The sequence below is a fragment of the Parvibaculum sp. genome (genome assembly GCF_045863935.1).
Taxonomy (GTDB): domain Bacteria; phylum Pseudomonadota; class Alphaproteobacteria; order Parvibaculales; family Parvibaculaceae; genus Parvibaculum.
This window is the reverse complement of record NZ_BTVP01000016.1, coordinates 1-53,662: the sequence shown is the minus strand read 5'-3', so window position 1 is coordinate 53,662 and position 53,662 is coordinate 1. Positions and strand designations below refer to the sequence as shown.

The 53,662-nt window shown below is 62.5% G+C and carries 64 protein-coding genes and 2 tRNA genes (1 of these 66 cut by a window edge); 43 read left to right on the top strand and 23 right to left on the bottom strand.

Translation table 11 applies throughout. The features are described from left to right. Nucleotides 1-70, bottom strand: partial view of a GNAT family N-acetyltransferase gene (locus tag ACKUUH_RS08735; RefSeq protein WP_407949506.1) — the 5' portion only. The gene continues 437 nt to the left of window position 1, outside the view; only the first 70 of its 507 coding nucleotides appear in the window; its start codon is at nt 68-70; the stop codon falls past the left edge of the window. Between the two features lie 351 nt (nt 71-421). On the opposite strand from ACKUUH_RS08735, the gene ACKUUH_RS08730 reads away from it, so the two are divergent. Further along, nucleotides 422-1,336, top strand: a complete 915-nt coding sequence (locus ACKUUH_RS08730) for an SDR family NAD(P)-dependent oxidoreductase (protein WP_407949505.1) — start codon at nt 422-424, stop codon at nt 1,334-1,336. 73 nt (nt 1,337-1,409) lie between these two features. Here ACKUUH_RS08730 and ACKUUH_RS08725 read toward each other — a convergent pair whose 3' ends face one another. The 3 genes from ACKUUH_RS08725 to ACKUUH_RS08715 are packed head-to-tail and all read right to left on the bottom strand — an operon-like array spanning nt 1,410 to nt 3,051. Next, complete coding sequence (locus tag ACKUUH_RS08725) at nt 1,410-1,733, bottom strand: helix-turn-helix domain-containing protein (RefSeq protein WP_407949504.1); 324 nt, start codon at nt 1,731-1,733, stop codon at nt 1,410-1,412. Continuing rightward, nucleotides 1,723-2,097 carry a type II toxin-antitoxin system RelE/ParE family toxin gene (locus tag ACKUUH_RS08720; protein ID WP_407949536.1) on the bottom strand — a complete coding sequence of 125 codons (375 nt, stop codon included), beginning with the start codon at nt 2,095-2,097 and terminating at the stop codon, nt 1,723-1,725. Before ACKUUH_RS08720 ends, ACKUUH_RS08725 begins: the two co-directional genes overlap by 11 nt. 42 nt (nt 2,098-2,139) lie before the next feature. Beyond that, on the bottom strand, nt 2,140-3,051 hold the full coding sequence (locus tag ACKUUH_RS08715) for a LysR family transcriptional regulator (protein ID WP_407949503.1): 912 nt from the start codon (nt 3,049-3,051) through the stop codon (nt 2,140-2,142). Between the two features lie 121 nt (nt 3,052-3,172). Here ACKUUH_RS08715 and wrbA point away from each other — a divergent pair, with 121 nt between their 5' ends. After that, nucleotides 3,173-3,784: an NAD(P)H:quinone oxidoreductase gene (wrbA, locus tag ACKUUH_RS08710; protein ID WP_407949502.1), complete on the top strand. Its 612-nt coding sequence runs from the start codon at nt 3,173-3,175 to the stop codon at nt 3,782-3,784. A gap of 30 nt (nt 3,785-3,814) precedes the next feature. Continuing rightward, nucleotides 3,815-4,525, top strand: a complete 711-nt coding sequence (locus tag ACKUUH_RS08705; protein WP_407949501.1) for a pirin family protein — start codon at nt 3,815-3,817, stop codon at nt 4,523-4,525. Nucleotides 4,526-4,564: 39 nt separating this feature from the next. On the opposite strand, the gene ACKUUH_RS08700 is transcribed toward ACKUUH_RS08705, so the two are convergent. Both ACKUUH_RS08700 and ACKUUH_RS08695 read right to left on the bottom strand, forming a co-directional pair. Further along, nucleotides 4,565-4,933 (bottom strand): hypothetical protein, encoded by a 369-nt coding sequence (locus tag ACKUUH_RS08700; RefSeq protein WP_407949500.1) that lies wholly within the window; start codon nt 4,931-4,933, stop codon nt 4,565-4,567. 93 nt (nt 4,934-5,026) lie between these two features. Further along, entirely contained in the window at nt 5,027-5,503 is a 477-nt protein-coding gene (locus ACKUUH_RS08695) for an NUDIX domain-containing protein (RefSeq protein WP_407949499.1), read from the bottom strand. Between the two features lie 134 nt (nt 5,504-5,637). Here ACKUUH_RS08695 and ACKUUH_RS08690 point away from each other — a divergent pair, with 134 nt between their 5' ends. The 5 genes from ACKUUH_RS08690 to ACKUUH_RS08670 all read left to right on the top strand — a co-directional run bounded on the left by ACKUUH_RS08690 (nt 5,638) and on the right by ACKUUH_RS08670 (nt 9,134). Further along, nucleotides 5,638-6,432: a hypothetical protein gene (locus ACKUUH_RS08690; protein ID WP_407949498.1), complete on the top strand. Its 795-nt coding sequence runs from the start codon at nt 5,638-5,640 to the stop codon at nt 6,430-6,432. Between the two features lie 52 nt (nt 6,433-6,484). After that, nucleotides 6,485-7,366 (top strand): class I SAM-dependent methyltransferase, encoded by an 882-nt coding sequence (locus ACKUUH_RS08685; protein ID WP_407949497.1) that lies wholly within the window; start codon nt 6,485-6,487, stop codon nt 7,364-7,366. 216 nt (nt 7,367-7,582) lie between these two features. Further along, nucleotides 7,583-8,080: a response regulator gene (locus ACKUUH_RS08680; protein ID WP_407949496.1), complete on the top strand. Its 498-nt coding sequence runs from the start codon at nt 7,583-7,585 to the stop codon at nt 8,078-8,080. Nucleotides 8,081-8,091: 11 nt separating this feature from the next. Beyond that, nucleotides 8,092-8,631, top strand: a complete 540-nt coding sequence (locus ACKUUH_RS08675) for a hypothetical protein (protein WP_407949495.1) — start codon at nt 8,092-8,094, stop codon at nt 8,629-8,631. Beyond that, entirely contained in the window at nt 8,628-9,134 is a 507-nt protein-coding gene (locus ACKUUH_RS08670) for a response regulator (RefSeq protein ID WP_407949494.1), read from the top strand. The genes ACKUUH_RS08675 and ACKUUH_RS08670 overlap by 4 nt, the downstream gene beginning before the upstream one ends. A 245-nt stretch (nt 9,135-9,379) precedes the next feature. On the opposite strand, the gene ACKUUH_RS08665 is transcribed toward ACKUUH_RS08670, so the two are convergent. Next, nucleotides 9,380-10,192, bottom strand: a complete 813-nt coding sequence (locus ACKUUH_RS08665; protein ID WP_407949493.1) for an alpha/beta fold hydrolase — start codon at nt 10,190-10,192, stop codon at nt 9,380-9,382. A gap of 174 nt (nt 10,193-10,366) precedes the next feature. On the opposite strand from ACKUUH_RS08665, the gene ACKUUH_RS08660 reads away from it, so the two are divergent. The 3 genes from ACKUUH_RS08660 to ACKUUH_RS08650 all read left to right on the top strand — a co-directional run bounded on the left by ACKUUH_RS08660 (nt 10,367) and on the right by ACKUUH_RS08650 (nt 12,711). Further along, entirely contained in the window at nt 10,367-11,503 is a 1,137-nt protein-coding gene (locus tag ACKUUH_RS08660; RefSeq protein ID WP_407949492.1) for a ferritin-like domain-containing protein, read from the top strand. 284 nt (nt 11,504-11,787) lie between these two features. After that, entirely contained in the window at nt 11,788-12,252 is a 465-nt protein-coding gene (locus ACKUUH_RS08655) for a DUF1801 domain-containing protein (protein ID WP_407949491.1), read from the top strand. Between the two features lie 24 nt (nt 12,253-12,276). Continuing rightward, nucleotides 12,277-12,711, top strand: a complete 435-nt coding sequence (locus ACKUUH_RS08650) for a DUF1801 domain-containing protein (protein WP_407949490.1) — start codon at nt 12,277-12,279, stop codon at nt 12,709-12,711. Nucleotides 12,712-12,735: 24 nt separating this feature from the next. Here ACKUUH_RS08650 and ACKUUH_RS08645 read toward each other — a convergent pair whose 3' ends face one another. Beyond that, the gene (locus tag ACKUUH_RS08645) at nt 12,736-13,347 is read right to left on the bottom strand and encodes a TetR/AcrR family transcriptional regulator (protein ID WP_407949489.1); all 612 of its coding nucleotides are present in this window, start codon (nt 13,345-13,347) and stop codon (nt 12,736-12,738) included. Nucleotides 13,348-13,500: 153 nt separating this feature from the next. On the opposite strand from ACKUUH_RS08645, the gene ACKUUH_RS08640 reads away from it, so the two are divergent. The 13 genes from ACKUUH_RS08640 (at nt 13,501) to ACKUUH_RS08580 (ending at nt 25,109) form a co-directional block, all read left to right on the top strand. Then, nucleotides 13,501-13,758, top strand: a complete 258-nt coding sequence (locus ACKUUH_RS08640; protein WP_407949488.1) for a hypothetical protein — start codon at nt 13,501-13,503, stop codon at nt 13,756-13,758. Nucleotides 13,759-13,877: 119 nt separating this feature from the next. Continuing rightward, nucleotides 13,878-14,768 carry a trypsin-like serine peptidase gene (locus ACKUUH_RS08635; protein ID WP_407949487.1) on the top strand — a complete coding sequence of 297 codons (891 nt, stop codon included), beginning with the start codon at nt 13,878-13,880 and terminating at the stop codon, nt 14,766-14,768. Nucleotides 14,769-14,893: 125 nt separating this feature from the next. Beyond that, nucleotides 14,894-16,504, top strand: coding sequence for an acyl-CoA synthetase (locus tag ACKUUH_RS08630; RefSeq protein ID WP_407949486.1), 1,611 nt, complete (start codon nt 14,894-14,896; stop codon nt 16,502-16,504). 150 nt (nt 16,505-16,654) lie between these two features. Next, entirely contained in the window at nt 16,655-17,848 is a 1,194-nt protein-coding gene (locus ACKUUH_RS08625) for an acyl-CoA dehydrogenase family protein (RefSeq protein WP_407949484.1), read from the top strand. Between the two features lie 81 nt (nt 17,849-17,929). Beyond that, entirely contained in the window at nt 17,930-19,069 is a 1,140-nt protein-coding gene (locus ACKUUH_RS08620) for an acyl-CoA dehydrogenase family protein (RefSeq protein WP_407949483.1), read from the top strand. 65 nt (nt 19,070-19,134) lie between these two features. After that, entirely contained in the window at nt 19,135-19,803 is a 669-nt protein-coding gene (locus tag ACKUUH_RS08615; RefSeq protein WP_407949482.1) for a DUF1007 family protein, read from the top strand. Between the two features lie 97 nt (nt 19,804-19,900). Then, on the top strand, nt 19,901-20,779 hold the full coding sequence (locus tag ACKUUH_RS08610) for a nickel/cobalt transporter (protein ID WP_407949481.1): 879 nt from the start codon (nt 19,901-19,903) through the stop codon (nt 20,777-20,779). Nucleotides 20,780-20,882: 103 nt separating this feature from the next. Further along, nucleotides 20,883-21,119, top strand: a complete 237-nt coding sequence (locus ACKUUH_RS08605; protein ID WP_407949535.1) for an AMP nucleosidase — start codon at nt 20,883-20,885, stop codon at nt 21,117-21,119. A gap of 25 nt (nt 21,120-21,144) precedes the next feature. Continuing rightward, on the top strand, nt 21,145-21,594 hold the full coding sequence (locus ACKUUH_RS08600) for a hypothetical protein (RefSeq protein ID WP_407949480.1): 450 nt from the start codon (nt 21,145-21,147) through the stop codon (nt 21,592-21,594). Nucleotides 21,595-21,805: 211 nt separating this feature from the next. Continuing rightward, nucleotides 21,806-22,009: a cold-shock protein gene (locus ACKUUH_RS08595; protein WP_322311741.1), complete on the top strand. Its 204-nt coding sequence runs from the start codon at nt 21,806-21,808 to the stop codon at nt 22,007-22,009. Between the two features lie 189 nt (nt 22,010-22,198). Continuing rightward, nucleotides 22,199-23,491, top strand: coding sequence for an ergothioneine biosynthesis protein EgtB (egtB, locus tag ACKUUH_RS08590; protein ID WP_407949479.1), 1,293 nt, complete (start codon nt 22,199-22,201; stop codon nt 23,489-23,491). Next, on the top strand, nt 23,488-24,486 hold the full coding sequence (gene egtD / locus ACKUUH_RS08585; protein ID WP_407949478.1) for an L-histidine N(alpha)-methyltransferase: 999 nt from the start codon (nt 23,488-23,490) through the stop codon (nt 24,484-24,486). Before egtB ends, egtD begins: the two co-directional genes overlap by 4 nt. Continuing rightward, nucleotides 24,483-25,109 (top strand): glutathione S-transferase family protein, encoded by a 627-nt coding sequence (locus ACKUUH_RS08580; RefSeq protein ID WP_407949477.1) that lies wholly within the window; start codon nt 24,483-24,485, stop codon nt 25,107-25,109. Before egtD ends, ACKUUH_RS08580 begins: the two co-directional genes overlap by 4 nt. Nucleotides 25,110-25,112: 3 nt before the next feature. On the opposite strand, the gene ACKUUH_RS08575 is transcribed toward ACKUUH_RS08580, so the two are convergent. Both ACKUUH_RS08575 and ACKUUH_RS08570 read right to left on the bottom strand, forming a co-directional pair. Beyond that, nucleotides 25,113-25,715: an exopolysaccharide biosynthesis protein gene (locus ACKUUH_RS08575; RefSeq protein ID WP_407949476.1), complete on the bottom strand. Its 603-nt coding sequence runs from the start codon at nt 25,713-25,715 to the stop codon at nt 25,113-25,115. 147 nt (nt 25,716-25,862) lie between these two features. Next, complete coding sequence (locus ACKUUH_RS08570; protein WP_407949475.1) at nt 25,863-26,078, bottom strand: hypothetical protein; 216 nt, start codon at nt 26,076-26,078, stop codon at nt 25,863-25,865. Between the two features lie 78 nt (nt 26,079-26,156). Between ACKUUH_RS08570 and ACKUUH_RS08565 the strand changes: the two genes are divergently transcribed. Genes ACKUUH_RS08565 through ACKUUH_RS08555 form a run of 3 tightly spaced genes read left to right on the top strand, consistent with a single transcriptional unit; the run spans nt 26,157 to nt 27,365 of the window. Beyond that, nucleotides 26,157-26,456 (top strand): GIY-YIG nuclease family protein, encoded by a 300-nt coding sequence (locus ACKUUH_RS08565; protein WP_407949474.1) that lies wholly within the window; start codon nt 26,157-26,159, stop codon nt 26,454-26,456. A 4-nt stretch (nt 26,457-26,460) separates the two neighbouring features. Next, on the top strand, nt 26,461-26,682 hold the full coding sequence (locus ACKUUH_RS08560; protein ID WP_407949473.1) for a SlyX family protein: 222 nt from the start codon (nt 26,461-26,463) through the stop codon (nt 26,680-26,682). Nucleotides 26,683-26,693: 11 nt separating this feature from the next. Continuing rightward, a complete protein-coding gene (locus tag ACKUUH_RS08555; RefSeq protein WP_407949472.1) occupies nt 26,694-27,365 on the top strand; it encodes a pseudouridine synthase in 672 nt (223 codons plus the stop codon). Here ACKUUH_RS08555 and ACKUUH_RS08550 read toward each other — a convergent pair. The 4 genes from ACKUUH_RS08550 to mnmA form a co-directional block, all read right to left on the bottom strand. After that, on the bottom strand, nt 27,362-27,640 hold the full coding sequence (locus tag ACKUUH_RS08550) for a hypothetical protein (protein WP_407949471.1): 279 nt from the start codon (nt 27,638-27,640) through the stop codon (nt 27,362-27,364). The genes ACKUUH_RS08555 and ACKUUH_RS08550 overlap by 4 nt on opposite strands. Before the next feature lie 110 nt (nt 27,641-27,750). After that, a tRNA-Met gene (locus tag ACKUUH_RS08545) sits at nt 27,751-27,827 on the bottom strand. Nucleotides 27,828-27,977: 150 nt separating this feature from the next. After that, a complete protein-coding gene (locus ACKUUH_RS08540) occupies nt 27,978-28,658 on the bottom strand; it encodes a class I SAM-dependent methyltransferase (protein WP_407949470.1) in 681 nt (226 codons plus the stop codon). Nucleotides 28,659-28,752: 94 nt separating this feature from the next. Then, nucleotides 28,753-29,970: a tRNA 2-thiouridine(34) synthase MnmA gene (mnmA, locus tag ACKUUH_RS08535; RefSeq protein ID WP_407949469.1), complete on the bottom strand. Its 1,218-nt coding sequence runs from the start codon at nt 29,968-29,970 to the stop codon at nt 28,753-28,755. 263 nt (nt 29,971-30,233) lie between these two features. On the opposite strand from mnmA, the gene ACKUUH_RS08530 reads away from it, so the two are divergent. From ACKUUH_RS08530 to ACKUUH_RS08485, 10 genes are all read left to right on the top strand, one after another. Further along, nucleotides 30,234-31,730, top strand: coding sequence for a flagellar hook-length control protein FliK (locus tag ACKUUH_RS08530; protein WP_407949468.1), 1,497 nt, complete (start codon nt 30,234-30,236; stop codon nt 31,728-31,730). An 18-nt stretch (nt 31,731-31,748) separates the two neighbouring features. Beyond that, entirely contained in the window at nt 31,749-32,429 is a 681-nt protein-coding gene (locus tag ACKUUH_RS08525; RefSeq protein WP_407949467.1) for a flagellar hook assembly protein FlgD, read from the top strand. Nucleotides 32,430-32,562: 133 nt separating this feature from the next. After that, nucleotides 32,563-32,838, top strand: coding sequence for a DUF1153 domain-containing protein (locus ACKUUH_RS08520; protein ID WP_293215719.1), 276 nt, complete (start codon nt 32,563-32,565; stop codon nt 32,836-32,838). A 301-nt stretch (nt 32,839-33,139) separates the two neighbouring features. Continuing rightward, complete coding sequence (fliF, locus tag ACKUUH_RS08515; protein WP_407949466.1) at nt 33,140-34,813, top strand: flagellar basal-body MS-ring/collar protein FliF; 1,674 nt, start codon at nt 33,140-33,142, stop codon at nt 34,811-34,813. A gap of 11 nt (nt 34,814-34,824) precedes the next feature. Beyond that, nucleotides 34,825-35,850: a flagellar motor switch protein FliG gene (fliG, locus tag ACKUUH_RS08510; RefSeq protein ID WP_407949465.1), complete on the top strand. Its 1,026-nt coding sequence runs from the start codon at nt 34,825-34,827 to the stop codon at nt 35,848-35,850. A 33-nt stretch (nt 35,851-35,883) separates the two neighbouring features. Beyond that, on the top strand, nt 35,884-36,564 hold the full coding sequence (locus ACKUUH_RS08505; RefSeq protein WP_407949464.1) for a hypothetical protein: 681 nt from the start codon (nt 35,884-35,886) through the stop codon (nt 36,562-36,564). 29 nt (nt 36,565-36,593) lie between these two features. Then, nucleotides 36,594-36,950 carry a flagellar motor switch protein FliN gene (gene fliN, locus ACKUUH_RS08500; protein ID WP_407949463.1) on the top strand — a complete coding sequence of 119 codons (357 nt, stop codon included), beginning with the start codon at nt 36,594-36,596 and terminating at the stop codon, nt 36,948-36,950. A 60-nt stretch (nt 36,951-37,010) separates the two neighbouring features. Continuing rightward, nucleotides 37,011-38,378, top strand: coding sequence for a sigma-54-dependent transcriptional regulator (locus tag ACKUUH_RS08495; RefSeq protein WP_407949462.1), 1,368 nt, complete (start codon nt 37,011-37,013; stop codon nt 38,376-38,378). A gap of 86 nt (nt 38,379-38,464) precedes the next feature. Next, nucleotides 38,465-40,564: a flagellar biosynthesis protein FlhA gene (gene flhA, locus ACKUUH_RS08490; protein WP_407949534.1), complete on the top strand. Its 2,100-nt coding sequence runs from the start codon at nt 38,465-38,467 to the stop codon at nt 40,562-40,564. A gap of 298 nt (nt 40,565-40,862) precedes the next feature. Beyond that, nucleotides 40,863-41,186 carry a hypothetical protein gene (locus ACKUUH_RS08485; protein WP_407949461.1) on the top strand — a complete coding sequence of 108 codons (324 nt, stop codon included), beginning with the start codon at nt 40,863-40,865 and terminating at the stop codon, nt 41,184-41,186. On the opposite strand, the gene ACKUUH_RS08480 is transcribed toward ACKUUH_RS08485, so the two are convergent. From ACKUUH_RS08480 to fliI, 3 genes are all read right to left on the bottom strand, one after another. Next, on the bottom strand, nt 41,183-41,668 hold the full coding sequence (locus ACKUUH_RS08480; RefSeq protein ID WP_407949460.1) for a YajQ family cyclic di-GMP-binding protein: 486 nt from the start codon (nt 41,666-41,668) through the stop codon (nt 41,183-41,185). The genes ACKUUH_RS08485 and ACKUUH_RS08480 overlap by 4 nt on opposite strands. A gap of 78 nt (nt 41,669-41,746) precedes the next feature. Continuing rightward, complete coding sequence (gene fliJ / locus ACKUUH_RS08475; RefSeq protein ID WP_407949459.1) at nt 41,747-42,157, bottom strand: flagellar export protein FliJ; 411 nt, start codon at nt 42,155-42,157, stop codon at nt 41,747-41,749. Next, nucleotides 42,157-43,494 carry a flagellar protein export ATPase FliI gene (fliI, locus tag ACKUUH_RS08470; RefSeq protein ID WP_407949458.1) on the bottom strand — a complete coding sequence of 446 codons (1,338 nt, stop codon included), beginning with the start codon at nt 43,492-43,494 and terminating at the stop codon, nt 42,157-42,159. The genes fliJ and fliI overlap by 1 nt, the downstream gene beginning before the upstream one ends. A 366-nt stretch (nt 43,495-43,860) precedes the next feature. Here fliI and ctrA point away from each other — a divergent pair, with 366 nt between their 5' ends. After that, nucleotides 43,861-44,568: a response regulator transcription factor CtrA gene (ctrA, locus tag ACKUUH_RS08465; protein ID WP_322311764.1), complete on the top strand. Its 708-nt coding sequence runs from the start codon at nt 43,861-43,863 to the stop codon at nt 44,566-44,568. A 74-nt stretch (nt 44,569-44,642) separates the two neighbouring features. Here the strand turns inward: ctrA and chpT are convergent, their stop codons facing one another. Next, complete coding sequence (chpT, locus tag ACKUUH_RS08460) at nt 44,643-45,305, bottom strand: histidine phosphotransferase ChpT (protein WP_407949457.1); 663 nt, start codon at nt 45,303-45,305, stop codon at nt 44,643-44,645. Between the two features lie 144 nt (nt 45,306-45,449). Here chpT and cysQ point away from each other — a divergent pair, with 144 nt between their 5' ends. Then, nucleotides 45,450-46,262 (top strand): 3'(2'),5'-bisphosphate nucleotidase CysQ, encoded by an 813-nt coding sequence (gene cysQ, locus ACKUUH_RS08455; protein ID WP_407949456.1) that lies wholly within the window; start codon nt 45,450-45,452, stop codon nt 46,260-46,262. A gap of 305 nt (nt 46,263-46,567) precedes the next feature. Here cysQ and ACKUUH_RS08450 read toward each other — a convergent pair whose 3' ends face one another. From ACKUUH_RS08450 to ACKUUH_RS08440, 3 genes are read right to left on the bottom strand one after another with little or no spacing between them, the layout of a single operon-like run. Further along, complete coding sequence (locus ACKUUH_RS08450) at nt 46,568-46,918, bottom strand: YdbL family protein (RefSeq protein WP_407949455.1); 351 nt, start codon at nt 46,916-46,918, stop codon at nt 46,568-46,570. Between the two features lie 14 nt (nt 46,919-46,932). Continuing rightward, entirely contained in the window at nt 46,933-47,136 is a 204-nt protein-coding gene (locus tag ACKUUH_RS08445; RefSeq protein ID WP_407949454.1) for a YnbE family lipoprotein, read from the bottom strand. 23 nt (nt 47,137-47,159) lie between these two features. Further along, nucleotides 47,160-49,250: a YdbH domain-containing protein gene (locus ACKUUH_RS08440; protein ID WP_407949453.1), complete on the bottom strand. Its 2,091-nt coding sequence runs from the start codon at nt 49,248-49,250 to the stop codon at nt 47,160-47,162. Nucleotides 49,251-49,422: 172 nt separating this feature from the next. Here ACKUUH_RS08440 and ACKUUH_RS08435 point away from each other — a divergent pair, with 172 nt between their 5' ends. From ACKUUH_RS08435 to ACKUUH_RS08425, 3 genes are all read left to right on the top strand, one after another. Next, nucleotides 49,423-50,064 carry a DUF1134 domain-containing protein gene (locus tag ACKUUH_RS08435; protein WP_407949452.1) on the top strand — a complete coding sequence of 214 codons (642 nt, stop codon included), beginning with the start codon at nt 49,423-49,425 and terminating at the stop codon, nt 50,062-50,064. 131 nt (nt 50,065-50,195) lie between these two features. Then, the gene (locus tag ACKUUH_RS08430; protein WP_407949451.1) at nt 50,196-50,942 is read left to right on the top strand and encodes a hypothetical protein; all 747 of its coding nucleotides are present in this window, start codon (nt 50,196-50,198) and stop codon (nt 50,940-50,942) included. A gap of 88 nt (nt 50,943-51,030) precedes the next feature. Beyond that, nucleotides 51,031-51,441, top strand: a complete 411-nt coding sequence (locus ACKUUH_RS08425; RefSeq protein WP_407949450.1) for an MAPEG family protein — start codon at nt 51,031-51,033, stop codon at nt 51,439-51,441. Between the two features lie 29 nt (nt 51,442-51,470). Here the strand turns inward: ACKUUH_RS08425 and ACKUUH_RS08420 are convergent. Together ACKUUH_RS08420 and ACKUUH_RS08415 are read right to left on the bottom strand one after the other, a co-directional pair. Further along, nucleotides 51,471-51,546, bottom strand: a tRNA-Glu gene (locus tag ACKUUH_RS08420). A 637-nt stretch (nt 51,547-52,183) separates the two neighbouring features. After that, nucleotides 52,184-52,588 (bottom strand): tautomerase family protein, encoded by a 405-nt coding sequence (locus ACKUUH_RS08415; protein ID WP_407949449.1) that lies wholly within the window; start codon nt 52,586-52,588, stop codon nt 52,184-52,186. Nucleotides 52,589-52,721: 133 nt separating this feature from the next. Here ACKUUH_RS08415 and ACKUUH_RS08410 point away from each other — a divergent pair, with 133 nt between their 5' ends. Then, complete coding sequence (locus ACKUUH_RS08410; protein ID WP_407949448.1) at nt 52,722-53,594, top strand: helix-turn-helix transcriptional regulator; 873 nt, start codon at nt 52,722-52,724, stop codon at nt 53,592-53,594. Nucleotides 53,595-53,662 lie beyond the last annotated feature (68 nt).

The window sequence follows — 53,662 nt, the reverse complement described above, 5'->3', positions numbered from 1 at the left end:
CGAAGGAGAGGTCGAGCAGCGCTTCGATGGCAGGCCCGTGCTCGGGCCGTTCGGCTTCGATGTCAAACATGGAAATGATCTCGATAGCAGCGGTAAGGGGAGAGGTGAGAAGCGCTCACCGCCGCTGCCGCTTCCGCGCTCAGGCGAAAGCAAGGACCGTGCGGGCGCGCGCGATGGAAAGGCCTCGAAGGCCTCCACCCGTCTCTCGTCGTCGCTGCGACATGAACCGCGCCATGTTTCCGATCCCTGTATCCGGAGCCCCGCTCCGAAGGACAAGGCGGATAGCACGGGAATTGGCCCCCGTAAAGCGGCTTGCGAAACCCGCCCCGCCGCTCGGGAAGGCTAAAAAGGCTGGAATGGCTGCCCACCTATCGGCTAGCTTGCCCGCCAACAAGGACAACCGGACCGAGAGGGAAACGTCATGGGAATTCTGGAAGGCAAGGTCGTACTGGTCACCGGCGCCGCGGGCGGCATCGGCAAGGAATGCGCGATGATCGCGGCGGCTCAGGGCGCCAAGGTCGTCGTGAACGATCTCGGCGGCGGCGTGAAGGGTGGCGATGCGGGCGATGCGAGCGCCGCGCAGAAGACCGTGAACGAGATCAAGGCGGCAGGCGGCGAAGCGGTCGCGAACTCCGACAGCGTGTCGCTGAAGTCCGGCGCGGAAAACATGATCGCGCAAGCGCTCGACACTTTCGGCGGCCTCCACTCGATCATCAGCCCGGCCGGCATTCTCCGCGACGGCATGTTCCACAAGATGCCCGACGAAGACTGGGACGCCGTCCTCGAAGTGCATCTGAAGGGCAGCTACAACATCACGCGCGCCGCCATCAATCACTTCCGCGAACAGGAAGAAGGCAGCTTCGTCCTCTTCACCTCGACGTCGGGCCTCATCGGCAATATCGGCCAGGCGAACTACGCCGCCGCCAAGATGGGCATTGCCGGTCTCTCGCGCATCATCGCGATGGAAGGTGCGTCGAAGAACGTCCGCTCCAACATCATCGCGCCTTTCGCCTGGACGCGCATGATCGCCACCATCCCCGTGAAGGACGAGGCCTCGGCCCAGCGCGTCGAGCGCATGAAGAATGCGATGCGCGCCGAACAGGTCGGCAATTTCGCCGTCGCGCTTGCCTCGCCCGAAAGCAACGCGAACGGCCAGATCTTCTCCGTGCGCGGCAATGAGATCGTGCTCTTTTCGCAGCCCCGCCCCGTGAAGTCCGTGGCGCGGATCGACGGCTGGACACCGGAAACGATCCTCTCCCACGCGCTCCCCGCGATGGCAGGCGGCTACACCGACCTCGGCGCAACCTCCTCGGTCTTCACCTGGGAACCGGTCTAGGTCTTACGCGATACCGGAACAAAAAGGCGGGCCCGGTGCCCGCCTTTTTTATTCGGCAGTAAAGCGGCTCGCGTTAGTTCAGAACTTCAAGGCCGTGCTTACGGACGACCGTCAGCAGCTTCAGCGCCATGCCGCTCGGTTTCTTCGCACCCGTCTCCCACTTCTCGACCGTGCTTTCGCTTGTGTTCAGATAGCGCGCAAAGACAGGCTGGCTCACCCGGTTCTTTTCGCGGATGCGCTTGATCTCGGCGGGCTCGATTTCGGACGGAACCGCGAGATGCCGCATGTCGAAGTCGCGCATCGTCGTCTTGTCGAGAGCCCCGACCTTGTGCAGCGCCAAGGCCGACGAATGAAGCGCTTCGGAAATATCGCTCTTGTGCTTCTTCTTACTCGCCATGACATATCTCCATGAGGTCCCCGTCCACGAGAAGCCGCGCCAACTGCTCGCCGTTCAGAGTTGCGTAACTCTTCGCAAGAACGCGGAAATCCCTTAACTCGCCATCCTCGATATTGCTTCGGTCCTTCTTCCCGTAGAGGTAGGCGAAGAACCAGTATCGGCCGCCTTTTGCGAGAACGATGCTCCTGTGCATGTTCTTGTTGAGGCGCTTTTTGAACACGCCGCCGCCAAGATCGTCGGCCTGTCCAAGCATGACCTCCCCGATCGCTTCGCAAAGCTCAACGTCGTTTATATGGGCTTTGCGTGCCGCTTTGGCGAACCATGCGGTTTTGAACACGCGTTCGGGTTTATCGCCATTGGCCATAGCCTTATGTAGCACTCAGTGCTACCCTTTTCAAGGGCTTCCTCACCCCACCCACGGCGCCTTTCCCGGCCCGAACTTCTCCGCCGTGAAATCCACGAAGGCGCGCACCTTCGCCGCGAGAAGCCGTGCATGCGGATAGATGACGTGCAGCGTCAGCGGCGGCACCGTCCAGTCGGCAAGCACGCGGACAAGCGCGCCGCTCTTCAGATGCTCATGGCAAAGCACATCCGGCGAGAAGACGATCCCCATGCCCTTGAGCATCATCGCGCGCATCGCGTCCGCATTGTTGCAGAAGAAACGCCCTTTCAGCTCCACCTGCTCCGTCTCGCCCGCCGCATTCGTCATCTCGAGCTGGTTCGGCCGCGCCAGCAGCGTGTAGAGCAGAAAATCGTGATCCGCGAGATCGGAGGGGCGCTTCGGCACTCCATGTTTCTCGAAATAGGAAGGCGCGCCGACGATATAGCGCTCAACGGGCGCGAGCTGCCGCGCGATCAGGCTTGAATCCGTCATCGCCGAAATGCGCAACGACACGTCGAAGCCTTCCTCGATGAGGTTGACGCGGCGGTCGTTCAGAACGAGATCGATAGTGAGCTCAGGGTAGCGCGCCGTGAATTCCGGCATCACGGGGCCGAGTTGCGTGATCCCGAAGCTCATCGGCGCGTTGATGCGGAGCGTGCCGCGAACCGCGCCCTCGACGCAGGTGGCATCTTCCGCCGCCTCCTGCGCTTCCGCGACGATGCGCTGCGCCCGCTCGAAGACCACGGTGCCCGCCTCCGTCAGGCTGATGCGCCGTGTCGTCCGGTTGAGAAGGCGGACCCCGAGCTGCTCCTCCAGCGCCGAGATTTGGCGGCTCACCATGGATTTGGAGAGGCCCAAAGCGTCGGCCGCGGCGGTGAAGCCGCCCAGTTCCGCCACTTTCGCAAAAACCGTGAAGCCGTTGAGATCGACCGTCATTGTCAACTTATCCGCAACAATCTGTTCCAATTTGAGCCAATTATATCCAAAAACAGATCAATTACATAGGTCTTATCGAATTCGGAACGCGCCTTCGGCGGCGCCCCCAAAGGAGGGAAAGATGAGCGAAAAGACGAAAATCCTGGTCCTCTACCACAGCTCCTACGGCCATATCGAAACCCTGGCGAAAGCCATCGCCGAAGGTGCTGCCTCTGCCACCAACACCGAGGTGACGCTCAAGCGCGTGCCCGAAACCATGCCCGAAGAGGCGATGAAGAACGCCGGCATGAAGGTCGAGCAGGCAGCCCCCGTCGCATCCCCGCAGGAACTCGGCGACTATGACGCGGTGATCTTCGGCACGCCGACGCGCTTCGGCAACATGTCGGGCCAGATGCGGATATTCCTCGATCAGACGGGTGGCCTCTGGTCGAAGGGCGCGCTCGCCGGCAAGGTCGGCTCCGTCTTCACCTCGACCGGCACTGGTGGCGGCAACGAAACGACCATCACCTCCTTCCACTCGACGCTTCTTCACCACGGCATGGTGATCGTCGGCCTGCCCTATGCCGTCGGCACGGAACTTTTCGACATCTCGGAAGTGCGCGGCGGTTCGCCCTATGGCGCCTCGACGCTCGCGGGCGGCGACGGCAGCCGCCAACCAAGCGATAAGGAACTGAGCCTCGCCCGCAAGCAGGGCGCGCATGTCGCCTCCATCGCGGCGAAGCTCTCTGTCTAGGCAGCGGGCAAGGACGAAAGGACAAACCCCATGATCGAGATTCGCGATTTCGACAGCCTCGGCCATGCCGAGCACGGCTGGCTCACCGCGAAGCATCATTTCTCCTTCGCGGGTTATCACGATCCGGCGCGCATGGGCTGGGGCAAGCTGCGCGTCTGGAACGACGACCTGATCCAGGCAAAGACAGGCTTCCCGCCCCATCCCCATCGCAACATGGAAATCATCACCTATGTGCGCGAAGGCGCGATCACGCATCGCGACCACCTGAACAATGAAGGCCGCACGGTTGCGGGCGACGTTCAGGTCATGTCGGCGGGCCGCGGCATCCAGCATGAGGAATGGAACCTCGAGGACGGCGATGCCCGCATCTTCCAGATATGGATCGAGCCGAACCGCCAGGGCGTGACGCCGCGCTGGGAGACAGCCTCCTTCCCGAAGGACGGCCGCAAGGGCCGCCTCGTGCCGCTTGCGAGCGGCAAGGCGGATGCGCCTGCCGAGGCGCTCTTCATCGCGCAGGATGCCGAAGTTCTCGGCGCATCGCTGGATGCGGGGAACGAAGTGACCCATCTCATCGGTGAAGGCCGCCTCGCCTATCTCGTCCCCGCAAAGGGCCGTGTCGAGGTGAACGGCATCGAGATTTCCCAGCGCTCCGGCGCCGCGATCCGCGACGTGGAAAAACTCACGATCCGCGCCCTCGACGATGCGGAGATCGTGCTGGTCGACCTGCCGCCGGAAGAGTGAGGTGCGCGCGAGCGTCCCTGCTCCCGGCTCGGCCGGGCCTTATTCGAGCGCCTGCGCGCGCATCTTCAGCACCCGCTCGGCGGCAAAGCCCTCGTTGCGTTTCTCGTCGTAGCGCAGACCGCGCGGCAGCGCGAAGTGATAGGCCTTGAGCGCTGCGTCCTCGCTCTGGCGCATGACGCGGTCGAGATCGAGGAACACGCAGGCCGTCTGCCGGTGGTTCGAGCGCGCGAGATCGTCGCAGTGCCGCACGGAGTTCCGGAGCGCCCTCACCTGCTCCCGGTCGAGCTTCACAAGCGCCTCCTTCTCCGCCGGCAGCACCTGCCAGTCGACCTCGTCCTGCGCCTGCACCGGTGCGGCCGCGAGCCCGATGAACAAGACGGCGGTCCCGGCGAACAATATCTTCCTCATGGCGTCCTCCTGCCGTTTCTCTCTGCCTTCACGTAAGACCGCAGATGGGCCGGAAATGTGGCAGGACGCATTTCGGAAATAAAACCGCGATTTCTACCAGAGCTCGTCCGGCGCGCGCCCTTCCGTCACTTCCGCGATCCGCCGCGCCGTCGAGGGCGAAATGCCCGTGGGCAAGGCCTGCGGCGGAAAGAAGCCGCTCTCGGCGATTTCAGGCGAGCGCCGGGGCGCGTGTTCGTAAGCCCCGTGCCCCACCACATAAAGCGCCACATGGTCGGACTTGAACTCGCGGAAATTGGCGTAGAGCCCCATGAGCCGCGCCTCGCCGGTCAGCGTGACGCCCACTTCCTCCTCGAGCTCCCGCTTCAGTGAGGTCAGCATCGTTTCGCCCCGCTCGACGCCGCCGCCCGGCAGGTACCAGCCCGGAATGTAGGTATGCCGGACGAGGAGCACATGACCCCTCTCGTCGAACACGAGCCCGCGCACGCCCGCCGTCAGCGGCCGCCTGAGCCGCCAGTAGAGGCGGAGCACGGGCCTTGCAACGGTCCAGATGAGCGCGCGGTGATGTGCCATGGGCGAATTCCTACCATGAAGATGAAGGCTCCGGCAGGACCGCCTTTAGGCCTCGTCAACTTTCTCCGCGATAGTCTGGCCCCGGGCCGGTCTCTTCGCGACGCCGGCAATGAGTGGGGCTTGGGCAGAATACAATGGGCATTCTCTCCCGTTTGCGGGGCAGGCGCAGCATCGCGCCGCCGCCCGCCGAGGATACGCCGGCGGCAACGCCCGAGGCGGTGCAGCGCGCGCTGCGCATCCGCGGCAATGCGGCGGGATCGCTCGGTGCCGCCGAACTCGGCCGCCAGATCGCCACCGCCCTCTCCACCATCGAAACCGCCGTCCTCGCCATCGACGCCATCGCCGACCGCCTGCGCGAAGCCGCCGACCTCGTGAACAATGCGGGCCAGAGCGCCGATCATGGCCTGCGCGCGCTGTTCGCCGGGCGCTACGACGATCTGCGCGCCGAAATCGACGCCATCGCCGGCTCCGCCTCCCACAACCGGATAAACCTCATCTCCGGCCGCCGCATCGGCGGCAAGATCGCGAGTTTCGACATTCCTCTCGACGGCGACGGCCGCTCCGGCATCGCCGTCCAGGTCGTCAACCTCACGACCGGCGAAGCGGGCCTCTCGCTTTCGCCGCCGCGCGACGCCTTCGCCGATGACGGCGAGATCGAAGCGATCGCCGCCGAAATCGCCGCCGCGCGCGAAACCGCCGCCGCCGTCAGCGAACTCTTCGCCGATCACGCCGCGCTCATCTCCGAGCGCCTCGACCGCCTGCGCGCACTTGCCGGCAGCCACGACATCGAGACGCACCTTCCGACCGGTGCCGACGAGGCATCTGCCCCCGCCCCGCAAGGCGAATACGAACTCGGCATGGAAGCCGTGGAAGACAAGCTCCGCGCCCTTGCCGAGCGTCTCGACCGTGGCACGAATTCGCAGGACTGACCTCGCCCCCGCTTCATGCTAGAAAATGGGCCCCTTTCGCAGGAGCGCGCCCATGAACACCTCCGCCACCCCCACCTCCATCGCCGCCGAAGGCCCGAACGCCGATCAGATCGACTACTGGAACGGCCTCGCGGGCGAACGCTGGGCGCGCTACCAGGACCGGCTCGACACCATGCTCGCGCCCTTCGCCGATGCGGTGCTGCGCCTGGCCGCCATCGAGCCCGGCGCCCGCGTCATGGATATCGGCTGCGGCTGCGGCGCCACCACCTTCGAAGCCGCCGCGAAGACGGACCCCTCCGGCCGCGCCCTCGGCGTCGACATTTCCGGCCCCATGGTCGCCCGCGCGAAAGCCCGCGCCGCCGCGCTCGGCAGCACGGCGGAATTCATGCTCGCCGACGCCGCCTCGCACGATTTCGGCGCCGCGAGCTTCGACCTCCTCATCTCTCGCTTCGGCATCATGTTCTTTGCCGATCCCGCCGCCGCCTTCGCGCATATGCGCCAGGCGCTCGCTCCCTCGGGCCGCGTCGCTTTCGTCTGCTGGCGCCCCATGAAGGAGAACGGCTGGGTCTCGGTGCCGCTCTTCGCCGCCCTGCCGCATCTCCCGCCACAGGAGCCGCCCGTCCCCGGCGCGCCCGGCCCCTTCGCGCTTGCCGACCGCGACCGTTTCAGCGGCATTCTCAAGGACGCCGGCTACACGGGCATCGAGATCGAACCCTTCGACGCCTCGCTCTCGCTCGGCCGCGGGGCGGACCCCCTCGCCGAGGCGCTTGAACAGACGCTCGACATCGGCCCGCTCTCGCGCGCCCTCGTGGACCAGCCGGACAACATCCGCACACGCGTGACGGAAGCCGTCCGCGAGGCCCTCGTGAAACACGAGACGAACGGCGAAATCGCGCTCGACGGCGCCGTCTGGCTCGTCTCCGCACGCGCCTAGAAACCGGCGCCCGTTTAACCATCCCTCAATACTCTGCCCCCGGAGCATTGCGGCTTCCGGGGTGGTTTCCCGCGCGTTTCGTGGTTCCCTTTTGTTAAGACCTCGCCATTAAGGTTGATGCACACCGTGAGGCGCGGGGGAACCCTTCGCTGTCCGGCACGGTTGAGCGGGCGTGGGGCAAGGCTCCCGCTTCCGTCGAAAGTCGTTGGGGGTTACATGTCACGTTCGGTCTTCGAAGCCATGAGCATTCTCGTCGTGGACGACAGCGCCTATATGCGCCATCTCCTGATGACGTTGCTCCAGGCGCTCGGCGTCAGGGAAGTGCATCTCGCCATCGACGGCGACGAGGCGCTGGAACTGCTCCAGACCAGCGAACCCGATCTCATCATCACCGATGCCGCGATGATGCCCATGGACGGCTTCTCCTTCGCACACCGTCTGCGCAGCATTCGCGGCCGCGCGCTCAGCATGATCCCGATCATCATGGTCTCCGGCCACACCGACATCGTCTCGGTGGAACGCGCCCGCGACATCGGCATCACCGAATTTCTGTCGAAACCCATTTCCGCGCGCAGCCTCTACGAACGCCTGATCCAGGTGATCGACCGGCCGCGCCAGTTCGTCGAAGCGCCGACCTATCGCGGGCCGGACCGCCGCCGCCGCGACCGGCCCTTCGAGGGGCAGGACCGCCGCAACACGGTCGCGCTGATCTGAGGAAAGCCGTCATGCAGGAACGCAGATCCCCCTCGAGGCTCGCCGGCAAGGACGCAACCGAAACGCCTGCCGAGGTCCGCTTTGTCCGCGTGCCGTCGATCGCCGAGCGAAAGCTCGGTGCCGACTATGTCGCGCCGATGCGTCTCGATCCGCGCGTCCTCGAGCAGATGCAGACGACGATCCGCGATCTCGAAACGAAATATGCCGAGTCGTTGCAGTCGCAGGTCGCCATGCTCCAGATTCTCGTGGAGCCCGCCTGCAAGGGCGACGCGGAAGCCCGCAGCCGTCTCTACGCGCTGGCGCACGACATGCGCGGCCTCGCCGGCACCTTCGGCCATGCCATCGTCGGTCAGTTTGCCGACTCGCTCTGCCGCTATGTCGAGAATTCGCGAGCCGAGGACTGGAACGACGACACCGTTGTCACCTTCCATGTCGATGCCATTCGCGACGCGCTCGAAAATCCCCGCACCGATCCGACCGTCACCATGGAAACGCTGAATGCGCTTGAGCGGTTGATCAGCGCGGCGCGGCGCCAGAGAAACGCGGGATGAGTGCTGCACCGCCCGGCCCCTCAACGGGCGCCGACGAGGATTTTTTCCGCAGACTGAAAGTGCTCGTCGTCGAAGACAGCGCCGAGATGCGGCGTCTTCTCGTCGCGCTTCTCGAAACGATGGGCGTCACGCGCATCGTCGTCGCGCGCGACGGCGGGAAGGGACTTGCCGCCTTCGCGGCCGAGCGCCCGGACATCATCGTGACCGACGGCGCCATGACGCCCATGGACGGCTACGAGATGACACGGGCCATCCGCGCCAGCGCCAGCGGCGACGGCGCCAATCCGGACGTGCCGATCCTCATGATCTCGGGCCATGTCGGCCGCGCGGAAGTCACCCATGCGCGCGATCAGGGCGTGACCGACTATCTCGCCAAGCCGCTTTCCGCCGAAATGCTCTACGAGGCGATCGTGGCCGCGGTCTCGAAGCCGATCCACTTCGTCGAGAAGCCCGGCTATCGCGGCCCCTCGCCGAAGCGCAGCCTCGACGCAAAGCGCGGTTGAGACACATCTCTCCATCCTGCCCCCGCCCCGAGGGGAGGGTAGGAAGAAGACCGTGTTCTCTGTCTCGTGCGAGCGTTTCGATCGTGTTCGGAAGATGCCACGCAGCATAACATCAACCGCCCATCCTCCCCTCGGGGAGGGTCGAAATTCGGAAGCGAAGCGCACCGAATTTCGGGGCGGGGGCGACGCAAGGCAAGAGGATCGCATGCGAGCGTCTTGCACCCGCGGCGACAGGAAACTCTCCCTCAGCACACCTCGTCCAGAAACCGCTCGAACAGCGGGTTGAACACCTCCGGTGCCTGCCAGAACGGCGCATGGCCGAGCCCGTCAAGCACATGCACCTTGCCGTCCCAGAGATTGCGATAGGTGACTTTTTCGAGGAACGCGTTGTTCACATAAGGCTCCGCCCCGCCCGTCACCACGGCGAGCGGCTGCGCCGCCGTCTCCGCGATCTTGCGTCCGTCGAGGTCGCGTCCCTCGATCGCCGATTGCAGCATCAGCGGCCGGAAGCGGCCGTCCGCGCGCAGCGACGCAGTGAGCATCCACGGCTCCATCGCCACGCCCTCGCCGAGCCCGCCCTGCAGCTGCGTGCGCGCGTCCTCCTCGGTGAACGTCCTCTGAAAGGTGAGCCCCATCTTGTCGGAAGGCAGAAAGGCCTCGGCCATGTCGGCGCCGCCCGCCGGCGGCGTCCCCGTGATCCAGGTCGCGACCGTGCCCTTCCAGCGCGCCATCATTTCGAGCGCCGCATGGCCGCCGAGCGACCAGCCCATCACCGCCGCCTTCTCCACGCCCAGCGCATCGAGCAGCGCCATCGCGGCACTGGCAAACCCGTTGATCGAATAGGTCCTCTCGAGCACCGGCGCGTTGGAACTCTCGCCATGGCCCGGCAGGTCGAAACCGATGAAGCGGTAGCGCTCGGCCATAGGCGCGGCGAACTGCCGGCCGAACATTTCCTTGCAGGAGGAATTGCCGTGAATGAAAAGCACCGCCGGGCCCTGGCCGCCGCTCTCCATATAGGCGAGCGTCCCGTGTGCCGTATCGACCTTGCCCCTGTTCATCCTCTACCCTTTCATAGCCGCGGAATTCCGCCCTTTTTGTCTCAGCTTGCCAAGAAAAATGACGAAGGCGTCATTATTTCTTGCATCCATTAACCCTCGGATATATATTGATATTCAAGGAACCGGGAGCCGGAGGCCAGTGCCTTTCTGCATCCCATCGAGGCAGGAGGAACCATGACCAGCAAAATCACGACCAACATCACCGTCGATGCGGCCTATGAGGCCGTGGCGCCGGACGATTTCCCCGCAATGATGGAAGTGGACCGCTACGGCAAGCGCTCCACCGCCTTCGACAAGATCATCTCCGCGACCCATGACCATTTCTGGGACCCGCAGGACAAGAAGTATGTCGACTTCTCCACGCCCTTCGACATGGAAAACGAATATCTGATCGACCCCGAGCAGAACACCGACCTGAAGACGGCGGTGAAGGACAAGCTCGACGAGAAGCAGAAGATCAAGCTCGTGAACATGGACGTGCAGTGGGGGCTCTCCTCCATCCTCCATGGCGAGGCGGGCGCTCTCGCGCTGTCGGCGAGCCTCTGCCACATCCTCAAGGATCCGGGCGCGCAGGAATATGCCGCCAACCAGACGCGCGAGGAAGCACGCCACGTCGCGGGCTTCTCCAACTACATCAAGGCGCGCTGGGGCAAGCCCGTTCCCGTCGGCCCGGCGCTTGGCGACGTTCTCACCGAACTCGTCAACACGCCGCTCGTCTGGAAGAAGCTCGTCGGCATGCAGATGCTGGTCGAAGGTCTTGCGATGGGCGCCTTCGCGTCCTTCTACAAGTGGGGCCGCGATCCCCTCATGGTGAAGCTGATGCAGCTCACCATGACGGATGAAGCCTTCCATCACAAATTCGGCAAGATCTGGGCCGACCGCACCATCCCGAACCTCAACGAGGAACAGCGCAACGCGATCGAGGATTGGGCCTGGGAGGTCTTCCAGGTGCTCCTCTTCAACCTCGGCAGCCCCGAGCAGAAGAAGCACATCTATGCCGCCGTCGGCCTCGACTGGCAGTGGGTCCAGGGCGCCTTCATGGAAGCCATGACCGATACCAATATCCGCGAGAGCATGCAGGAGACGTCGAATATCTTCCGCGTGCTGATCAAGACGCTGCTGAAAGCCGGCATCATCACCGACCGCACCGCCATGAACTACGCCGCCTTCATCGACATGAAGGAACTCTATGGCGAAGGCGACCGCATGATCGGCGACGACATCGCCGAAGAAGGCATCAAGTATCTGCGCCAGCTGAATGGCCAGGGCGGCGCCGCCTACTCCCTCGACCGCATGTCGGCCGCCGAGTAACACCACGTCGCACTGAAAAACCGAGGGCGGCAACTCCAGTTGCCGCCCTTTTTCGTTTGTTCAATGGCTCTGACTTCCCCTGTGATCCACCCTCCCCTCGGGGAGGGTCAAACCGTCGAAGACGGTTTGGGGCGGGGGATGGCAAGAATTGAAGTGTCACCCCGGCGCAAGCCTGGGTCCGTGGGCCGCCCGGCAAATTCACGCTCGCTTCGTGGCATGAGTGGAATCGCCTATCGCAAATCGTCTATCGTCGGCCACCCGGTTCCAACGGTGGAGCAATTGCAATGGTGAACAAGACATCCGGGAAGATGAAGGCGGTTCCGACGCCGAAGCCGCGCAAACCCGCAGAACCCACGCTCCTCTCCGGCGGCAATCCGCAGATCGCCAAGGGTTATGGCAACGAGCCTGTGCAGGCCTATATCGCGGCCATGCCGGGCTGGAAGAGCGATCTCGGACGCCGCCTCGACACACTCATCGAACGCGCGGTCCCCGGCGTCGCCAGGGCCGTCAAATGGAACTCCCCCTTCTACGGTGTCGAGGAAGGAAGCTGGTTCCTCGGCTTTCACTGTTTCGCGAAATACGTGAAGGTCGCCTTCTTTCGCGGTGCATCGCTCACCCCCCTGCCGCCTGGCGCCTCCAAGCAGAAGGATGTGCGCTATCTCGACATCCGCGAGGATGACGAACTGGACGAAGCGCAATTCCTGCGCTGGGTAAAGCAGGCAAGCAAACTTCCCGGCGAGAAGATGTGAAGGGCAATCGAGGAGCGAGTACCGATGAAGAAGGCAACGACGAACGGGAAGAAGATCACCACCGAAGAAGCCTCTCCCTCCGAACTGATCGACGCGAAGATCGAAGCGCTGGGCGACTGGCGCGGCGAAACGCTCGCGCGAATGCGGGCGCTCATCCGCAAGACCGATCCGGAAATCGCCGAGGAAGTGAAGTGGCGCGGCGTTCCGGTCTGGGAACATGCCGGGATCGTCTGCACCGGTGAGACCTACAAGGACAAGGTGAAGCTTACTTCTGCGAAAGGCGCTTCTCTGCCCGATCCTTCCGGCCTCTTCAATGCGAGCCTCGACGGCAACGCGCGGCGCGCCATCGACATTTCCGAAGGCGGCAAGATCGCCGAGAAGCCCTTCATCGCGCTCATCCGCGCCGCGGTGGCGCTCAATACGTCGAAATCGAAATCTGTCCGTTCACGGAAGAAATAGAGACAGTCTTCCGCCGAGGCTTTCTCACTTCCCCGCCCCTCGCATCAAACCCGCAATCAACCTGTCGAGCCCTGCCGCGTAAGCCGCCCGCGCCGCTTCCGGGTCTTCCGCCGCCGCGATGCCGAGGGCTGCCTGTTGCAGCGCACCGGAGAGGAGTTCGATGAGTGCGGGCATGTCGCCTTCGCCGATCAGCCCCTCCTCCACCAGATGCCTGAGCGCATGATCGAGAAAGAGCGTCGAGAGCGGCGCCTGCAGCGCCTTCCAGCCGGCAAGCCCGAGCACCGCCGGCCCTTCCATCAGGAAGAGGCGGCGCACTTCCGGTTCCGCATAGATGCGAAGCAGCACCTGGGCGCCCACCTGCAGGTCGTCGCGGTCATGTCCGATCCGCGCCATCGTCTCCGTGTAAAGCCGTTCGCCGATCTCGGGCAACATCCGCTCCAGCACCGCGCGGAAGAGATCGCGTTTGTCCGTGAACTGATGATAGAGCACGCCGCGCGTCACCCCCGCCGCGCGCACGATTTCCTCGGTACCCACCTGCGCATAGCCGCGCTCGGCGAAGAGGCGGCGCGCCGCTTCGATCAGCTTCTCGCGGTTCCGGGATGGCTTTTTGGCGGGGGCGGCACGGGATGAGGTCATTTGCGCATTTACATTTTCATACAGATTGTATGATTTTCGGGGATCGGGCAGTTTTTCATACACCCTGTATGAAAAGTCGGCCAACGCAATGCGGGGATAAGAGGAGGACCCGGGAATGACAAAATCTATTTGTGACGTTTCAGTGACATTACGATGACAGTCGCCCGCACTTATCCCCGCTGGCCCTTCATTGCCGTCCTCGCCATCGTCGCCGCGATCGCCGGCGCGAGCCTCGCCATCTTCGGCTCCGGAGCGGAGGCCGCGCTCCATGCCACCCGCTACATGGCACGCTTCTCCTTCCTGATCTTCGTCACCGTTTTCGCGACCGGCGCGCCCGCCGCGCTCTTCCCGTCGGACGCGACGCGCTGGCTCCGCCGCAACAGGCGGCGCTCGGCATCGCCGCCTGGCTGAAAAAACGGCGGAAAACAGCCATTCTCACAGCCTGAGAGATCACGCGCTCGTGTAGGTAACGTAGCGTCGCCCATGCTATTCTGCGCCCGGTCGGTGAACTTGCTTCCGGGGTGACCTGCATGCACAGGCGAGGCCGCACGATGGGCTGCCGGGCGCTGGCGGCGGGAGCGCTCCTGCTAGCGGGCCTCTCCTGTGTGCCAACCCCTTCAAATGCCAACATTTTCGGCCGCGACGACCGGCGCGACATCGCCCCCGAAGACGGGCTTTCCGGCGTCGGCACCATTGTCTGCGAGGGCACCACGCGGCGTCCGACCGCCGCCCTCGTCACTCTGGAGGGCCCCTCCTCCCGCGCGGACGTCATCGCCACCGTCGCCCATGCCTTTATCGGCTCCAACGGACAGCGGCTCAGCGCCTGCGAGTTCCGGCCTGGCACCGATCCCGCCCTCGCCGCCCGCATCGTCTATCTGGAGACGGGCACGCTCTCGCCTGAAGGCAACTGGCACAACGACTGGGCCGTCGCCGTACTCGACCGGCGGCTGCCGGAAAGCCTCTCCCGGCTCCGGCCCCGCGTGCTCAATGAAAGACAGGCGGAGATGAAACGCGTCCGCCACGCGCATTTCCTGCTCGCCGGCCACAATGGCGAGCGCGGCCCGCTGCAGGTTTCCGAGCGCTGCGGTCCCGTCGCGAAGGTGAACTCCGACCTCAACCGCTTCGACCGTCGCGTCTTCAACCACGATTGCGACATGATGCCGGGCTGGTCCGGCGGCCCCCTTATCCTGAGGGAAGACGGCATCGACTACCTGATCGCCGTCAATTCGACGGAGGTGAATGCGATCACCCACATTTCCGGCCGCCCCTACAATGGCCGCATGAACCCGAACACCGCCGTTCGCGTCGATGGCCGCTTCCATCGGACACTGGAAAGATTGTTGAAATCGGACGCCCCCGGCGGCACGGCCTTCCGCTGCCTCGTCGCGAGCATGGGCGACGCCCCCGCCCTTCCTTGCTGATGGAACGTAGCGTCGGCTTGGGTCCGGCGGGATGCGGATGACCGCTCCGCAATTCGCTGTATATTGTGCGGCAAAAGAATGGGCCCCGCTGGGGCCAAGCAAAACCGGTTTCTGGGAGGACACCAATGCCTTGGAATTTCGGGGATATCCTCGACGCGATCTCGCCCATCCTGCCGCAGGACGCACCCGCGCTCGTGCATGGCGAGCGCCGCCTCACCTGGGGCGAGACGACGAAACGGTCGAACAATCTCGCCCGCGCGCTGATCGAACGCGGTGCGAAGCCCGGCGACAAGGTCGCCTTCTACATGCGCAACCGGCCGGAATATACCGAGCTGCTGGCCGCCTGCTACAAGGCGCGGCTGACGCATGTGAACGTCAATTATCGCTACAAGCCGGATGAGGTCTTCTACATCTTCGACAATTCGGATGCGCAAACCGTCGTCTATGGCAGCGAGTTCCGCGAAACGATCGATGAAATCCGGCCGCGTCTCTCGAAGGTGCAGACCTTCGTCGAAGTAAACGATGGCGGCGACATCGCTTCTTTCGCCGAACGCTATGAAGACCTCGCCACTTCCGGCAGCGGCGAAATGCTCGACATCAAGCGTTCGCCCGACGACATGCTCTTCATCTATACGGGCGGCACGACGGGGATGCCCAAAGGCGTGATGTGGACGCATAACGACCTGCGCGAGGTGCAGCTCTCGGCACTGCGCCGCCTCGGCCCCGTTCCCGAAACGCTCGACGCGCTCATTGCCTCGATCAAGGAAGCCGGCCCCGCCGGCCCCATGATCCCGGCCTGCCCGCTGATGCACGGCACCGGTCTCCTCACCGCGAACGGCAACATGCTTTCGGGCGGCTGCGTGGTGACGCTCGACAGTGTGTCGCTCGATCCGCATGAACTCTGGACCGCCGTCGACCGCAACAAGGTGCAGCAGGTCGCCATCGTGGGCGACGCCTTCGCAAAACCCTTGCTGCGTGCGCTGGAAGAGGCGCCGGGCAAATACGACCTTTCCTCCATCGTGACGATCATCTCGTCGGGCGTCATGTGGTCCACGGAAGTGAAGCGCGGCCTTCTGCAGTACATGCCGAATGCCATCATGACCGACAGTTTCGGCGCCTCGGAAGCGGTCGGTCTCGGCTCTTCGTTGATGACGAAGGACGGCGAGATCGCCACGGCCAAATTCCAGATCGGCGAACGCTGCAAGGTCTTCGACGAATACGACGAGCCCGTTGTGCCGGGCTCCGGCAAGCCGGGCTTCATCGCTCTCGGCGCGCCAATCCCGGTTGGCTACTACAAGGATCCCGAAAAGAGTGCCAAGACCTTCAAGACCGTGCGGGGCGAACGCTACTCGATCCCCGGCGACTGGTGTCTTGTCGAGCCGGACGGCACGCTGACGCTGCTCGGCCGTGGATCGGTCTGCATCAATACGGCAGGCGAGAAGGTCTACCCTGAAGAAGTCGAGGAAGTGCTGAAGACGCATCCCGCCATCGAGGACGCGCTCGTCATCGGCCTTCCCGACGAGAAGTGGGGGCAGGCCGTCACCGGCGTCGTAAAGCTCAGCAACGGGGCGAGCTTCGACGAGGAAGCGCTGCGCGCCCATGTCCGCGACAAGCTTGCCGGCTACAAGACGCCGAAGCGCATTGTCGTCGGCACCGTCCCCTTCCGCGCACCGAACGGCAAAGCCGACTACAAGGGCGTGACCGAGTTTGCGAAGCAGGCGCTCGGCGACGCCTGATTTCCATTTCCCGCTCCGGGACGACGAAGGGCCGGTCTTTCACGACCGGCCCTTTCCTTTCGCCCTGGCGGATTCCGATGCCGGTTGCCACAGCGGGGGCTGCTGATATTCTGTCAGGCAACGAAACCCATTGAACAAAAGAGAAAACGGATGGAAGCGCTCGACAAATTCCGTCAGGAAACCAAGGCATGGCTTGAGGAGAATTGTCCTCCTTCCATGCGCACGCCGATGCCGGAGGAAGAGACGGTCTGGGGCGGACGGAACGCCAAGTTTGCCAACCCGGACGCAAAGCTCTGGCTCGACCGCATGGCGGAGCGCGGCTGGACCGCGCCCACCTGGCCGAAGGAATATGGCGGCGGCGGCCTGACCAGGGACGAGAACCTCGTCCTCCAGCAAGAACTGCGACGCATCAAGGCGCGGCCTCCGCTTTCCAGCTTCGGCCTCTGGATGCTCGGACCGGCGCTTCTTGAATTCGCCAACGAGGAACAGAAGAAGGAGCACCTGCCGAAGATCGTCCGCGGCGAAATCCGCTGGTGCCAGGGCTATTCCGAGCCGGGCGCAGGGTCCGACCTCGCCGGTCTTCAGACGAAATGCGAAGACAAGGGCGACCATTATCTCGTCAACGGCCAGAAAATCTGGACGTCTTATGCCGACAAGGCCGACTGGATATTCTGCCTCGTGCGTACCGACCCGACGACGAAGCATGACGGCATAAGCTTCCTGCTCTTCGACATGATGTCGCCCGGCGTCGAGGCGCGGCCCATCACGATGATTTCAGGTGCCTCGCCCTTCTGCGAAACCTTCTTCACCGATGTGAAGGTGCCGAAGAAAAATCTTGTCGGCGAACTCAACAAGGGCTGGACCATCGCAAAGCGCCTGCTGCAACACGAGCGCGAGATGATCTCGGGAATGGGCCTGGGCGGCGTCGGCGCAGGCGGCGGCATCGGAAGTCTCGAGCAGGTGGCTAAGGATTATTTTGGGGAAGTCGACGGCAGGATCGCCAGCCCTTCGCTCCGCGACCACATCACACGCCAGAAGATGGACAGCAAGGCTTTCGCGCTGACCATGCAGCGCTCGGCCGAGGAAGCAAAAGCCGGTCAGGGCCCCGGCGCGGCAAGCTCCATCTTCAAATATTACGGTACGGAGCTGAACAAGCGCCGCTACGAACTTCTTCTCGAACTGATGGGTACCAAGGCGCTCGGATGGGAGGGCGATGGCTTCGACGACGGCGAGATCAACGTCACCCGTTCCTGGTTGCGTTCCAAGGGCAATTCGATCGAAGGCGGCACGAGCGAGGTTCAGCTCAACGTCGTCTCGAAACGCGTCCTCGGCCTGCCCGACTGACCCGCACAGATTGAAACAGGCCCTACGCAAGACAAGGCGCAGGGCAGCCACATATTGAAACAACCAGAATCCCGGGACGAAATGGCACTTGTACTTACCGAGGAGCAGCAGCTTCTCCGCGACACGGCAACGCAATTTTTTCAGGAGCGCCTGCCTATCGCCAATCTGCGCAAATTGCGCGACACAAAGGATGCAGCGGGCTTCGATCGGGAAGCCTGGAAGGAGATGGCAGATCTCGGCTTTGCCGGGATCATGATTTCCGAAAAATACGGCGGTACGGATTTCGGCCCGGTCGGCCTCGGTCTCGTTCTCGAACAAGCTGGGCGGACGCTGGCAGCAAGCCCGCTCGTCTCGACGGTGCTTCTCTGCGGCTCGGCGGTGCAGCTTGCGGGCAATGCCACGCAACGCCAGGACATTCTCTCGGCGATTGCGGCCGGTGACCGGATAATGGCGCTCGCGATCGAGGAGGGAGCGCACCACAATCCGGCACGCATCGCGACGAAGGCAGTGGCGGACGGCAACTCCTACCGCATCACGGGCTCGAAGACATTCGTCCTCGACGGACATGTCGCTGACCAGCTCATCGTCGTCGCACGAACGGCAGGCGAAGAAACCGACCGCTCGGGCATCACGCTCTTTCTCGTCGATCCGAAATCGGAAGGCGTGAAGGTCACGCGCACCCTGATGGTGGACAGCCGCAACGCAGCCAACGTCGAATTCAGGAATGTCGCCGTGCCAAGCTCAGCCGTTCTCGGCTCGGTCGACGGCGGCAACGATGTCCTGGAGCAGGTACTCGATATCGCGCGCATCGGTCTTTCGGCCGAAATGCTCGGCATCGTCCAGCAGACTTTCGACACCACCCTCGCCTATCTCAAGGAGCGCAAGCAGTTCGGCAAGGTGATCGGCTCGTTCCAGGCATTGCAGCACCGCATGGCGGCGCTCTTCGCGGAAATCGAACTCTGCCGCTCGGTGGTACTCGACGCCTTGTCTGCCGTCGAGGAGCGGCGCAACGACGTCCCGCAGATCGCGAGCATCGCCAAGGCGCGCCTCTCCGAAATTGCGACGCTGATGACGAATGAGGGTTTGCAGATGCATGGCGGCATGGGCATGACCGACCAGTTCGATGTCGGCCTCTACATGAAACGTGCCCGCGTCGCTGCCGTGAGTTTCGGTGACGCCAATTTCCACCGCGAACGGTACGCAGCGCTGGAAGGTTATTGATTCTGGAGTGGCCGGGGTTTTTTGCTCCGGCCAGTCCCCACATGGGCGTCATTTCGGGAAGCGCGATGCAGAGTTGGTGGAAGCAGTTTCTGGTCTCTGTTGCGGTGATAGGCGTCGTTGCCTTGTCCGCTCAGCCCTCGATGGCGCATCCGCATGTCTTTATCGATATGAAGACGGCGTTTCGTTTCGACGATGAAGGGCGGCTCGACGCGCTTCGTATCACCTGGATATTCGACGAGTTCTACTCTGCCTACGCAGTCGATGGTGCGCCGAAGACGAACGGCACCTACGATGAAAAATATCTGGCCGCGCTGGCGGAAGAGAACCTCAAGAATCTAGCGGAATGGAACTATTTTGCGGAAGTGAAGACAGGAAGCACGCCCGTCGAAACCGGCGAGGCGCTTGACGGCCTCTCCACGTGGGATGAGGAGGCGGGACGCCTTTCGCTCACCTTCACCCTGCCCCTCAAGGTGCCGCAGGCGGCACCGGCCGGCGCCCCCGTCAACGTACGGATCTTCGACCCGAGCTACTACATCACCATCGACTATGTATCCGACGATCCCGTTTCGCTGGTGGGTGGACAACATCAAGGCTGTTCGGTCGCAATCGCGGTGCCTGAAGTCGAGCAGGTCTGGACTTCGCTCCCCGAAAGCGCCTTCACCAACCCTGACAGCCAGCTCGGCGCCAACTTCGCTTCGACGGCCACGCTCAGCTGCGGACCGGAAAAATCGTGACGGGAAAACCATGAAGCGGAGAGCTTACGCAGCGTTTCTGTTGACGTTGACGATTTGTGTCTTCGGCTCCGTTGCGTGGGCGCAGAATGCCCTTCCGATGCCTGGCGGAACCTCCCCCGCGGAAGCGCCCGGCGTGTTTTCGGGCATCACGCGCTACATCATGGCGATGCAGCAGGACTACTACCGGTCGATGGCGGGCGCCCTGCGCGCCGTAAACCTGCAAGGGTCGGTAGCAGCAGCCTGGACGCTTGCCTCGCTCTCCTTCCTCTACGGCATTTTCCACGCCGCCGGACCGGGCCATGGGAAGGTCGTAGTCGCCTCCTATATTCTCGCCGATGAAAGAGAAGTCCGCCGCGGCATTCTGGTTGCCTTTCTTTCGGCGCTGGCCCAGGCCATTACCGCCATAACAGCTGTCGGCGTGCTTTCGTTGATCCTTGGTCTGACGCATCGCACGACAGCGGGCGCTGTTCCCTACATCGAGCGCGCCAGCTTCGTCCTGATCGCCTGCCTCGGTGCATGGCTCATCTGGCGCGCCGTACGCGGGGGGCATGAACATGGACATCCGCACAGCCATGAGCATGACCACAATCATGACCATGCTCATATGCCCACGCCAGCCGAGTTGAAGAAGGCAAAGGGCTTCAGGGAAATGGCCGCCATGATCCTTTCCGTAGGGCTCCGGCCCTGCAGCGGCGCCGTCCTCGTGCTTCTCTTCACAGTGACGCAGGGCGCCTTCCTGATCGGCGCGGCGTCGGCGCTCATCATGTCGCTCGGCACCGCCATCACTGTATCGGTGCTGGCTGTCCTGACCGTTTTTTCCAAAAATGCGGCGCTTGCGATAGCCCGGCGAACGGACAGTCCATGGGCAGCACGTATCGAGCCCATCCTGATGGCCGGCGGCGGCGCGATCATCCTCCTCTTCGGCGTGCTGCTCTTTGCGGGCACCTTTACCGGGCCTGCATCGCCTCTGCTCTGAAGCACGGGCCGGACCCTATCGACAAGGTCCCGCGCCCGCCCCATACTGCCAGCAACCGCCGGCAAGCCGGCCCCCCTCATCGAATAACGAGCATAGAGTGACGATGGCCGACGAGACCACTACCGAACTGCCCGAACGCATCACCGTTCTCGCCCGGGATTTCACCCCCGCCGCGATGGAGTTTCATCGCCGGAACATGAGTGAAAAGGGCTACCGGATGGAGGGACAGATCGTCCAGCGCAAGTTCCAGATGATCGAGGGAATGGGTGCGCCGAAAGATCTGTTCGACGGCGAACTCTTCTACGCCGTGACCTTCGTCCGCAAGAACATCGAAAAGTAAAACGCAGCGTGGGCAGGACGCGGCCATGACAGCCCGCCACGAAAGGTTTTCAGACAGTCCTGTCCTCGACGACAGTCCGGCAGTGACGCGCTGGATACTGCTTCGCGACGTCGCCGTCTTCCAGTCGAAACTTGTGCTCGACGGGTTGAAGGACATCCTGCTGAGCCCCGTCTCGCTCGGTGCTGCTGCCCTCTCCCTCTTCAACAAGGACGGAGAAACAGGGCGTCAGTTCTACGAGGTGCTGCACACCGCGCGCCGTCTCGAGGATTGGCTCAACAAATACGGAGATGCAGACCGTATTCCCGCGCCCGGTTTCGCCGTCAAGCAGGAGGGCGAGAGCATCGATTCCATGATCGCCCGTCTGGAAGAACTCGTGAAGCGTCAGTATGAGCGCGGCGGTGTGACGGCCAGCGCCAAGGATGCGATCGACCGCGCTCTCGACGCCGTCCACGACAAGCTGCAGCGGCGCAATTGAACCACACAATGGGGCGGCCGCCGGCCAAATACCCCGTGAAATCAATTGACTTGCGCAGACCCATCGTGTTGTCTGAGTCGGCAATCTATATTTTGGCCTGCCTTGGCTGCGTTGCCCTCAGGGCCTTTCAAGACTCCAAAACCAGGTTGTGCAACGCCGCGCGACTGGCGCGCGGTCAATCTCGCATGCAAGTGCGACAGGAGACTTAGAAATGGCTACAGGCGTCGTGAAGTGGTTCAACACGCAAAAGGGTTACGGCTTTATTCAGCCGTCGGACGGTGGACGTGACGTGTTCGTGCACATCAGCGCGGTTGAACGCGCGGGCATGAGCACGCTCAACGAGGGTCAGAAGATCAGCTACGAACTTGTGACCGAAAAGGGAAAGACCTCGGCTGCGAACCTGGTCGCCGAATAACCCACTCGTTTTATTCGGAAATTCGAATGGCCGGGCCTTCAAGCCCGGCCATTTTCGTTTCTGCATGTGCCGAAAACTGGCAGTAGCGTTCATTTCTGCCGCGAAATCGGCCTGTAAGGTTGAAGCGTGAAACCCCACATGTTTGCATGCGTTTGAATCGCGACGCAGAAAAACATCGAGAGGCCATCCATGCCGGAAACCCTCCCTCGCGAGAGCGGCATCACACCCAAAGATCGACCTTCTCGCGAATGGAGTGAGAACCGTGCCGGACTGAAGAAGCGCTTTCTACACGTCCGCAGCGCGACCGAGACGCTGGCCGCGCCGCTCAGCGCGGAGGATCAGACCGTTCAGTCGATGCCGGATGCCAGCCCCACCAAATGGCATCGCGCTCACACAAGCTGGTTCTTCGAGACCTTCCTGCTGCAGCCGCACGCGCCGGGCTATGTCGTCTTCAACAAGGCCTACAATTACCTCTTCAACTCCTATTACGAAGCCGTCGGCGCGCGGCATCCCCGTCCTCAGCGCGGGATGATCACCCGGCCAAGCGTTGCCGAGATTGCCGACTACCGCGCCCATGTTGACGAAGCGATGTCGCGCTTCATCGATGAGTGCCCGGCCGACGCGCTGCCCCTCATAGAGTTGGGGCTCAATCACGAGCAACAGCATCAGGAACTGCTGCTGACCGACATCAAGCACGCCCTTTCGCTGAATCCGACCTGGCCAGCCTATTGCCTGCCCGAGCAGAATCCTGCCGCCAACGACTCCGCGCCGAAGCTTAGATGGCTGGAGATTTCAGCCGGTCTCTACAGCATCGGTCATTCGGGTGAGGGATTCTCCTTCGACAACGAAGGGCCGGAGCACAGCGTCTTTCTGCATGATGCGAAGATCGCAAACAGGCCGGTCAGCATAGGCGAGTATCTCGACTTCATCGCGGACGGCGGCTACGGGCGCCCGGATTTCTGGCTCTCCGACGGCTGGGACGCAGTACGGCGAAACGGCTGGGAAGCGCCCGGCTACTGGCAGCGCGACGGTGCCGTCTGGATGACCTACACGCTTCATGGCCGCCGCCCTGTGCGCGAAGACGAACCCGTCGCGCATGTGAGCTTTTACGAAGCGGCAGCCTATGCAGCCTGGGCCGGAAAACGCCTGCCGAGCGAGGCGGAATGGGAGGTCTCGGCACGCGCACACGCCGGCGGCAATGGCCACACACCAGCGCTCAATCCTCACCCGCGGCATCTGGAGCCAGGTTTCTCACAAGACGTCTGGGAATGGACGGGAAGTGGCTACTTGCCCTACCCGGGCTTTCGCGCGGCGAAAGGCGCAGTCGGTGAATACAACGGCAAGTTCATGGTGAACCAGATGGTGCTCAGGGGGCGCTCCTGCGCGACACCGCCAGGACATGAACGGCTGACATACAGAAATTTCTTCGGACCCGCGGCCAGATGGCAGTTCAGCGGTTTCCGGCTAGCGGAGGACATATGAGCAAGAGCAGAGAGAGTCGCCTGGAGGAACTTCAGGATCTGGAGCCTTCGCTCGAGGAGTTCCGGCTGGAGGTGATCCAGGGCCTTTCGCAATCGCAAAAGACCCTGCCTTGCAAGTTCCTCTACGACAGGCGCGGCTCGGAGATCTTCGACCGGATATGCGATCTGCCCGAGTATTATCCGACGCGGACGGAGCTCCATATCCTGCAGCGGCACGCGGGCGACATCGCCGCGAGCCTCGGGCCGGAAGTACGGCTTGTCGAGTTCGGATCGGGAGCGGGCACGAAGATACGTCTGCTCCTGACCGCGCTGGACCGGCCCGCTGCGTACCTTCCCGTCGACATTTCCCGGGATCACCTCGTCGCGGCGAACGCAGACCTTGCGAGGAGTTTCCCCGATCTGAGCATTGCCCCGGTATGCGCCGACTACACAGAACCTTTCGCGCTGCCGGAACTCGCAGGCGCCCGCTATCGGACCACGGCGGGCTTTTTCCCCGGATCGACCATCGGCAATTTCACCCGCGCGGAAGCCGTCGGCTTTCTGTCGGCTGCGAGGAATCTGCTGGGGGACGGCGCGGTTATGGTTGTCGGCGTCGATCTGGTGAAGGACCTCGATGTATTGCTGGCTGCGTATGACGACAAGGCCGGCGTCACGGCGGCTTTCAATCTCAACCTTCTCAGACGCATCAACCGTGAACTGGCGGGCAGCTTCGATCTGTCCCACTTCCGGCATGAGGCGCGCTGGAACGCAGAACTTGAGCGGATCGAAATGCACCTCGTGAGCCTTCGCGATCAGGAGGTGGCTGTCGGTACTCGCCGCTTCCGGTTCCGCGAAGGCGAAACGATACACACGGAAAGCTCGCACAAATACCGGCTGGACGGCTTCCACGAGCTTGCCCGGGAAGCAGGCTTCGACCCTATTGAGGTCTGGACAGACGAGAGGAAGTTGTTCAGCGTTCACGCATTGCGTGCCCGCCAGGAGACAACACCTTCATGATCACCGTCCACCACCTGAACAATTCCCGTTCGCAGCGCATTCTCTGGCTGCTGGAAGAACTCGGCCTCGACTATGAGATCGTTTCTTATCAACGCGATACGACGTCGAACCTTGCCCCCGAAAGCTTGAAGCAAGTTCATCCGCTTGGAAAATCGCCCGTCATAACGGATGACAACCGGACGGTTGCCGAATCCGGCGCGATTGTCGAGTACCTGGTCCGGAAGTATGGGCGCGACCGGATGATGCCCGACGAGGAGTCGCCGGAATTCGTGTCCTATCTCCACTGGATGCACTACGCCGAAGGGTCGGCGATGTTGCCGGTAATGCTGTCGCTCTACGTGATGCGGCTTGGCGAGGCAGGCAAACCGTTGCACCCGCGTATTGAAAGCGAGGTCCAGAACCATTTCGGTTACATGAACGAGGCGTTGGGACAGCGCGATTTTTTTGTCGGCGACACACTGAGCGGTGCCGATATCCAACTGACCTTCCCGCTGGAAGCGGCCAGGTCCCTTGGCCTTCTCAAAGGCTTCGAAAATCTCGGTCGGTATCTCGACAAAATGCACGAGCGGCCCGCCTACAAGCGCGGCGTCGAACGCGGCGGACAATACGATCTCGGCAATTAGCCGTCAGTGCACGGCGTAGGCCAGGCCAAAATAGATCGTGAACGCCATTGCAACGGCGACCGAGATTGCGGCGATGGCGATCGCCATGCCGAGCCCAACGATTGCCCCGTCATGTTCGACAAGGCCAATCCCGACGACAAAGCAGGAGATCGCCGGAAGCCATCCGGTCAACGGGATCGGCAGGCATAGCACCACTCCCGTAACAAGGAGCAGGACGCCCAGCGGGCGTTCCGCCTTGCCCTGAAAGACGCGCAGATAACGAATCTTGGTCAGCCGCGCCAGCGGTCGCGCAATCGGCAGGGCGCTCAGTGCGCCCGCCCGCCATCTTTCGCGCGCGATAAACCGGTTGGTGACGAAGCCGGGAAGCCACAGCGTTTTCCGTCCGATGGCCATTTGCGTCGCGATGAAGAGGATCGGCAGCCCGAGCACCATGTTCGTGCCGGGTGGTAGCGGCAGCATGTTCATGAAACCGACAAGCATCAGCCCCCAGCCGAAGCTGCGATCGCCCAGCGATTCCAGAACATCACCGAAAGTGCTTCCGTGCGGCTTCTTGCGAGTGCCGACCTGTGCGAGACCTCTAAGGGCGCCGCTCCGTCTTTTCTTCATCTGACTGCCATCGGCCAACTAGGGGATGGCTTCTACCACTTTTCCCCCCGTGCCGTCACTGCGGCATCGCACATCCGGCACCGGTGGGCATGGCTGCCCCACCGGAAGCTCCTCTCCTGTGCGTAGTCTTGTCGCGAAGAAGCAGGTTCAGATACGCACCACCGCACCCATGGCTGCAAGCGCCAATCCTCGCAGCACCCTGAACACGGTCATGAGGCCATATATGGCAAAACCGGCCGCGGCCAGGAGCATATAGGCCTGAAGGGCCGTATCGCTGCCGAGTGCCGCCCAGAGCGGCTCGACATGGAAGCGCACGCCGTCATAGGCCTCGCCCAAGTACCTTAGGCTGCTATTGTCGTTCATTCCCTCCGCTCCTCCCCAAGAGCATTGATCTTGCCATAATACGACCTGACGCCCCCGACCGAAAGCGGAAATCGGCCAATGACGGAAAGTGACGGGCCTGAGCCCAGCTCGCGCGAATGGTACCTTTACATTCTCGAATGCGCGGGCGGACGGCTCTATACCGGTATTACCCTCGACCTCGAAGCGCGCTACAAGGCGCATGCATCCGGCAAGGGCGCACGCTTCACCAGAAGCTATCCGCCGGAACGAATCGTCTTTACACGCCGTTTCGCCAGCAGGTCCGAAGCCTTGAAGGCGGAACACGCGATCAAGAAAATGCCCACCGCCGGGAAGCGCGGCTTGATCCGCAGCGCGGGAAATATGGAACAGCTGGATTGACGACATGACAGATCGGGAAAGGCTGGCGCAGCGGATCGACGAACTCGAAATCCGTGTTGCTCACCAGGACAGAGCCCTTGAGGACCTGAACGAAAGCTTCGCCACGCAATGGCGTACGATCGACGAGCTGGCGCGGAAGCTGTCCGCGCTCGAGAGCCGTCTGCACACGGTCGAACAGAGTGCGGATGCCCCCTCCTCCGCCGAACCGCCGCCGCCGCATTATTGAGGTGGCGCTTCATGAACACCCCCCTCTCCAACGGCTTCGAATACGATCCGCCGCTCGCGCCCTGGCTCACAATCCTGCATGTGGATGACGACATTCTCGTGCTCGCCAAGCAATACGGCCTCCTCTGCGTTGCAGGGAAACCGGCCGAACATGGAGATTGTCTCGAAAGCCGGGCAAGGGCGGAGTACACCAATGCACGCATCGTGCACCGGCTGGACCGGGAAACCTCCGGCGTCGTGATAATGGCGATGAACCCCAAGGCACATCGTCACCTCGGCCTGCAGTTCGAACGGCGCAAGATACGCAAGAGATATGTCGCACGCGTATGGGGTCGCATGAAGGACGACAGGGGCATCGTCGACCAGCCACTCTCCTGCGACTGGCCGAACCGGCCGAAACAGATGATCGATCTGGAGAACGGACGCCCGGCGCAAACAGAATGGGAAGTTCTTGCACGCGAGGAAAACGCAACGCGGCTGCTGCTGTCACCGCTGACGGGACGCTCTCACCAGCTTCGCGTGCACATGCTGAGTCTCGGACATCCAATTCTGGGAGATGGCTTCTACGCGACCGGACCGGCCCTCGCCGCGGCCAAGCGTCTTCAGCTGCACGCCGAAAGCCTGACGCTCCACCACCCGTCGGATGGCACGCTCCGGACCTTCACCGAGCCCTGCCCGTTCTAGCTGGAAACGGAAGTTCGAATGGTGACCGACGTGGAACTGCTCGAATTCGAATTGTAATTCGTGTTCGAGTTGTAGTTCGTGTTCGTGTTCGAATTGTAGTTGGTGTTGCTGTTGTAGTTCCAGTTCTCATTGAAATTGTAGTTGCCGCCGTCATTGCAAGCATATGCTGGCGTGGCAGCAAAAAAGGCGTAGAGAACCGCCGCGGCCGCAACCGCAGCCGCGCTGGTGAGCGCGAGACGATGCCGCGCGAGATGTGTGCCGATTTGTTCCATCATTCACCCCAGTTGATCCGTTTTGACGCGAAACGCCCCTCGCGAAACATCTTTCGGAGGGCTCTGCAGAGGGTGGAGCAGGAACCGTGCCTGGATGCAAAAAGGGATGGGGATGGTAGCGGAGGACGGATTCGAACCGCCGACACGCGGATTATGATTCCGCTGCTCTAACCAACTGAGCTACTCCGCCCCGAAAACCGCAGAATTGAGCGGTGGCTGGGCCATGGGCCCCGCGAGAGCCCCGGATATAATGGCCGTCGCAAAGGCCTGTCAAGCAAGAGGATAGGAGGAATCGCCCGAAGGTCGCGATCGAGCCCGATGCCGGGAAAATCCAGCCCCCTCAGGCCGCAGGAACGCTCTCCTCGGGCACACCGGAGACGGGTGTCTCCTCCCTTTTCCGGAAGCGCAGCATGGTGAAGAGGCCAAACGGCTTCAGCTTGACCGTCTCGACGAGATCGAGCGTCGTGATGTCGGTAATGGTCTCCACCCGGAAATCGGGGTGCCAGCCAAGCGCCCGGGCCGCGGGCGCCATGAAGCTTTCGACCCATCCACGCAGCCCGTGATCCTGCGCGAAGTGGTTTACGATGAGCACTTCCCCGCCCGGCGCGCAAACGCGCTCGAGTTCGTTGAGAACCTTCACCGGGTCCGGCACCACGGTCATCACATACATGGCGACGACGGTGTCGAAGGAGGCATCTTCGAAACGGAGCTCCGACGCATCCATTTCGAAAATACCTGCGATGTTGGTCAGCTTCCGCTCCCGCACACGCTGGCGCGCGATACGGAGCATGTCCGGTGAGAGATCGATGCCGGTGACAGTGAGATGCGGCGCGTAGCGCGGCAGCGCAACGCCCGTTCCCACACCCACTTCAAGCAGCGAACCCTGACGCTTGTTGATGATCTCGATGGCGCGCTTGCGCCCTGCATCGGCTATGGGGCCGAAGGAGAAGTCATAAACAGGAGCCCAGCGCGCATAAGCCTTGATGACCGACTGTTCGTCTATTCGGGCTATCCCGCTCAAAACCGCTCACCCCGCAAATTATACCGAGCCAATGTGCGGCCTGCGCCCTCACACGGCAACATTATATCGAGCCCGATTGAGGCTAAATTGCGTTTCACTCGGCCGCCCCAGCCCTTCCGGCCAGCCCGGCATCCACATACTGCCAGCGGCTTTCGGCGCGGGCGATCCAGCCACCACCCAACACCCGCTCGCCTGAGCCCGCCTCATAAAAGACGCAGGCCTGACCCGGCGCAACGCCGTCCTCGCCCTGGAGGAGATCGATTTCCGCCCCTTCGTGGGCAGGCTTGAGCCGCGCCGCGACCGGCGGCCTCGTCGAACGCACCTTGGCGAGAACCGGGAGCCCTTCTTCCGGGAGTTCCTTTAAGGGAACGTCTCCAAGCCAATTGATATCCCGCAGAGTCAGCCGGTGCGTCTCAAGCGCTTCCCTGGGGCCGACGACGACCTGCCGCCGCGCGGGATCGAGCTTCACGACGAAAACAGGCTCACTGTCGGGCCCACTCGCGCCGATACCGAGCCCACGGCGCTGACCGATCGTGAAATTGATGATGCCGTCGTGGCGGCCCAGCACACGTCCGTCGAGATGGACGATATCACCGGGTTCGGCAGCCCCCGGACGAAGCTTCTGAACGATGGTCGTATAGCGCCCGCCCGGTACGAAGCAGATGTCCTGGCTGTCCGGCTTGTCGGCAACACCGAGCCCCATCCGCGCTGCCAGCGCCCTCGCCTCCGGCTTGGTCAGATCGCCGAGAGGAAACCGGAGGAAATCGAGTTGCTGACGCGTCGTCGTGAACAGGAAATAGCTCTGGTCGCGATCGAGATCGCGCGGGCGATGCATCTCGCGGCCATTGGTCCCCTGCCGGCTGGCGATGTAGTGACCCGTCGCAAGCGCTGCTGCGCCAAGTTCGCGCGCCGTTTCGAGAAGATCGCGAAACTTCACACGCTCATTGCATCGGACACACGGGATGGGCGTCTCACCGGCTGCGTAGGAGTCAGCGAAATCATCCATTACCGCCCGGCGAAAACGATCCTCATAGTCGAGTACGTAGTGCGGAATGCCGATCTGCTCCGCAACGCGCCGCGCGTCGTGAATGTCCTGCCCCGCACAGCAGGCGCCCTTCTTCTGAACGGCAACCCCATGGTCGTAGAGCTGCATCGTGATGCCGACAACGTCGTAGCCCTGCTCCTTGAGGAGCGCAGCCGTGACCGAGCTGTCGACGCCGCCCGACATCGCGACAACGACCCGCGTCTCTTCCGGACGGCCCGGAAGATCGAGGCTATTGAGGCCCGTCCTGTTGTCGAAGGCATTACGCATGGTTGCAAGGCCGGACCGTCCCGGCACTCCGTCTGAAGGGTTTCGCCATGTTGCGCATCATATGGGCCTTGCCGTTCGCGGCAAGGGACCAGGCCAAGGCGCCGGTTGCCCGGCAAAATCTGCCGAACCGGCACGGAATATCGAGTGGCACAGCCTCTCCGTCAAGATCAAGCCTCTGAAATTACTTATCTTTTCTCGGCGCGGCGCATGGCCCAGCGCTTGCTTCCAAAGGCTCGAGCCATTTTCTTCGACCGGGTGACCTTATGGAATTCTCTTCGTCGGCCACGCAGCGCAGCGCCTCCTCTTCGGAGTCGCTTGTCATTCAGCCGGGCTCCGTCCGGAACCCCGCCGTCGACGCGGCAAACGACTTCGCGCGCCATCTGGCCGAAAACAGCAAACTGAGCAGCGGCCGCCGCGACGATCGGCCGGTCGAACGGCGTGAGCGTACCGCCACGCCCGAACGCAAGGACGAACCCTCGACCCGCGAAGCGGCGCGCGACGACCGCGACCGGGAGAGCAAGAAGGTCGGCGCCAGAGAAAGCTCGTCCATCGAGACCGCACCGGCCGCCGATACGGAGGCCCTCCTCCCGGTCGAAACGACAGAGGAAGATACGGCGGTCGCCGCCGTGGAAACCGTCGAAGCCGAGGAAAGCGAGCAAGTCCCGGCAGAAGATGGGGCAGACACGGCGGACGGGGACGAAGCCGCAGATGCGACTACCGCTGCCGCCGTCCCGGCAACGGACACGGCTCCGACGAAGACACCGGAGAAGGGCACTTCACCGGCCGCGCCTGTCGCGATCAAAGGAACCGGCAACGCCGCTTCGCAGCAGGCGGCGGCACCCGCCGGTACGGAAGCCACAGAGGGACAGGCCGCCCCGACGGCCCAACCAGGCGAGGAAACGCCATCCGCCACAGACACCGGAAAGACGCAAAATCGTGCCGCGTCACCGGTCGCGGCCCACGCCCAGAACGCCGCCCAGACTTCATCCGTCAACGATACCGCGGCGGAGCAGCTCGCTGCCGCCAATGCGGAAACGGCTGAGACAAAGCCGGAAAAGGCCGGAAAGGGTCTCGGGCAGGAAGCGGCCGAGAAGCTTGCGGAACGGAAGTCGGGTGACCGGCAAGCCCCATCGCAGGCGAATGCAGCCGCGTCGCCGACAACGGGACAGCCGGCGGCTCATTCCGCTACCCCCGCAGCTCAAATGGCGCAGGGGACGAGCGCAAGCGCCGGCGCATCTGCCAGCAGCGGCGACATGCCTATCTCCACGGTCCAGCAATCGGCAAACGCCGGCGGCAACGCCGCCACCATCCGCATTGGTACGCTGCCAGGCCAGTCGCAGCCTACGCAACTCCCCGCGAACACCATCGCGCTCCTGATGGCCCGCAATCTCCAGAAGGGGACAAACCGTTTCGACATCCGCCTGGACCCGCCCGAGATGGGCCGCATCGACGTGCGCATGGAAGTGCGCAAGGACGGACATGTGGTTGCGCATATGACCGTGGACCGCCCCGAGACACTCGACCTTCTGCAGCGCGACGCACGCGCCCTCCAGCAGGCACTCAACAATGCAGGCTTGCAGGCCGACAACGACAGCCTGAACTTCAGCCTTCGCGACCAGAACGACAATGGCGGCGAGCGCGATTTCGCCGACGGCGGTAAATCCGCAACCTCCTCCGGCGAGGCCGATGCCGAGATGCCGCTCGCGCCGATCTACAACATCAATCTCGCCACGAATGGCGGCGTCGATATCCGCATCTGACGCAGAAAGGCCCAACTCATGGATATTGCATCCGCCTCAGCCGCCGTTCAGGCAGCCATCAACGGCAATAATTCCTCCACGGCGTCCTCCGCTCTGGCTGGCAATTTCGACACTTTCCTGAAGCTTCTGACAACACAGCTTCAGCATCAGGATCCAACCAATCCGATGAGTTCGGATCAGTTCACACAGCAACTCGTGCAGATGTCCGGTGTCGAACAATCCATCCAGACAAACCGGAACCTCGAGACCCTGCTGACTGCCTATTCGATCCAGAACTCGAATCTCTCAGTGTCGCTGCTCGGCAAGGAGATCACCGGGTCGGGTACCGGTGCATTGCTGGCTGATGGCGAAGCGACATGGAGCTTTGCCGTCGCGGACGATGCTCCGGACACGACGCTCCAGGTCATCAATTCCGACGGCGCCACCGTCTATACGGAAAAGATGGACGCAGCCAAGGGTGACCACCAGTTCGCCTGGGACGGAAAGGACGGCCAGGGCAATGAAGTGCCCGACGGTACCTACTTCCTGAAAATCGTGGCGAACGGCTCCACTGGCCAGCCCGTCGCCGTGGACACGCGGACGACCGGCATCGTGACGGCGATCGATCTCAGTACCACCGATCCTCTCCTCACTGTGAACGGTGCCCAGATCCGCTACTCGCAGGTGGTCTCGGTTAAGACGCCGGAAACGGGCTCCTGACTTGGTTCATCCGTCCCGCAATGGAACAGCTAACCCCTTGAATCCGGGCAAATTTTATCCTCGCGCTTAGCCGTTTTTTAAAGCCGCGTCCTTATGCTCTGAAACAAGCGAAGAGCACGGAGACCAAAGTTCGATGAGTGAGCACCAGACCACCAAGGTCAACTACGTGATCGGCCCCGACGGGAGTCCGCTCACGGTTGCTGACCTTCCGCCGCCGGATACGAAGCGATGGGTCATACGTCGCAAGGCCGAAGTCGTGGCCGCCGTTCGCGGTGGCCTGATCAGCCTTGACGATGCCTGCCGCCGTTACACGCTGACGGTCGAGGAATTCCTGAGCTGGCAGCGCTCCATCGAACGTCACGGTCTGGCCGGGCTCCGGGCAACCAGAGTTCAGCAGTACAGGCAGTAAGATAGAATAGTATCTGCGTCCTTGCTGTCTTTCCGGGCGCCGGCGGATCCTCCCTCCGCCGGCGCCATATTTTTTACTGCTTTTTTACCACCAGCCGTCTCACCCCGCAAAAAATGCCGCCTGCGTTAAACATCTGTTTAGGCCGTACGCGGTAATTTTTGCCCAGCGGCACGGGGCGCCTCGATTGGGCAACAGGAATCGAGGTTAGAGGGGCAAAGGATTTGCCGACTGCCTGATGTCGCGCGGAAGCAGGACCCAGAATAGGGTCCAGGACTTGCGCGCTGGCACAAGAGGTGGGTTGGTGAATAACTTCTCGAATCTTCTCAGATCCCTGGGCGTAGTACGCCTCGCGGCACTCGGGCTGGTCGCCGTTGCCCTTCTGGTTTTCTTTGCCTTCATCGGTTTGCGGCTGGGGACCGAACCCAAGGCGCTCCTGTTCTCCGACGTCGGCGTCGAAGATGCCGCCAAAATGGTCGCCCAACTTGACGCCGCAAAGGTGCCGTACGAACTGCGCGGCGACGGCAGCATGATCTACGTGCCGCAGGCGGACGTGCTGCGCCTGCGCATGATGCTGGCCGAAAAGGGGCTTCCTGCGGGCGGAACGGTCGGTTACGAGATCTTCGACAACGCCGACGCCCTGGGCACGACAAGCTTTCTACAGAACATCAACCATCTCCGCGCCCTCGAGGGTGAACTCGCACGCACCATCCGCGCGATCGACGGCATCAAGGGCGCGCGCGTCCACCTCGTTCTTCCCGAGCGGGAGCTCTTCTCTCGCGAGCGCCGCGAACCGACGGCGTCGATCGTGCTCAAGGTCAGCCGCGATACCCTTTCGACGCAGCAGGTGAAGGCCATACAGTACCTCGTTGCGTCCGCGGTAGATGGCCTCGCACCCGGCCGCGTTTCCATCGTCGATGAGCGCGGCACGCTGCTCGCAAGCGGTGCAGGCGACGACAATCAGGCGATCTTCGCAAGCTCCATCGACGAACGCCGCACCGGTTACGAAGCGCGGCTTCGCACACACCTCGAAAACATCGTCCAGCGCGTCGTCGGTGTCGACAAGGCCCGCGTCGAAGTGACGGCGCAGATGGACTACAACAGAATCACCCAGACCTCGGACACGTTCGATCCGAACGGCCAGGTCGTTCGCTCGACACAGTCCGTCGAGGACTCGTCCAGCAGCGCTGATGGAGCCGCAAATGATGGCGTGACGGTTGGCAACAATCTGCCGAATGCCAACCTCGGCGGAACAGAGGCGGAGTCAGGCGCTCGCCAGGCGGCGAACCGGACCGAAGAAACGGTAAACTACGAGATTTCGCGCACGACCAAGACCGAAGTTCTCGAACCGGGTCGCGTGAAACGCCTCTCCGTCGCCGTGTTGGTGGACGGCTCCTATGTCGAGGGTGAGAACGGCGCGGTGACCTATGCGCCGCGCGCCCAGCAGGAACTCGAGAAGATCGAAGCGCTGATCAAAACCGCAATGGGTTTTGACGAGGCTCGTGGAGACCAGGTCGAAGTTGTGAACCTGCAATTCGCGGCACGGCCCGAACTCGATGCAGGCACTGCCGCTACCGACGAAGCCGCGGGCTTCATGGGGTTCACGCGTGCAGACATCATGCGCCTCGCCGAACTCGCTGTGCTCGCTGTTCTCGCTCTCGTTGCCATTTTCTTCGTAGCGCGCCCTCTTCTCGCGAAAACGGGTGGCTTTGCCGGTGCGGGGCGACTGGCATTGCCTGGAACTTCCAGTGCCGGAATGACCGAGGGCCATGCGGCACTCATGGGCCCGGACGGCGGAGATGCTCTCGCTGGCGCGCTGCCCGCACCGGATCAGTTGAACGACGACATGCTGATCGACATCGCCCAGGTCGCCGGCAAGGTGAAACAGTCTTCCGTCCGGAAGATCGGCGAACTCGTCTCGAGCCATCCCGACGAATCCATCTCGATTGTGCGCAGCTGGCTGCACGAAACCGCTTGAGGATCTGAAAATTGGCGACGGCACCGAAAATCAAGGACGAAAAGACCCTCACCGGCCCGCAGAAGGCAGCGATCTTCATGCTCGCGATCGGCGCGGACGACGCTGCACCTCTCTGGGAGATGCTCGACGAGGATGAAATCCGCGAGATGTCGCAGATCATGTCTTCTCTCGGCTCGGTGCAGGCCGGCACCGTGGAAAAGCTTCTCGTTGAGTTCGCCTCCAAAGTCTCTGGCACCGGCGCCCTTGTTGGTTCCTACGAGTCGACCGAACGTCTTCTCATGCGCTTCCTGCCCGAGGACCGGGTAAACGCTGTCATGGACGAAATCCGCGGCCCCGCCGGCCGCACCATGTGGGAGAAGCTCGGCAACGTGAACGAAGCCGTACTGGCGAGCTATCTGAAAAACGAGTATCCGCAAACCGTCGCCGTGGTGCTCACGAAGATTCGTCCCGAGCATGCCGCCCGGGTCCTCGCCTGCCTGCCGGAAGACTTCGCGCTTGAGGTCGTCACGCGCATGCTGCGAATGGAGTCCGTGCAGAAGGAAATTCTCGACAAGGTCGAGCAGACGCTCCGCTCGGAATTCATGTCGAACCTGTCGCGTACAAATCGGCGCGACAGCCACGAGCTGATGGCTGAAATCTTCAACAATTTCGATCGCCAGACGGAAAGCCGCTTCCTCGCGTCGCTGGAGGAACGCTCGCGCGAATCCGCCGACCGCATCAAGGCGCTCATGTTCACCTTCGAGGACCTGGGACGTCTCGATCCCGGCTCCGTACAGACGCTGTTGCGCGCGGTCGACAAGAACAAGCTTGCTGTTGCCCTCAAGGGTGCGTCCGACGCGCTGCGCGACCTCTTCTTCGCGAACATGTCGGAACGCGCCGCAAAGATACTGCGCGAAGACATGGAAATGATGGGCCCTGTCCGTCTGAAGGACGTCGACGAGGCGCAGACCACGATGGTCAACATCGCCAAGGACCTCGCCAACAAGGGCGAGATCATGATCGCCTCCGACAGCTCCGACAACGAACTCATTTACTGACCGGCATAGACAAGGGACATCCGGATCAACGGTATGAAACAGGCAGTGAAGTTCACCTTCGACACACACTTCGGCGACGAGTCCGGGCGACCCGCCACGAAGGCTCCGTCGTCGCCTGCCTTCACCGAGGCGGATATGGAAGCCGCGCGCAAGGAAGGCTTTGCCGCCGGTCAGGCACAGGGCCGCTGCGACGCCGAAGCCGAGGCCGACCGGCAACTCGGCGACGCCATGGCACAGCTCTCCCGGAGTGCCGCCGCCCTCCTGGCTGCCCTCGACAGCCATGTCGCCTCCACAAAACGCGAAGCCTCCGAACTCGCTCTCGAAGTCGCTCGCAAGCTCGCGCCGGCGCTCATCGCGGCACAGCCGGAAACCGAAATCGAGGCCCTGCTTCGGGACTGCCTCACTCACCTGAACCGCGAGCCGCACATCCTGCTTCGCGTTTCGGCTTCGCTTGTCGATCGCATGAAGGAAACGGTGGATCGCATGGCGATGGAGCGGGGTCTCACGGGCCGCATCATTCTTCTTGGCGAGCCCGCAATGACCGAGGGCGACTGCGTTGTGGAATGGGCCGACGGCGGCGTTGCCCGAAATCGCGAAGAAATCGAGCACGAAATCGTCGAGATCATCACCCGCCACATCGAAACGATGAAAACCGGACATAACAATTCACTAGCCATGCCTGAGCCCCGCGGAGCGGATCGGGACGAGCGGTAACAACGGATATCTGAAGGAGAGTTCTCATCATGGCCGACCAGGACGAAGAAGTCGCGCTTCCCGATCTCGCCAATGCCGAGGTTGCTTCCTCTCTCGGGGAGACTGAAATCGCGCAGGAGGAAGAAGACGTCGCAAGAACCGCGCAGGACCTCGAGGCGGTCTTCGATGTACCCGTCAACGTCTCGGCGGTCCTCGGAAAAACGCACATCGAGGTGTCGAACCTGCTGAAGCTCGGACGAGGTGCAATCGTCGAGCTCGACCGCAAGGTCGGCGAGGCCATCGACATCTACGTCAATGAGAGGCTCGTCGCGCGTGGTGAGGTCGTCGTGGTGGACGACCGGCTCGGCGTCACGATGACCGAAATCGTCAAGGGCGGCCTCGCCTGAAGCCGGATCGCTCTGAACCAGTAAATTGAATCTGAGATAAAGAAAGTAGAGGAGCCGCACATGCGCCTTCTGATCGTCGGAACCCTGAACGGACAGCTCTCCACCGCCACGAAAATGGCGATGGCGAAGGGCGCCAAGGTGACCCATACGGAGACCGTCGACCAGGCGATCGAGACACTGCGCACGGGGCGCGGCGCCGATCTGATGATGGTCGATGTCGCCATGGACATCGAGGACCTCATCACCCGGCTTCAGGCTGAGCACATCTGCATCCCCGTTGTCGCATGCGGCGTCGAAACAAACGCCCGCGCCGCGGTGAACGCCATCCGGGCTGGCGCGAAGGAATACATTCCGCTGCCGCCCGACGCAGATCTCATCGCTGCTGTGCTCTCGGCCGTCGCCGAGGAAAGCCACGCTCTCGTCTTCCAGGACCAGAAAATGGCTTCGGTCGTGAAGCTTGCGGACCAGGTTGCCCCTTCCGAGGCGTCGATCCTCATCACGGGCGAGTCCGGCACGGGCAAGGAAGTCATCGCGCATTACGTTCACAGCCGCTCGCTTCGCCGTGACAAGCCGTTCATCTCGGTGAACTGCGCCGCCATTCCGGAAAATCTGCTGGAGTCCGAACTTTTCGGCCATGAGAAAGGCGCATTCACAGGCGCGGTCGCCCGACGTATCGGCAAGTTCGAGGAAGCCGATGGCGGTACGCTGCTGCTCGACGAAATCAGCGAGATGGACATACGCCTCCAGGCAAAACTGCTTCGCGCCATCCAGGAGCGCGAGATCGATCGCGTCGGCGGCAAGACGCCCGTCAAGGTCAACATCCGCATCATCGCGACCTCGAACCGGGACCTGCAGGCCGAAGCCCGCGCCGGGCGTTTCCGTGAGGACCTCTTCTACCGTCTGAATGTCGTCAATCTCCAGCTTCCGCCTCTGCGGGAGCGGCCGGCCGACATTGTGGCGCTGGCGGACCATTTCGCGGCTCGCTACGCAAAGCAGAACGGCCTCGCCCAGAAGACGATTTCGGCGGAGGCTCGGCGCTTCCTTGGTCAGCATCGCTGGTCGGGAAATGTGCGCGAACTCGAAAACACCATGCACCGTGCCGTGCTTCTTTCCACTGCTGCCGAGATCGATGTCGATGCGATCCGTCTGCCGGACGGAACGCGGCTCGACGACACGCCTCTCAGCGGTGTCGCACAGAAAGCAGCAGCGGCGGCCGATGCTGCCTCCCGCGCCTTCGTCGGCAAAACGGTCGCGGAAGTGGAGCAGGACCTCATTCTCCAGACGCTCGACCATTGCTTCGGCAACCGGACTCACGCCGCCAACATCCTTGGGATCTCGATCCGCACCCTGCGGAACAAACTCAAGGAATACGGCGAGCAGGGCATCCAGATTCCGACGCCCGGCGAAGCCCGTCCCCAGTTCGGCTGACTTCTCAGACCCCACGCCTTTTCAGGAACGCAGTTCCAGGGATTCAATGAATGAGTGATGCAAGCAGCGCCGCGCCGGCAAAAGGAATGCTCGGCAGTCTCGGCATCTCGGGGATGACGCCACGTAGCCTGATTGCCGATCTTGCCAAGCGCGGCGATCTCGCCCTCGCGTTTGGTGTCATGGCGATCATCGTCGTGCTCATCCTGCCCTTGCCTGCCTTCCTGCTCGACTTCTCGCTCGCCATTTCGATCACCTTCTCCGTGCTCGTGCTGATGACGGCGCTTTTCATCCAGAAGCCGCTCGAATTCAGTGCCTTTCCGACTGTCCTTCTCATTGCGACGATGTTGCGCCTCGCGCTGAATCTCGCCTCCACGCGCCTCATCCTCGGCCAGGGGCACGAAGGCACCGGCAGCGCCGGCAAGGTCATCGAGGCCTTCGGCAATTTCGTGATGCAGGGCAACTTCGTCATCGGCGTCATCGTCTTTGCGATCCTTGTCATCGTGAATTTCGTCGTCATCACCAAGGGTTCGGGCCGCATCGCGGAGGTCGCGGCGCGGTTCACGCTCGACGCCATGCCCGGCAAACAGATGGCGATCGACGCCGACCTCGCCGCCGGCCTCATCGACGAGAAGCAGGCGCGCGAACGCCGCACGAACCTGGAAAACGAAAGCTCCTTCTTCGGCGCCATGGACGGCGCATCGAAGTTCGTTCGCGGCGACGCGATCGCAGGCCTTCTCATCACGTTCATCAACGTAGTCGGCGGCATCGTGATCGGTGTCGCCCAGAACAGCATGAGCTTCGGCGACGCAGCCCAAACCTACACGCTGCTCACGGTCGGCGATGGCCTCGTAAGCCAGATTCCCGCCCTCATCGTCTCGACCGCCGCAGGCCTCCTTGTCTCGAAGGCGGGCGTCGAGGGTGCCGCCGACGAAGCCCTCTTCGATCAGCTTTCGGGCTACCCGCAAGCGCTGGGCATGTCCTCCTTCGTGATGGGCACTATGGCGCTTCTGCCGGGTCTTCCCGCAATCCCCTTCCTTCTGCTCGCCGGGGCATCCGGCGGCCTCGCCTTCTATCTGACGAAGACGCGCAAGAAGCGCCAGGACGATGCCGACCTTGCCGAGGCTCAGGAAGCGGAAGCAAAGCCGGTGGCCGAGGAACCGATCAGCACCGCGCTCAAGATGGATGAGCTGCGCCTCGAGATCGGATACGCGTTGCTGCCGCTCATCAACGGCAAGGACCATCAGAAGCTCACCGACCAGATCAAGGCCTTGCGCCGACAGATCGCGAGCGACATGGGCTTCGTCATGCCTTCCGTCCGCATCCTGGACAATGTCCAGATCGAGGCGAACAGCTATGTCATCCGCGTGAAGGAAGTCGAATCCGGCCGAGGCGACGTATATGTCGGTCAGCTTCTCGTAATGGATCCGCATGGCGGTCAGATCCAGCTCCCCGGTCTCCACACGACGGAGCCGGCGTTCGGGCTGCCCGCGACCTGGATCGACGAAGGCTTGCGCGAGGAAGCGTCCTTCCGCGGCTACACGGTGGTCGATCCTCCGACGGTGCTCACGACGCATCTCACCGAGATCATCAAGGACAATATGGCCGACCTTCTCTCCTATGCGGAGGTGCAGAAGCTGCTCGACGAACTGGGCAAGGAGCACAAGAAGCTCGTCGACGATCTCGTCCCCTCGCAGATAACGATTACGGGCATCCAGCGTGTACTGCAGACGCTGCTTACCGAGCGCATCTCGATCCGCGACCTGCCAACGATCATGGAAGGCATTGCGGAAGCGGTCGGCCACACGCAGAGCCTCACGCTTATCACAGAGCATGTCCGTGCGCGCCTTGCCCGTCAGATATGCGCCGCGCATATGGACGGAGACAACGCCCTGCCGCTCGTCACGCTGTCGCCGCGCTGGGAACAGGCATTCGTGGAGTCGCTCGTCGGACAGGGCGAAGAAAAGCAGCTCGCCATGCAGCCGTCGGTGCTGCAGGAGTTCATCGCATCCATGCGCGATCGCTTCGAGGAGGCTGCGCGCGCCGGAGAGGTGCCGGTTCTGCTCACCAGTCCCGGCATCCGGCCTTATGTACGCTCCATTATCGAGCGCTTCCGCCCGCAGACATTCGTCATGTCGCAGAACGAAATCCACCCCCGCATCCGGCTGAGAACCGTTGGTAACGTGTGACGAAGGGGGCCGAGACGGAGAAGCATCACTCGTGGTTCGCGCACCGCATTAACCACCCGGTGTCCCGGTTCCCGTCCCGTTTTGCCAGGCTCCCTGTACCTGACGGACGCAACGGCGCATGCATGGATGACGATTTTGCGACGCAGGCGGAGGTTTTCGCTGCGTAAATCGCTAGACCTCGTCTCATTTTGGGATAGGCTCTCCCGGCACTTCGACGGAATGCGCCTGCGTGGTGGCTGGGCGGTCCGTCGTGCCGGGAGAGGGGTTCTCCTGTCCGGTAACGCTTGAGGGGGACAATATGGATTTCTCGAACTATCTGAACGAAGCTCTCGCATGGGCTCGTATGGGCTTTGACACCGTCAATTCGATTCAGGGCCTGGTGATCGCGCTGATCGCGGCCGTACTCATGAGCCGGTACAACCGCATATTGGTTTATTCGCTGGGCGCGACGGTCGTCCACGAGCTCGTGAATGTCGGTCGCAACTTCTATGCAGGTGCCGCCAATCCACTGCCGGATTATCTCGATCTCGACGTGCTCAAGCTCGTCGCGATCCGCTTCGTCGGCTATCTGATCGCGATCAGCCTGGTCTATCTCGTCCGGCGCCTGTTCTTCCGCGGCTAATCGCGGAAGTTTTCATACTGGAGGGGTTGCTCGATCTTCAGCCCCTTCACGAACTGGATCGCGGCCTGGAGGTCGTCCCGCTTCTTGCCGGTGACGCGAAGCTCATCGCCTTGAATGGCAACCTGCACCTTCAGGCCCGATCCCTTGATGTCCTTCACGATGCGCTTGGCCAGCTCCTTGTCGACGCCCTCGCGGATGGCGACCTTCTGGCGCACGCTCTGGCCCGCCGCCTTTTCCTGCTCCTTGTAGTCGAGAATGGCGGATTCGATCTGGCGCCGCGCGAGGTGCCCCTGCAGAAGCTCGTGCATCTGCTTCAGCTTCAAATCGTCATCGGCAAGAATGGTCAGCTCATGTTCCTTGCGTTCGACGGAGCAGTTCGAACCCTTGAAATCGTAGCGCTGGCTGATTTCGCGCGCCACGTTCTGGAGCGCGTTGTCGATCTCGGCGAGATCGGTTTTGGACACGATGTCGAAGGAGGGCATGGGTGTTGACCGCGATTTGTTGCATTCGCGGTTACCTTAGCGCGCACCGGCAAGCGGCGGAAACCCGTTTTGACAAGCTTAGTGTCTGCGGTGAATCGTCAGTGCGATTTCGTCAAGCTCAGCCTGCTCGACCCGCATCGTTTCCTTGCGAATCTTCCGCTTCCGGCTGCCTTCGAGCAGCTCATATTTCTTGAGTTCACGGAACGCACCTGCCAGTTCCTCTTTCGCGGTTTCAAGCTGGCGCCCGATTCCCTCGATCGATTCGAGGATATTCTCCCGGCGCCGGATCACCGACTTCGCGAACATCGGATAGGCAAAATGGGCGACATCGGAGATTCCAGCCTTGCGCTGTTCCTCCTCAACCTGCGCTTCCAGATCGCTTTCGCGTTGCCGGAACTCCGCCAGCATGAGCTCGAGCTCGGTCACCTTGCGCCGCTTTTCGTCGACCTGGAACTTGTGAAGGCGGATGAGGGATTCGCGGTTCCGCATCACTCAGTCTCCTTGAAAGTCTCGGGGCCGGCGCGAAGTATCTCCGCCAGCGCCGCATAGCCGTCGGCGAGAGTGCAGGATTCGTCCTTGCGCTGCGCAAGAAAGGCATCGAGCGCAGGCTGGTAATGGATCGCCTCATCGACCTGCGGATCAGAGCCGGGGCGGTAAGCGCCAAGCCGGATCAGCTCCTCCATGTCGTCATAGGTCGCCATCAACGCCTTGGCACGGCGAATGAGATCGTTTTCCTCTGGCGCATTGCAATCCGGCATCGTCCGGGAAATGGATTTGAGCACATTCACGGCGGGATAGCGGCCCCGCTCGGCAATCGCGCGCTCCATCACGATATGGCCGTCGAGGATCGAGCGGACAGCGTCGGCCACCGGCTCATTGTGATCGTCGCCATCGACCAGCACCGTGAAGAGCCCCGTGATGCTGCCAACGCCGGTGCCCGGCCCGGCCCTTTCGAGAAGCTTCGGCAGCTCGGCGAAGACGGTCGGCGTATAACCCTTGCTCGTCGGCGGCTCACCTGTGGAAAGGCCGATCTCACGCTGCGCAATGGCAAAGCGCGTCACGCTGTCCATCATGCAAAGCACATTCTTGTCGAGATCGCGGAAATATTCGGCAAGGCTCAGCGTCAGATAGGCTGCCTGGCGGCGCATCAGCGCCGGCTCGTCGGATGTCGCAACGACGACGACCGAGCGCGCGAGCCCCTCGAGCCCAAGATCGTCCTCGATGAATTCCTGCACCTCGCGGCCGCGTTCGCCGATAAGGCCAATGACGGACACGTCGCATGCCGTGTTTCGCGCCAGCATCGACAGCAGCACCGACTTGCCAACGCCCGAGCCCGCGAAAATGCCCATACGCTGGCCGCGGCAGCAGGTGGTAAAGGTGTTGAGCGCGCGAACGCCCAGATCCACCTTGCCGCGCACGCGCTGACGCGTATGGGCGGCCGGCGGCATATTCCGCAAGAGATAGGGCATTGCCCCCTGTGCGATCGGTCCCTTGCCGTCGATCGGCTCACCCATCGCATTCACGACGCGGCCGAGCCATGCATTCGAAGGGTAAACATGCGGCTCTTCGGACGAAAGGACGGCCTTGCAGCCGACACCGATGCCCGAAAGCGCACCGAACGGAAGACAGAGCGCCCGGTTGTCTCTGAAGCCGACAACCTCGCAGATCACTTCTTCTCCCGCGCGGGTATAAACCACGAGGCGGCTACCGACGCCCATGGCGTGGAGCGGTCCGGCGACCTCGACCATCAGTCCTTGAATGCTGACGACGCGCCCGTAATGCTTCACCTCGGCAAGCGCGCCTATTTCCGCCAACAATGCCTGCACTGGCTTCGGGCCTCTTCTACTGCGGGATGTCCGCCTGCCATTGGATTATGGGGAAACCCTTCCCCGCCTTTCCTATACGTGCAGTCTGACGCGAAGACTTTAAGACGGCGTAAACCCTGAAATGGGGAAATGTCAGCCGATGCGGACGGAAGGCTCGCGCCGAAAACAGCCGCATCGGCGCGCTTTTCCGTGTCCCGATTCTGGAAAAATGAGTCAGGGCAGCGACTTAGGGAACGACCTGTAAATTTTTCTAAATTTTTTCATTCCGATTAACCTTTGTTAACCAAATCGCCTTATGGTCCGAAATATGGATTAACCAAACCGTCGGCGATTGAGGGCATTAACGCATCGCCGAGAGGGGGACCAATGAGAGTTCTGCTCATCGAAGACGACAGCGCGACAGCGCAGAGCATCGAGCTGATGCTCAAGTCGGATGGTTTCAATGTGTACACCACCGACCTCGGTGAAGAAGGGGTCGATCTCGGTAAGCTTTACGATTACGACATCATCCTGCTCGACCTGAACCTGCCTGACATGAGCGGTTATGACGTTCTGAAGTCGCTGCGGGTCGGCAAGATCACCACCCCCATCCTCATTCTCTCCGGCCTCGCCGGTATCGAGAACAAGGTCCGTGGCCTTGGCTTCGGTGCCGACGACTACATGACGAAGCCCTTCCACAAAGACGAGCTCGTCGCCCGCATTCACGCCGTTGTCCGCCGCTCCAAGGGTCATTCCCAGTCGGTCATCAACACGGGCAAGCTCACGGTCAATCTCGACACCAAGACGGTCGAGGTTGAGGGCAACCGGGTTCATCTGACGGGCAAGGAATATCAGATGCTGGAGCTGCTCTCGCTCCGCAAGGGCACGACGCTGACGAAGGAGATGTTCCTCAACCATCTCTATGGCGGCATGGACGAGCCGGAACTCAAGATCATCGACGTCTTCATCTGCAAGCTGCGCAAGAAGCTCGCGGCATCGACAGGTGGCGACCACTATATCGAAACCGTCTGGGGACGCGGCTACGTGTTGCGCGACCCGTCGGAAGGCAGCATGCCCGCCAAGGCTTCCGCCTGACCGAATACGATTGAATCCAATGCAAAAGGGCGCCCGTTGAGGCGCCCTTTTTCATTGCCGCTTCGTGCGCGTCGTCAGACGCCTGCGCCGCCATCCGCGAACGCGGCTTCGATCACGAAGTCCTCATTCTCCATTCGCGCATCGATCGAGAGGCCGAGGGAACGCGCAACAAGACCCGTGAAATAAGGCTGGGCAGCGCGCGCATCGAGGAACCTGTCCGGATCGCGACCGCCCAGGAACTTCGCCGTTTCCTCGGGCACCCGCGCCGCCTGGCCGGTCGAGCGCACGCGCAGCGTCGGCTTCGCCAGTTCGCCTTCGACCGTGACCGCGACTTCGCCGCCGCGCGGAATCGCCGCCATACCGATAAGGACCATATTGAGCAACAGCTTCACATAGTCCTTGCCGATGGTCGCCGCCGGGGCTTCCCATGCGAGGGCCGCCCGCTCGCCCATCATCAACCCCTCGGCAACCGCCTTCGCATCCTGCAGATCGAGTTCGGCGCCCGCCGATCCGGCAGCGCCGAAACAGAGCCGGGCAAACTGAAGCTTGGCTGATGCCTGGGCTGCGCTTTTGGTGATGAGCTCCATCGCGTGAGCCTTCATCTCCGGATCGTCGTCGTCGGCAAGCACTTCCAGCCCGTTCGTGATCGCACCTACCGGGCTGATCACGTCGTGGCAGACGCGACTGCACATCAAGGCAGCAAGCTCCAACGCGGAGACATCTGTCGTTTCCGTCATATCGATTTGCCCCAGAACCCCTAAAAGCCTAGAAAGCCTGATAGCATCGCGCCGCCGTCAATGCCAGCCCCGGCGGCCAAACCAGCCTTCGCCGGTCTGTGCACCCCTGCCCGATCCGGTCCGAACATTCCAGAGGATGACGACTTGACGAGCCTGATTTCCGACCGAGCCGCGCTCACTGAGGAACTGCGGCGGATCGCCCTCGTGGCGGGCGCAGCCATCATGGACCACTATCACTCGGAATTCGAGGTCATCCACAAGGAAGACAAGAGCCCGGTAACGGCCGCCGACCGAGATGCCGAAGCGATCATCCTCGAGGGCCTGAGGAAGGTCATTCCCGATGTACCGGTCGTCTCCGAAGAGGCTGCGGCCGGCGGGCACATCCCCGAAATCGGTCACCGTTTCTTCCTTGTCGACCCGCTGGACGGCACCAAGGAATTCATCAACAAGAACGGCGAATTCACGGTCAACATAGCGCTTATCGAGGAGCGCGTGCCGGTTGCGGGCGTCGTCTACGCCCCCGCAAAGGATCGGATGTTTTTCGGCTATGGCGCGGGGCACGCTTTCGAACAGGCGATAACGCCAAGCTCGGACGGCAAGGCCGGACCGAATGCGCCCAAGCCCATTGCGGCGCGCAAGCCCGCCGAAGACGGCCTCGTTGTCATTGCAAGCCGCACACATCGCGACACCAAAACCGACGAGTATCTGAACCTCTACAAGGTGAAGGAATTTCTGGCGGCGGGGTCGTCGCTCAAGTTCTGCCTTGTCGCAGCCGGAGAAGCAGATCTTTATCCCCGCCACGGCCGCACCATGGAGTGGGACACGGCCGCGGGACATGCCGTCCTCCTCGCAGCGGGTGGCAACGTCACCCAGCTCGATGGCGCACCGCTTCTCTACGGCAAGACCGAGCGCGGGCTCGACAACCCCTTCTTCGTGGCGCGCGGCGCCACCGCCTGACAATAAGGAAAAGGTTCTCCTGGTCCCCGGACCGGATCGAAATCCGGTCCGGGGCCTGGTGCTGTCGAGGCCGTCGGAGAATGACAAGCTGGCCGGCGCAAACCACGAACTGGCCCCCCGACCGTCGAGGGTTCGCGCCGGCCCCGCCATGCAATACTCGATGCCGGCGGAAATGCTTGCGCTATTGAATGTGCAAGGCACATGCCGCCGCGAGACAAGCGGTCCAGCTGCCGCTATGCATCATTCGGGGATTTTCGTGTGCCAGCCGGGGGCGGAAAGCCCACCCGTTCCGGAACGGGACAGGCTCAGGGCTTCTTCGCCCACTTGCCCGGGGCCGTCTCCACATACTGACCGGACTTCGTCTTTGCGATGAGCTTCTCCGCGGCGAGCTTCTCGACGGCGTTGAGCGTCGCGCCCGGTGTCTTGGCTGCAATCGCCTGATAGGAGGCGCGGCGCCGAAGATTGATGTCGTTCACCATCGCCTTGAGATCTGGATCCGGCGCCGCCGTCACGATGCCGACATAGCCATTCAGCTTTTCGCCGACCAATCCCTGGGCCTTCGCGGAATCGAGATCGATGGCGAGGGCGGGTCCCGCGACAACGAGGGAGAATAGAAGCGCGAAAAGCGGCAGAGCGGATTTCATGAATGAGCGCATGTCTCGTGTCTTCCTCAGAACAGATCCGGATTTTCGGCGAGCAACTCGTCGAGATCGCGCTCGACCCGTACCCGGACCTCCTGCTCGATCTTGACGTTGAGATTGATTTCGATGGGCTTGTCCGGCGCCTCGATTTTCACCGTGGGGTTGCAGCCCGACAACAGGAACGAACTCCCAAGCGCAGTGAGGAGCGCAAACCTGAAGAAAATGGGCTGCATTGAAAGCTTCCTGTGCTGCAAGCTCACGGCTCCGTCTTGTTTGCGGGCGGCTGGACCGCCCCTTTCGATTGCTCTTTGATCAGCTCAAGCGGCCGAAACCCAACGGTACCACGCCGAAGGAGGTCCGCAAGCGATCCCTCGAGCCTCACATTGATGGCGAAGGGATATCCATCATAGAGGTCCGGATTGGCCCCTTTTAACGAGAGACGAAGCACCAGCTCGCCATTCGCATTTCCCGAAAGCCCGCCTGCGAGTTCCGTGTAGTGAAAGTTCCGCAGCGCATCGGTGAGGAGCTTCGTTTGCTCTGTCGCAACCGCCTCAGTCGCATCGCCGCGATAGACGATAACACCGTTGTCCTTCGCCGAAATATTGCCGTCGAGCAGGATCGGGTCGCCATTTCTGATCGCGATCGGAACCTGCCCGCTGATACGGCCGGTCGCCTTGAGCCCCGGCACCTCGACCATATCGATCAGCGCCGAAAGATCGATATCCGTCACGGACAGAAGGAACTCCGCATTCCCCGCGGTAACCGATGCGCTCGAAGAAACGAGGACAAGCTTCCCCTTCGCAAATGGCCAATTCGCATCGACGATGCGAAGTCCCGCCCTGTCCAGCTCGAAGGCCACAGTTCCATTCTCAAGTGGCACGCCCGCCTGCAACATGCCGACCTTCAGCGTCTGAACGCCTTTCGTCCGCAACGGAAGTAAACTCGAAAGCGATACCGTCCCGGTCACGCCTTCGGCGGTTGCGGCGGAAGCGGTAAAACCAACATTGCTCAGCTTCGCCAGGCCGGAACTCGCGAAGTTCCCGTCCTTCAGATCCGCATTGGCGCTGTATGAGAGATTGCCGCTCATGCGCGCAATCGTACCTTTGAGCGATGGCAACAAGGTCTGAAGTTCGAGCTTGCCCGGCGCAAAGGCGAGGTCGCCTTGTGCACGAACTTGTCCCCGCCCTGCAGCGGTGTCGTAGCTTGCCTTTACATTCGCGAGACGCGCGCCCGCAATCGACGGCAAGGCACTGCGCAAAATGATATCTGCAGAGAGAGAGCCCTGGACATATTCGACTGGACCTTCGACGCGCAGCGGCGCGAAACGCTCCGACGGCGCAAGATCACGGACCTTCACGCCCTGCAGGTCCATACGGATGGGTTTGAGCGCACCGTCCTCAAGGCCGGCAGTCGCTTCGATCCCTCCAGTGGCCGCGAAGGAACCTCCCGCCGTCTGGCTAAGCGAAAAATCGGCGAGGTCGGCAGTGGCGGCAATGGAGATATCCCCGCCACTCACATTTACATCGGCCCGATAGGCTATGTTGCCGCCAATATCGAGGTAGAGAGGCCGAAGCGCCGGAGCGATCATTGCGGGCGTAAGCGCTTCGCGGGCGAATGTCAGCGCACCTTCCGCCGTCGCCCGCCCCACATGTGTTTCGCCGTCATAGGTTCCCTCCGCTTTGACAAGCGGGACATGGGTTTCGTCATCGACGATGCTGGCAACAGAGGTGGAAAAGCCGAGCTTTTTGCCTTCAAGGAGCAGATGCCCCTCCGCGACGAGCGGTACGAAACGCGGCTCGTCCGCGACCTCGACGATTTGAAGCGCGTCGGAGGACAGGAGGATGGCTTCGCCTTCCGGCCGAACCGCAGCCGGACCGGCAAAGGCGAACTCGCCATAGGGAGTGGTCACCGTCAGCGCTGCGTCCTGCACCGAAATCGGCGGCAGGACGAGCCTCCCTCCGCCCCCGCCCTGGAGCAGAGGGTCCAGTGAACCGAGCGAGAGGCCCTCACGTGTGAGCGTTACATGAAGTTTCGCTTCCTCTATCTCGACCGAACGGACTTCCCCCGAGAGAAGCTCGCCGAGGGAGTAGGTGACCGTGACGCTGCTTGCGGCAGCATCGGGCGCAGCGGGATCGCCGATGACGATGCCGGAAAGCGAGATGCTCCGGAGACCGATAAAACCGACACTGAAGGAGATGGGCGAGATACCGCGGTCCGCGAGCGCCCGGCCGATGACCCGTTCCGCCAGCGCCGCGCGCTCGACCCAGAGCCAGACGAGACTCGCGGCAAGCACAACAAGGAGGACAGCCGATATCGCGGCGAGGCGCGCCTTCCACGATTTCAGCATCCGGCACCGTCCGCAATCTTGCCCGAGTCGATATGCCCTTTTCCGGTCACCGTTTCGCCATCCTGTGCGGACACTATCCCGAGGCCGCTGCGCCATAGATTCTGCGTTAGAGTTTGCATCAATTGACGGCGATTCGATGGCGGTTTGACACGACATGACAAAGGAACGGCACATGTGCGAGAAAGCCCACCAGGCGAAACCGAGACCCACCGTGAAAGCTCGGACATTGAGCAGCCTTTCAGCGGTCGCCCTTTCGCTGGGACTGCTCGCCGGGTCGTTCGCCATTCTGGCGCCCGCACCCGCCTTCGCCCAGACACAGAACCAGTCTTCCGACACCTATCAGGAAGACGAGATCGTCAAGGAAGCAGGCGATTTCTTCGGCGCCGTGTCGAAAGGGCTGGCCGATGCCGTGCATAACGTCTTCGAGAAGTACGGCGAGCCGAACGCCTATATCAAGGGCGAGGAAGCGAGCGGCGCTTTCGTCATCGGTCTGCGCTACGGCCAGGGCAACCTCGTCATGAAAAATGGCGGCAGCCAGAAGGTTTACTGGCAGGGCCCAAGCGCCGGTTGGGATTTTGGCGGCGATGCCGTGAAGGTCTTCACGCTGGTCTACAACCTCCCCAATGGAGAGACGATCTATCAGCGTTTCCCGGGCGTCGAAGGCAGCGCCTATCTGGTCGGCGGCATCGGGGTCAACTATCAGCAGCGCGACGACATTGTCCTCGCCCCCATGCGCGCCGGCGTAGGCTTGAGGCTTGGCGCGTCGGTCGGCTACCTGAAATATACGAAGTCGCGCGAGTGGCTGCCTTTCTGACACAGGGCCCGCGCAAAATCCCCGCCCACCCGACCATGTGGTAGAAGGCACGGTGCTTTTCTGGCAGTCTCTGCGGGTTTTCCAGGGCCGCAGAAGCAACTGACGCGAAGGATGGGCGGAGCGAGATTCCCATGATTGAAAGCCTGATGCTGATCGCGCTCGGATTCCTCATCGCGACGCTTTTCGCGCTGATCGGAGCGCAGTTCGTCTGGCGCCGGGCCGTCACCGTTACGCTCCGCAAGATGGCCCCGGACGGTGAGGCGGACACGGATGCGGCAGAGGATCGCCAGGCCGAACTCGACAGCCTGCTCCGGCGCCATGAACGCGAGCTTGCTCCGATGCAGGCGGATATCCGCAACCTGCGCGCCGAAAGCGCGCGGCTCGCGGCGGAGAATGAAGCACTCGAGATGGAAAAAGCGCAGCTTTCAGCCGATTCGGATGCGCTCCGGGCCGAGGGAGAGGGGCTCCGCTCCACCCTCGCCGCCTTGCGCGAACGGATCGACAGGGCGGCGGCCGAAACCGCGAAACGCGCGGCAAGCGTGGCGGTGGCGAGCCGCGAACTGAGCGGCCTCGAACAGGCGCTCGCCGCCGAGGCCCGGCACTACGAAGCGGCGCGCGAAGAACTCGCCGCGCTCGAAGCGCCAGCCGCACCGGCGGAAGAAAGTTATGTGCCACAAGCACTTGAGCCCTATAGCCCCGAGGAGCAGGACGAGGACGCGCGCACCCTCGCGGAGGTGAAGGCCTCCCTTCTTGCCGAGATCGACGGAACGCCCGAAGGCACCGCGCGACGCGACGAGGACGACGAAGACGAAGCGCCCGCCAACGGCCCGAGCCTCGCCGAACGCATTCGCGCGCTCGAGGCGGGCGTCGCGCACTGACGGACGCGCCTCGCAACCTCTTCTTTTATTTGCCGGAATCACCGCAAGCTGCTCTCCTTACAAGGGCAACGCATGAGGGAGATTCGCCATGACGCCTTTCGCCTATCCGCTGACGGGGCTCGTCACGCTGGTCACGCTTGCGGTCTATTTCTGGATGGCCTTCAAGGTCGGTAAGGCACGGGGAACATTCGGGATTCCGGCTCCGCGCATGGACGGGCCGGACGACTTCCTCCGTGTACTGCGCGTCCAGGGCAACACGACGGAAGTGCTGATCCTCTTCCTGCCCGCGCTCTGGCTCTTCGCGCTGACCATCGGCGACATGTGGGCCGCGCTTGTGGGCGTGTTTTTCCCAATCGGCAGAGTGGTTTACGCCCGCGGCTATTATGCGGAGGCGCTGAAGCGCTCGACCGGCTTCACCATCGGCATTCTGTCGATCGCGGTGCTCTGGCTGGGCTCGGCAATCGGCCTCGCGATGCAGGCGGCAGCCGCCTACATTTAACGCCAAGTACTTGATTTTATTGGAAGAATTGGCGTCCCCTAGGGGAATCGAACCCCTGTTTTCGCCGTGAGAGGGCGACGTCCTGGACCGCTAGACGAAGGGGACGGACCAGTTCGGGCGCTCCTTCTAGGACGCCTTTGAAGGCCGTGCAAGAGCAATCTGAAACACCGCCCGAAACCTAGGGGTTGTCCCCTAAAACATGCGCCCCGCACTGCGTCATTCGACCGCACCCGGGGCTTTTTTGCGGTCCGAAACTCCGTATTATTCAAGTTTATACTATATATATCAATAACTTATGGTGCAATCTGGTCGCATCCCAATCCATGTTAAATTTTTGCAACGCAACACAAAGTTGATTGACAACTTGTCAGCCACGGGCGATATTCATCTCACGAAACGTCGGTCGACCTCCTCCCCGACCGATAGATTTCAGAATGCCGCCGGCGCCATCCTCCCTCCTCCCCCGGCGCCGGCGGCACCCTCCCTCCACCAAATCATTGAAATCGCTGGCGAATTCGCCGGGCGACATTTTTGCGTCTTGAGCCGCAGCCGCACACGGCAGCGTGACGCTGCGTGCGCCCCCGCGCCGGAAAGCATCAACCCCTTGATTTTGCACGGGAAATGACCCTCCCCGGGGACAAGCCGGGGGTGACTGTCATCGAAATGTCACCGAACTGTCACGAAAAAACGCCGAAATCCCCTCCTCCCGAAGGAAGAGGGGATAAAGCGCGACGGGCGGATGTCAGGCCGACATGCGGGAATCGGTGCCGGTTTTCGGATCGACCGCGCGGCCATGCGCCCACCAGTTCTCGAAGGTGGTCTCGACGATCGACATGCCCATGTCGGCCCGGTCGAGACCCGGATCCTTTTCGAGATTGTCCGCGATGGTCTCGAAGAGCTTCAGCTTCATGGCGGCAGGCCGCGCATTGAAGGAGAGCCGGATCATGATGAAGCGCTCGCTGCGCGGGCGGCCGAAATAGCCGGGATCGAAAAGCATGTCGTCCCGGTCGAGCTCATGGGTGACCTGGAAATAGTCGTCTTCGGGAATGCCGAGAACGTCGACCATGGCGCGGTGGATGCTCTTCGAGATGCCCTTGCGGTGTTCGGGCGTGGTGCCCTTGCGAAGCCAGACCTGAATGAGAGGCATGGTGTGTCCTTCCTGAGAGAGGTTGCCTTGGACCCCCAGGATGGCAGGACGCTGGAAGCGCATTCAGACCTGGTATTATCATAGGACAATAGAGCCCCTCCCTCCGGCGCGCGGCGCGGCGGAGACTGAGCCCATGAACGGATTTGCGATGAAGAAGGCAGCGCCCGAAACGCCCCGCCCCAAAGGCAGCCCCGAAGGCAGCCCCAAAGGCACAAGGGAGACGGCCGGCGCACCCCCCGACGCCCGTCATGGCGAACTGGGCAGCTTCCTGCGGGCGCGCCGCGAAAGGCTGACGCCGGAAGCGCTTGGCCTGCCCGAAGGGCGCAGGCGGCGCACGGCAGGGCTCCGCCGCGAGGAGGTGGCCGAACGCGCAGGGATCAGCACCGACTGGTACATCCGCCTCGAACAGGGCCGCACTGTGAGCCCCTCGCCGGCAACGGTGGACGCGCTCGCCCGCGCGCTCGATCTCGACAAGGCGGAACACGCGCATCTGAAGGCGCTGGCGAGCCACGCCGACCGCCGCCGCTTCGCCCCCGAAGAGGTGCCCGAAACCGTGAAGCGCATGGTCGAGAGCCTCGCCCAGCCGGCCTATGTGACCGGGCGGCGCTGGGACGTGCTGCACTGGAACGGCGCGGCGGACCGGGTGTTCGCTTTCAGCCGCGTCGCGCCGGAACGCCGCAACATCCTGCTCAACATGCTGACCAACGCAGCGACGCGCCGCCTCTTCGGCGACGCCTGGGAGCGGGAAGCGAAGCGCATGGTAGCCGAGTTCCGCAAGACGCATGACCTCTGGGCGGGCGACCCGGCTTTCGCGGCGCTGCTGGCGCGGCTCGCGGCGGAATGCGCGGAATTCGACACCTGGTGGAAGGCGCATGACATCCGCGACGTGGCGGCGGGGCGCAAGGAACTGAGCCACCCGAAACTCGGCAGCCTCCGCTTCGACTATGCGAGTTTCCAGGCGAATGACGAGCCGGGGCTGAAACTCGTGGTCTATACGCCGGTGTGAGGGGGCTCTCCCCACCCTCCCCTCGGGATTCCTCTGCGAAACCCATCGCGTTCGGGTTTGCCGGGTAT

Coding starts and splice junctions, on each gene's coding strand:
- ACKUUH_RS08415 (WP_407949449.1), bottom strand. CDS start 52,588: ATGCCTCTCATTCAGGTCTGGCTTCGCAAGGGCACCACGCCCGAACAC.
- flhA (WP_407949534.1), top strand. CDS start 38,465: ATGCTCGGCAGTCTCGGCATCTCGGGGATGACGCCACGTAGCCTGATT.
- ACKUUH_RS08480 (WP_407949460.1), bottom strand. CDS start 41,668: ATGCCCTCCTTCGACATCGTGTCCAAAACCGATCTCGCCGAGATCGAC.
- ACKUUH_RS08730 (WP_407949505.1), top strand. CDS start 422: ATGGGAATTCTGGAAGGCAAGGTCGTACTGGTCACCGGCGCCGCGGGC.
- ACKUUH_RS08525 (WP_407949467.1), top strand. CDS start 31,749: ATGGATATTGCATCCGCCTCAGCCGCCGTTCAGGCAGCCATCAACGGC.
- ACKUUH_RS08725 (WP_407949504.1), bottom strand. CDS start 1,733: ATGGCGAGTAAGAAGAAGCACAAGAGCGATATTTCCGAAGCGCTTCAT.
- ACKUUH_RS08425 (WP_407949450.1), top strand. CDS start 51,031: ATGACGCCTTTCGCCTATCCGCTGACGGGGCTCGTCACGCTGGTCACG.
- ACKUUH_RS08680 (WP_407949496.1), top strand. CDS start 7,583: ATGTCACGTTCGGTCTTCGAAGCCATGAGCATTCTCGTCGTGGACGAC.
- chpT (WP_407949457.1), bottom strand. CDS start 45,305: ATGACGGAAACGACAGATGTCTCCGCGTTGGAGCTTGCTGCCTTGATG.
- ACKUUH_RS08665 (WP_407949493.1), bottom strand. CDS start 10,192: ATGAACAGGGGCAAGGTCGATACGGCACACGGGACGCTCGCCTATATG.
- ACKUUH_RS08615 (WP_407949482.1), top strand. CDS start 19,135: ATGCAGAGTTGGTGGAAGCAGTTTCTGGTCTCTGTTGCGGTGATAGGC.
- fliN (WP_407949463.1), top strand. CDS start 36,594: ATGGCCGACCAGGACGAAGAAGTCGCGCTTCCCGATCTCGCCAATGCC.
- wrbA (WP_407949502.1), top strand. CDS start 3,173: ATGAGCGAAAAGACGAAAATCCTGGTCCTCTACCACAGCTCCTACGGC.
- ACKUUH_RS08690 (WP_407949498.1), top strand. CDS start 5,638: ATGGGCATTCTCTCCCGTTTGCGGGGCAGGCGCAGCATCGCGCCGCCG.
- ACKUUH_RS08655 (WP_407949491.1), top strand. CDS start 11,788: ATGGTGAACAAGACATCCGGGAAGATGAAGGCGGTTCCGACGCCGAAG.
- ACKUUH_RS08570 (WP_407949475.1), bottom strand. CDS start 26,078: ATGAACGACAATAGCAGCCTAAGGTACTTGGGCGAGGCCTATGACGGC.
- ACKUUH_RS08550 (WP_407949471.1), bottom strand. CDS start 27,640: ATGATGGAACAAATCGGCACACATCTCGCGCGGCATCGTCTCGCGCTC.
- ACKUUH_RS08595 (WP_322311741.1), top strand. CDS start 21,806: ATGGCTACAGGCGTCGTGAAGTGGTTCAACACGCAAAAGGGTTACGGC.
- ACKUUH_RS08495 (WP_407949462.1), top strand. CDS start 37,011: ATGCGCCTTCTGATCGTCGGAACCCTGAACGGACAGCTCTCCACCGCC.
- ACKUUH_RS08720 (WP_407949536.1), bottom strand. CDS start 2,097: ATGGCCAATGGCGATAAACCCGAACGCGTGTTCAAAACCGCATGGTTC.
- ACKUUH_RS08650 (WP_407949490.1), top strand. CDS start 12,277: ATGAAGAAGGCAACGACGAACGGGAAGAAGATCACCACCGAAGAAGCC.
- ACKUUH_RS08715 (WP_407949503.1), bottom strand. CDS start 3,051: ATGACGGTCGATCTCAACGGCTTCACGGTTTTTGCGAAAGTGGCGGAA.
- ACKUUH_RS08565 (WP_407949474.1), top strand. CDS start 26,157: ATGACGGAAAGTGACGGGCCTGAGCCCAGCTCGCGCGAATGGTACCTT.
- ACKUUH_RS08695 (WP_407949499.1), bottom strand. CDS start 5,503: ATGGCACATCACCGCGCGCTCATCTGGACCGTTGCAAGGCCCGTGCTC.
- ACKUUH_RS08625 (WP_407949484.1), top strand. CDS start 16,655: ATGGAAGCGCTCGACAAATTCCGTCAGGAAACCAAGGCATGGCTTGAG.
- ACKUUH_RS08600 (WP_407949480.1), top strand. CDS start 21,145: ATGACAGCCCGCCACGAAAGGTTTTCAGACAGTCCTGTCCTCGACGAC.
- ACKUUH_RS08660 (WP_407949492.1), top strand. CDS start 10,367: ATGACCAGCAAAATCACGACCAACATCACCGTCGATGCGGCCTATGAG.
- egtD (WP_407949478.1), top strand. CDS start 23,488: ATGAGCAAGAGCAGAGAGAGTCGCCTGGAGGAACTTCAGGATCTGGAG.
- ACKUUH_RS08410 (WP_407949448.1), top strand. CDS start 52,722: ATGAACGGATTTGCGATGAAGAAGGCAGCGCCCGAAACGCCCCGCCCC.
- ACKUUH_RS08645 (WP_407949489.1), bottom strand. CDS start 13,347: ATGACCTCATCCCGTGCCGCCCCCGCCAAAAAGCCATCCCGGAACCGC.
- ACKUUH_RS08635 (WP_407949487.1), top strand. CDS start 13,878: ATGCACAGGCGAGGCCGCACGATGGGCTGCCGGGCGCTGGCGGCGGGA.
- ACKUUH_RS08430 (WP_407949451.1), top strand. CDS start 50,196: ATGATTGAAAGCCTGATGCTGATCGCGCTCGGATTCCTCATCGCGACG.
- ACKUUH_RS08640 (WP_407949488.1), top strand. CDS start 13,501: ATGACAGTCGCCCGCACTTATCCCCGCTGGCCCTTCATTGCCGTCCTC.
- ACKUUH_RS08485 (WP_407949461.1), top strand. CDS start 40,863: ATGGATTTCTCGAACTATCTGAACGAAGCTCTCGCATGGGCTCGTATG.
- ACKUUH_RS08505 (WP_407949464.1), top strand. CDS start 35,884: ATGAAACAGGCAGTGAAGTTCACCTTCGACACACACTTCGGCGACGAG.
- ACKUUH_RS08530 (WP_407949468.1), top strand. CDS start 30,234: ATGGAATTCTCTTCGTCGGCCACGCAGCGCAGCGCCTCCTCTTCGGAG.
- ACKUUH_RS08450 (WP_407949455.1), bottom strand. CDS start 46,918: ATGCGCTCATTCATGAAATCCGCTCTGCCGCTTTTCGCGCTTCTATTC.
- ACKUUH_RS08435 (WP_407949452.1), top strand. CDS start 49,423: ATGTGCGAGAAAGCCCACCAGGCGAAACCGAGACCCACCGTGAAAGCT.
- ACKUUH_RS08580 (WP_407949477.1), top strand. CDS start 24,483: ATGATCACCGTCCACCACCTGAACAATTCCCGTTCGCAGCGCATTCTC.
- ACKUUH_RS08630 (WP_407949486.1), top strand. CDS start 14,894: ATGCCTTGGAATTTCGGGGATATCCTCGACGCGATCTCGCCCATCCTG.
- ACKUUH_RS08520 (WP_293215719.1), top strand. CDS start 32,563: ATGAGTGAGCACCAGACCACCAAGGTCAACTACGTGATCGGCCCCGAC.
- ctrA (WP_322311764.1), top strand. CDS start 43,861: ATGAGAGTTCTGCTCATCGAAGACGACAGCGCGACAGCGCAGAGCATC.
- ACKUUH_RS08610 (WP_407949481.1), top strand. CDS start 19,901: ATGCCTGGCGGAACCTCCCCCGCGGAAGCGCCCGGCGTGTTTTCGGGC.
- ACKUUH_RS08440 (WP_407949453.1), bottom strand. CDS start 49,250: ATGCTGAAATCGTGGAAGGCGCGCCTCGCCGCGATATCGGCTGTCCTC.
- ACKUUH_RS08620 (WP_407949483.1), top strand. CDS start 17,930: ATGGCACTTGTACTTACCGAGGAGCAGCAGCTTCTCCGCGACACGGCA.
- egtB (WP_407949479.1), top strand. CDS start 22,199: ATGCCGGAAACCCTCCCTCGCGAGAGCGGCATCACACCCAAAGATCGA.
- ACKUUH_RS08705 (WP_407949501.1), top strand. CDS start 3,815: ATGATCGAGATTCGCGATTTCGACAGCCTCGGCCATGCCGAGCACGGC.
- ACKUUH_RS08560 (WP_407949473.1), top strand. CDS start 26,461: ATGACAGATCGGGAAAGGCTGGCGCAGCGGATCGACGAACTCGAAATC.
- ACKUUH_RS08675 (WP_407949495.1), top strand. CDS start 8,092: ATGCAGGAACGCAGATCCCCCTCGAGGCTCGCCGGCAAGGACGCAACC.
- fliJ (WP_407949459.1), bottom strand. CDS start 42,157: ATGCGGAACCGCGAATCCCTCATCCGCCTTCACAAGTTCCAGGTCGAC.
- ACKUUH_RS08555 (WP_407949472.1), top strand. CDS start 26,694: ATGAACACCCCCCTCTCCAACGGCTTCGAATACGATCCGCCGCTCGCG.
- ACKUUH_RS08605 (WP_407949535.1), top strand. CDS start 20,883: ATGGCCGACGAGACCACTACCGAACTGCCCGAACGCATCACCGTTCTC.
- ACKUUH_RS08700 (WP_407949500.1), bottom strand. CDS start 4,933: ATGAGGAAGATATTGTTCGCCGGGACCGCCGTCTTGTTCATCGGGCTC.
- mnmA (WP_407949469.1), bottom strand. CDS start 29,970: ATGCGTAATGCCTTCGACAACAGGACGGGCCTCAATAGCCTCGATCTT.
- ACKUUH_RS08445 (WP_407949454.1), bottom strand. CDS start 47,136: ATGCAGCCCATTTTCTTCAGGTTTGCGCTCCTCACTGCGCTTGGGAGT.
- ACKUUH_RS08685 (WP_407949497.1), top strand. CDS start 6,485: ATGAACACCTCCGCCACCCCCACCTCCATCGCCGCCGAAGGCCCGAAC.
- ACKUUH_RS08575 (WP_407949476.1), bottom strand. CDS start 25,715: ATGAAGAAAAGACGGAGCGGCGCCCTTAGAGGTCTCGCACAGGTCGGC.
- ACKUUH_RS08670 (WP_407949494.1), top strand. CDS start 8,628: ATGAGTGCTGCACCGCCCGGCCCCTCAACGGGCGCCGACGAGGATTTT.